Origin of the sequence: Paenibacillus sp. 22594, assembly GCF_052044425.1 — a bacterium.
In the GTDB taxonomy this organism is placed as follows: domain Bacteria; phylum Bacillota; class Bacilli; order Paenibacillales; family Paenibacillaceae; genus Paenibacillus_AQ.
The window spans coordinates 346,029-403,699 of sequence record NZ_JBQENA010000001.1 but is presented as its reverse complement, the minus strand read 5'-3'; the positions used below and the strand labels follow the sequence as shown (position 1 = coordinate 403,699).

At 47.9% G+C, this 57,671-nt stretch carries 58 protein-coding genes and 2 riboswitches (2 of these 60 cut by a window edge); of the genes, 45 read left to right on the top strand and 13 right to left on the bottom strand.

Translation table 11 applies throughout. From position 1 onward, the window contains the following. Positions 1-28: the final stretch of a glycogen synthase GlgA gene (gene glgA / locus ACTJKB_RS01695; protein WP_440831529.1), read on the top strand. It extends 1,397 nt beyond the left edge of the window; 28 of the gene's 1,425 nt are visible here — the last part of the coding sequence; its start codon lies beyond the left edge, outside the window; the stop codon is at positions 26-28. Positions 29-240: 212 nt separating this feature from the next. Here glgA and ACTJKB_RS01690 read toward each other — a convergent pair whose 3' ends face one another. Then, positions 241-1,986, bottom strand: a complete 1,746-nt coding sequence (locus ACTJKB_RS01690) for an alpha-glycosidase (RefSeq protein WP_440831528.1) — start codon at positions 1,984-1,986, stop codon at positions 241-243. Between the two features lie 334 nt (positions 1,987-2,320). On the opposite strand from ACTJKB_RS01690, the gene ACTJKB_RS01685 reads away from it, so the two are divergent. From ACTJKB_RS01685 to ACTJKB_RS01670, 4 genes are all read left to right on the top strand, one after another. Beyond that, a complete protein-coding gene (locus ACTJKB_RS01685) occupies positions 2,321-3,139 on the top strand; it encodes a transporter substrate-binding domain-containing protein (RefSeq protein WP_440831527.1) in 819 nt (272 codons plus the stop codon). Positions 3,140-3,281: 142 nt separating this feature from the next. After that, positions 3,282-3,941 carry an amino acid ABC transporter permease gene (locus ACTJKB_RS01680; protein ID WP_074113237.1) on the top strand — a complete coding sequence of 220 codons (660 nt, stop codon included), beginning with the start codon at positions 3,282-3,284 and terminating at the stop codon, positions 3,939-3,941. Beyond that, positions 3,928-4,650, top strand: a complete 723-nt coding sequence (locus tag ACTJKB_RS01675; protein ID WP_440831526.1) for an amino acid ABC transporter ATP-binding protein — start codon at positions 3,928-3,930, stop codon at positions 4,648-4,650. Before ACTJKB_RS01680 ends, ACTJKB_RS01675 begins: the two co-directional genes overlap by 14 nt. A gap of 117 nt (positions 4,651-4,767) precedes the next feature. Then, positions 4,768-6,297: a Ppx/GppA phosphatase family protein gene (locus ACTJKB_RS01670; RefSeq protein WP_440831525.1), complete on the top strand. Its 1,530-nt coding sequence runs from the start codon at positions 4,768-4,770 to the stop codon at positions 6,295-6,297. Here the strand turns inward: ACTJKB_RS01670 and ppk1 are convergent. Then, positions 6,245-8,365, bottom strand: a complete 2,121-nt coding sequence (ppk1, locus tag ACTJKB_RS01665) for a polyphosphate kinase 1 (protein WP_440831524.1) — start codon at positions 8,363-8,365, stop codon at positions 6,245-6,247. The genes ACTJKB_RS01670 and ppk1 overlap by 53 nt on opposite strands. A gap of 365 nt (positions 8,366-8,730) precedes the next feature. Here ppk1 and ACTJKB_RS01660 point away from each other — a divergent pair, with 365 nt between their 5' ends. Continuing rightward, entirely contained in the window at positions 8,731-9,399 is a 669-nt protein-coding gene (locus tag ACTJKB_RS01660; RefSeq protein ID WP_440831523.1) for a 3D domain-containing protein, read from the top strand. 102 nt (positions 9,400-9,501) lie between these two features. Here ACTJKB_RS01660 and ACTJKB_RS01655 read toward each other — a convergent pair whose 3' ends face one another. Next, on the bottom strand, positions 9,502-10,377 hold the full coding sequence (locus ACTJKB_RS01655) for a polysaccharide deacetylase family protein (RefSeq protein WP_440831522.1): 876 nt from the start codon (positions 10,375-10,377) through the stop codon (positions 9,502-9,504). A 207-nt stretch (positions 10,378-10,584) separates the two neighbouring features. On the opposite strand from ACTJKB_RS01655, the gene ACTJKB_RS01650 reads away from it, so the two are divergent. The 9 genes from ACTJKB_RS01650 (at position 10,585) to mobB (ending at position 17,703) form a co-directional block, all read left to right on the top strand. After that, on the top strand, positions 10,585-11,625 hold the full coding sequence (locus ACTJKB_RS01650) for an NADH:flavin oxidoreductase/NADH oxidase (RefSeq protein WP_440831521.1): 1,041 nt from the start codon (positions 10,585-10,587) through the stop codon (positions 11,623-11,625). 86 nt (positions 11,626-11,711) lie between these two features. Continuing rightward, the gene (locus ACTJKB_RS01645; RefSeq protein WP_440831520.1) at positions 11,712-12,416 is read left to right on the top strand and encodes a dihydroorotate dehydrogenase electron transfer subunit; all 705 of its coding nucleotides are present in this window, start codon (positions 11,712-11,714) and stop codon (positions 12,414-12,416) included. After that, positions 12,409-13,341 (top strand): dihydroorotate dehydrogenase, encoded by a 933-nt coding sequence (locus ACTJKB_RS01640; protein WP_440831519.1) that lies wholly within the window; start codon positions 12,409-12,411, stop codon positions 13,339-13,341. Before ACTJKB_RS01645 ends, ACTJKB_RS01640 begins: the two co-directional genes overlap by 8 nt. An 87-nt stretch (positions 13,342-13,428) precedes the next feature. Beyond that, a complete protein-coding gene (locus ACTJKB_RS01635; RefSeq protein ID WP_440831518.1) occupies positions 13,429-13,776 on the top strand; it encodes a hypothetical protein in 348 nt (115 codons plus the stop codon). Between the two features lie 62 nt (positions 13,777-13,838). Continuing rightward, positions 13,839-14,510, top strand: a complete 672-nt coding sequence (locus tag ACTJKB_RS01630; protein ID WP_074084504.1) for a PspA/IM30 family protein — start codon at positions 13,839-13,841, stop codon at positions 14,508-14,510. Between the two features lie 127 nt (positions 14,511-14,637). Continuing rightward, positions 14,638-15,048 carry a DUF350 domain-containing protein gene (locus ACTJKB_RS01625; protein WP_440831517.1) on the top strand — a complete coding sequence of 137 codons (411 nt, stop codon included), beginning with the start codon at positions 14,638-14,640 and terminating at the stop codon, positions 15,046-15,048. Between the two features lie 57 nt (positions 15,049-15,105). After that, a complete protein-coding gene (locus tag ACTJKB_RS01620; RefSeq protein ID WP_074084502.1) occupies positions 15,106-15,609 on the top strand; it encodes a DUF4178 domain-containing protein in 504 nt (167 codons plus the stop codon). A 200-nt stretch (positions 15,610-15,809) separates the two neighbouring features. After that, a complete protein-coding gene (locus ACTJKB_RS01615; protein ID WP_440831516.1) occupies positions 15,810-17,111 on the top strand; it encodes a molybdopterin molybdotransferase MoeA in 1,302 nt (433 codons plus the stop codon). A 19-nt stretch (positions 17,112-17,130) separates the two neighbouring features. Further along, positions 17,131-17,703, top strand: a complete 573-nt coding sequence (gene mobB, locus ACTJKB_RS01610; RefSeq protein ID WP_440831515.1) for a molybdopterin-guanine dinucleotide biosynthesis protein B — start codon at positions 17,131-17,133, stop codon at positions 17,701-17,703. A 134-nt stretch (positions 17,704-17,837) separates the two neighbouring features. Here mobB and ACTJKB_RS01605 read toward each other — a convergent pair whose 3' ends face one another. Beyond that, entirely contained in the window at positions 17,838-18,668 is an 831-nt protein-coding gene (locus ACTJKB_RS01605) for a pentapeptide repeat-containing protein (protein WP_440831514.1), read from the bottom strand. Between the two features lie 32 nt (positions 18,669-18,700). Next, positions 18,701-19,783 carry a tyrosine recombinase XerS gene (xerS, locus tag ACTJKB_RS01600; protein ID WP_440831513.1) on the bottom strand — a complete coding sequence of 361 codons (1,083 nt, stop codon included), beginning with the start codon at positions 19,781-19,783 and terminating at the stop codon, positions 18,701-18,703. Positions 19,784-19,963: 180 nt separating this feature from the next. Between xerS and ACTJKB_RS01595 the strand changes: the two genes are divergently transcribed. After that, positions 19,964-20,473 carry a GNAT family N-acetyltransferase gene (locus tag ACTJKB_RS01595; RefSeq protein WP_440831512.1) on the top strand — a complete coding sequence of 170 codons (510 nt, stop codon included), beginning with the start codon at positions 19,964-19,966 and terminating at the stop codon, positions 20,471-20,473. 315 nt (positions 20,474-20,788) lie between these two features. Beyond that, positions 20,789-21,604, top strand: a complete 816-nt coding sequence (locus ACTJKB_RS01590) for a hypothetical protein (RefSeq protein ID WP_440831511.1) — start codon at positions 20,789-20,791, stop codon at positions 21,602-21,604. Between the two features lie 164 nt (positions 21,605-21,768). Here ACTJKB_RS01590 and ACTJKB_RS01585 read toward each other — a convergent pair whose 3' ends face one another. After that, complete coding sequence (locus ACTJKB_RS01585; RefSeq protein ID WP_440831510.1) at positions 21,769-22,167, bottom strand: hypothetical protein; 399 nt, start codon at positions 22,165-22,167, stop codon at positions 21,769-21,771. Positions 22,168-22,519: 352 nt separating this feature from the next. Continuing rightward, positions 22,520-23,455, bottom strand: a complete 936-nt coding sequence (locus tag ACTJKB_RS01580; protein WP_440831509.1) for a Gfo/Idh/MocA family protein — start codon at positions 23,453-23,455, stop codon at positions 22,520-22,522. A 120-nt stretch (positions 23,456-23,575) separates the two neighbouring features. On the opposite strand from ACTJKB_RS01580, the gene ACTJKB_RS01575 reads away from it, so the two are divergent. Then, the gene (locus tag ACTJKB_RS01575; RefSeq protein ID WP_440831508.1) at positions 23,576-24,532 is read left to right on the top strand and encodes a helix-turn-helix transcriptional regulator; all 957 of its coding nucleotides are present in this window, start codon (positions 23,576-23,578) and stop codon (positions 24,530-24,532) included. Between the two features lie 178 nt (positions 24,533-24,710). Here the strand turns inward: ACTJKB_RS01575 and ACTJKB_RS01570 are convergent, their stop codons facing one another. Beyond that, complete coding sequence (locus ACTJKB_RS01570; protein WP_440831507.1) at positions 24,711-25,949, bottom strand: MDR family MFS transporter; 1,239 nt, start codon at positions 25,947-25,949, stop codon at positions 24,711-24,713. A gap of 160 nt (positions 25,950-26,109) precedes the next feature. Between ACTJKB_RS01570 and ACTJKB_RS01565 the strand changes: the two genes are divergently transcribed. Next, positions 26,110-27,879 carry an ABC transporter substrate-binding protein gene (locus ACTJKB_RS01565; protein ID WP_440831506.1) on the top strand — a complete coding sequence of 590 codons (1,770 nt, stop codon included), beginning with the start codon at positions 26,110-26,112 and terminating at the stop codon, positions 27,877-27,879. 273 nt (positions 27,880-28,152) lie between these two features. On the opposite strand, the gene ACTJKB_RS01560 is transcribed toward ACTJKB_RS01565, so the two are convergent. Beyond that, positions 28,153-28,320: a hypothetical protein gene (locus ACTJKB_RS01560; RefSeq protein ID WP_440831505.1), complete on the bottom strand. Its 168-nt coding sequence runs from the start codon at positions 28,318-28,320 to the stop codon at positions 28,153-28,155. Positions 28,321-28,681: 361 nt separating this feature from the next. On the opposite strand from ACTJKB_RS01560, the gene ACTJKB_RS01555 reads away from it, so the two are divergent. Further along, on the top strand, positions 28,682-29,785 hold the full coding sequence (locus tag ACTJKB_RS01555; protein ID WP_440831504.1) for a GerAB/ArcD/ProY family transporter: 1,104 nt from the start codon (positions 28,682-28,684) through the stop codon (positions 29,783-29,785). Between the two features lie 266 nt (positions 29,786-30,051). Beyond that, positions 30,052-31,287, top strand: a complete 1,236-nt coding sequence (locus tag ACTJKB_RS01550) for an aminotransferase class I/II-fold pyridoxal phosphate-dependent enzyme (RefSeq protein WP_440831503.1) — start codon at positions 30,052-30,054, stop codon at positions 31,285-31,287. Positions 31,288-31,517: 230 nt separating this feature from the next. Here the strand turns inward: ACTJKB_RS01550 and ACTJKB_RS01545 are convergent, their stop codons facing one another. Next, positions 31,518-32,468 (bottom strand): alpha/beta hydrolase, encoded by a 951-nt coding sequence (locus ACTJKB_RS01545; protein ID WP_440831502.1) that lies wholly within the window; start codon positions 32,466-32,468, stop codon positions 31,518-31,520. A gap of 538 nt (positions 32,469-33,006) precedes the next feature. On the opposite strand from ACTJKB_RS01545, the gene ACTJKB_RS01540 reads away from it, so the two are divergent. Beyond that, positions 33,007-33,273 (top strand): hypothetical protein, encoded by a 267-nt coding sequence (locus tag ACTJKB_RS01540; RefSeq protein WP_440831501.1) that lies wholly within the window; start codon positions 33,007-33,009, stop codon positions 33,271-33,273. A 76-nt stretch (positions 33,274-33,349) separates the two neighbouring features. Here ACTJKB_RS01540 and ACTJKB_RS01535 read toward each other — a convergent pair whose 3' ends face one another. After that, the gene (locus ACTJKB_RS01535) at positions 33,350-34,627 is read right to left on the bottom strand and encodes an APC family permease (protein WP_440831500.1); all 1,278 of its coding nucleotides are present in this window, start codon (positions 34,625-34,627) and stop codon (positions 33,350-33,352) included. A gap of 133 nt (positions 34,628-34,760) precedes the next feature. Between ACTJKB_RS01535 and ACTJKB_RS01530 the strand changes: the two genes are divergently transcribed. Together ACTJKB_RS01530 and ACTJKB_RS01525 are read left to right on the top strand one after the other, a co-directional pair. Beyond that, positions 34,761-35,696, top strand: coding sequence for a LysR family transcriptional regulator (locus ACTJKB_RS01530; protein WP_440832682.1), 936 nt, complete (start codon positions 34,761-34,763; stop codon positions 35,694-35,696). Between the two features lie 59 nt (positions 35,697-35,755). Then, positions 35,756-36,667 carry a tyrosine-type recombinase/integrase gene (locus ACTJKB_RS01525; protein WP_440831499.1) on the top strand — a complete coding sequence of 304 codons (912 nt, stop codon included), beginning with the start codon at positions 35,756-35,758 and terminating at the stop codon, positions 36,665-36,667. 244 nt (positions 36,668-36,911) lie between these two features. On the opposite strand, the gene ACTJKB_RS01520 is transcribed toward ACTJKB_RS01525, so the two are convergent. After that, positions 36,912-37,838 carry an L-lactate dehydrogenase gene (locus ACTJKB_RS01520; protein ID WP_440831498.1) on the bottom strand — a complete coding sequence of 309 codons (927 nt, stop codon included), beginning with the start codon at positions 37,836-37,838 and terminating at the stop codon, positions 36,912-36,914. 258 nt (positions 37,839-38,096) lie between these two features. Here ACTJKB_RS01520 and ACTJKB_RS01515 point away from each other — a divergent pair, with 258 nt between their 5' ends. From ACTJKB_RS01515 to murB, 13 genes are all read left to right on the top strand, one after another. Beyond that, complete coding sequence (locus ACTJKB_RS01515) at positions 38,097-39,482, top strand: amino acid permease (RefSeq protein WP_440831497.1); 1,386 nt, start codon at positions 38,097-38,099, stop codon at positions 39,480-39,482. Between the two features lie 24 nt (positions 39,483-39,506). Continuing rightward, a complete protein-coding gene (locus ACTJKB_RS01510; protein WP_440831496.1) occupies positions 39,507-40,799 on the top strand; it encodes a WD40/YVTN/BNR-like repeat-containing protein in 1,293 nt (430 codons plus the stop codon). Between the two features lie 231 nt (positions 40,800-41,030). Beyond that, entirely contained in the window at positions 41,031-41,207 is a 177-nt protein-coding gene (locus ACTJKB_RS01505; protein WP_178382827.1) for a hypothetical protein, read from the top strand. A gap of 207 nt (positions 41,208-41,414) precedes the next feature. Continuing rightward, a complete protein-coding gene (locus ACTJKB_RS01500; RefSeq protein WP_440831495.1) occupies positions 41,415-41,810 on the top strand; it encodes a DUF2500 domain-containing protein in 396 nt (131 codons plus the stop codon). 300 nt (positions 41,811-42,110) lie between these two features. After that, positions 42,111-42,533 (top strand): cell wall hydrolase, encoded by a 423-nt coding sequence (locus ACTJKB_RS01495; protein WP_440831494.1) that lies wholly within the window; start codon positions 42,111-42,113, stop codon positions 42,531-42,533. A gap of 376 nt (positions 42,534-42,909) precedes the next feature. After that, entirely contained in the window at positions 42,910-43,314 is a 405-nt protein-coding gene (gerQ, locus tag ACTJKB_RS01490) for a spore coat protein GerQ (protein ID WP_440832681.1), read from the top strand. 398 nt (positions 43,315-43,712) lie between these two features. Then, positions 43,713-45,029, top strand: a complete 1,317-nt coding sequence (locus tag ACTJKB_RS01485; protein ID WP_440831493.1) for a hemolysin family protein — start codon at positions 43,713-43,715, stop codon at positions 45,027-45,029. 300 nt (positions 45,030-45,329) lie between these two features. Next, positions 45,330-46,085 carry a DsbA family protein gene (locus ACTJKB_RS01480; protein WP_440831492.1) on the top strand — a complete coding sequence of 252 codons (756 nt, stop codon included), beginning with the start codon at positions 45,330-45,332 and terminating at the stop codon, positions 46,083-46,085. Continuing rightward, entirely contained in the window at positions 46,085-46,516 is a 432-nt protein-coding gene (locus ACTJKB_RS01475; RefSeq protein ID WP_440831491.1) for a disulfide oxidoreductase, read from the top strand. Before ACTJKB_RS01480 ends, ACTJKB_RS01475 begins: the two co-directional genes overlap by 1 nt. 228 nt (positions 46,517-46,744) lie before the next feature. After that, positions 46,745-46,904: riboswitch (cyclic di-AMP (ydaO/yuaA leader) on the top strand. A gap of 127 nt (positions 46,905-47,031) precedes the next feature. Further along, positions 47,032-48,849: an APC family permease gene (locus ACTJKB_RS01470; protein WP_440831490.1), complete on the top strand. Its 1,818-nt coding sequence runs from the start codon at positions 47,032-47,034 to the stop codon at positions 48,847-48,849. A gap of 104 nt (positions 48,850-48,953) precedes the next feature. Beyond that, a complete protein-coding gene (locus ACTJKB_RS01465) occupies positions 48,954-49,568 on the top strand; it encodes a histidine phosphatase family protein (RefSeq protein WP_440831489.1) in 615 nt (204 codons plus the stop codon). Between the two features lie 209 nt (positions 49,569-49,777). Further along, complete coding sequence (locus ACTJKB_RS01460) at positions 49,778-50,578, top strand: ABC transporter ATP-binding protein (RefSeq protein ID WP_440831488.1); 801 nt, start codon at positions 49,778-49,780, stop codon at positions 50,576-50,578. A 237-nt stretch (positions 50,579-50,815) separates the two neighbouring features. After that, positions 50,816-51,727, top strand: a complete 912-nt coding sequence (murB, locus tag ACTJKB_RS01455; RefSeq protein WP_440831487.1) for a UDP-N-acetylmuramate dehydrogenase — start codon at positions 50,816-50,818, stop codon at positions 51,725-51,727. Positions 51,728-51,803: 76 nt separating this feature from the next. On the opposite strand, the gene ACTJKB_RS01450 is transcribed toward murB, so the two are convergent. Next, on the bottom strand, positions 51,804-52,139 hold the full coding sequence (locus tag ACTJKB_RS01450) for a hypothetical protein (RefSeq protein ID WP_440831486.1): 336 nt from the start codon (positions 52,137-52,139) through the stop codon (positions 51,804-51,806). 250 nt (positions 52,140-52,389) lie between these two features. Between ACTJKB_RS01450 and ACTJKB_RS01445 the strand changes: the two genes are divergently transcribed. The 8 genes from ACTJKB_RS01445 to ACTJKB_RS01410 all read left to right on the top strand — a co-directional run. After that, positions 52,390-53,127, top strand: coding sequence for a ZIP family metal transporter (locus tag ACTJKB_RS01445; protein WP_440831485.1), 738 nt, complete (start codon positions 52,390-52,392; stop codon positions 53,125-53,127). A 78-nt stretch (positions 53,128-53,205) separates the two neighbouring features. Next, positions 53,206-53,249, top strand: a riboswitch (PreQ1 riboswitch). Between the two features lie 230 nt (positions 53,250-53,479). Further along, entirely contained in the window at positions 53,480-53,980 is a 501-nt protein-coding gene (queF, locus tag ACTJKB_RS01440) for a preQ(1) synthase (protein WP_025708122.1), read from the top strand. 30 nt (positions 53,981-54,010) lie between these two features. Then, positions 54,011-54,673, top strand: coding sequence for a 7-cyano-7-deazaguanine synthase QueC (gene queC, locus ACTJKB_RS01435; protein ID WP_440831484.1), 663 nt, complete (start codon positions 54,011-54,013; stop codon positions 54,671-54,673). Positions 54,674-54,675: 2 nt separating this feature from the next. Next, positions 54,676-55,155: a 6-pyruvoyl trahydropterin synthase family protein gene (locus ACTJKB_RS01430; protein ID WP_440831483.1), complete on the top strand. Its 480-nt coding sequence runs from the start codon at positions 54,676-54,678 to the stop codon at positions 55,153-55,155. Continuing rightward, positions 55,148-55,870 carry a 7-carboxy-7-deazaguanine synthase QueE gene (queE, locus tag ACTJKB_RS01425; protein WP_440831482.1) on the top strand — a complete coding sequence of 241 codons (723 nt, stop codon included), beginning with the start codon at positions 55,148-55,150 and terminating at the stop codon, positions 55,868-55,870. The genes ACTJKB_RS01430 and queE overlap by 8 nt, the downstream gene beginning before the upstream one ends. 177 nt (positions 55,871-56,047) lie before the next feature. After that, positions 56,048-56,575 (top strand): cysteine hydrolase family protein, encoded by a 528-nt coding sequence (locus ACTJKB_RS01420; protein ID WP_440831481.1) that lies wholly within the window; start codon positions 56,048-56,050, stop codon positions 56,573-56,575. 20 nt (positions 56,576-56,595) lie between these two features. Beyond that, the gene (locus tag ACTJKB_RS01415) at positions 56,596-57,393 is read left to right on the top strand and encodes a VanW family protein (RefSeq protein WP_440832679.1); all 798 of its coding nucleotides are present in this window, start codon (positions 56,596-56,598) and stop codon (positions 57,391-57,393) included. 90 nt (positions 57,394-57,483) lie between these two features. Further along, on the top strand, positions 57,484-57,671 hold the beginning of the coding sequence (locus tag ACTJKB_RS01410; RefSeq protein WP_440831480.1) for a zinc-dependent alcohol dehydrogenase. Its footprint extends 949 nt past the window's final position; the window shows 188 of its 1,137 coding nt (coding positions 1-188); its start codon is at positions 57,484-57,486; the stop codon falls past the right edge of the window.

Below are 57,671 nucleotides of genomic sequence, written 5' to 3'. Positions count from 1 at the left end.
TGACATTTATAACCGTATTTTGGAGTAGAACAGAAGCTTAAGTATAAACAAAGGACGTTTTGCAGATCATATTGATCTTTGCAGAACGTCCTTTGTTAAAAATATAAGAATTTATATGTTTCACGCTATAAATCATCCTTATATTTCTCGCTGAAACGGATTCCGTCCCATATAAAAGGACGGCGAAGCCGTTTCCACTTGTTTGGTGCGAAATAGCTGTGCTGTGACCATTCAGAACATTTAGCCCAAGTCCCGGCTGAGAATCCGGTACCCGTAAGGGTCGAGCGAGATATACATCATTCCGTCTTCCGGGGCGACCGGGTCCGCAGTCAGCGCATCCTGCCAATCGTCGGTTTCCATGGGATGGCTAAGAATACGGGGCTCCGGAGAATTGTTCATCCATACGGTAAAATGAATCACGTCATCTGAGCGCTCATAGACGATGCACGGGTCATTCTCACACGCCTGCAGAATGCGGAAGCGGCCTTCCCGCAGCGCCTTGTTTTCCTTTCGCAACGCTATCATCATCCGGTAAAAATCATACAACTCATGGTCCTGCTTCGCTTCATCCCATTCCATGCATTTGCGGCAGTCCGGGTCCTCGTTACCGGTAAGGCCGATTTCGTCGCCATAATAGATGCAGGGTGTACCCATAAAAGTAAAAAGAAAAACAACGGCCAGCTTCAGTCTCCGCTTGTCTTCGTTTAATACGGTCAAGAGCCGGGGGGTATCATGGCTGCCAAGCAAATTGAAGACCACTTCATTCGTCTGTTGCGGATAACGCATCAGGAGGCCCCCAATCCGGTGACCGAAAGTAATACCGTCCATCCCTCCGTTGAAGAATTCCAGTACCGTACCCGAAAAAGGATAATTCATGACGGAATCGAACTGGTCGCCCAGCAACCAGGTCAACGAGTCACTCCATACTTCGCCAACGATATAGGCTTCCGGATTGGCGGCTTTGACCACTTTGCGGAAGTCGCGCCAGAAATGGTGATCGACTTCATTGGCAACGTCGAGCCGCCAGCCGTCTACCTTTATTTCCTTGATCCAGTATTCGGCAACTTCCAGCAGGTAGGACCTCACCTCGTGATTGGCCGTATTGAACTTCGGCATATTGCCAAAAAAACCGAAAGTGTCATACGTAGGAATACCGTCGACAATTTCGGCCGGGAAGGAGTTCAGATGGAACCAGTCTTTGTATACCGAATACTCGCCCTTCTCCAGAACATCCTGAAACGGCGGGAATTTGTCGCTGCAGTGGTTGAACACGGCGTCCAGCATGACGCGAATGCCTTTGTTGTGACATTCCTCGACAACAGTTTTGAACAACTCATTATCCCCGAAATGGGGATCGACCTTTTTGTAATCGACAATATCGTATTTGTGGTTGGATGGTGACACGAAGAGGGGAGTGAAGTAGACCGCATTGATCCCGAGCTCCTGCAGATCGTCCAGATGGTCCAGCACCCCTTGCAGATCCCCTCCAAAAAAGTTGTCCAGCTTCGGCTTCCCGCCCCATTCCTCCGTACCCTCAGGATCATTCGAAGGATCGCCGTTGGCGAACCGTTCCGTCATAATCTGGTAGAACACCGCGTCCTTGGCCCATTTTGGAACCTGGAATAGATCGATTTGGTGGATGTAGGGAAACTCATAGAAATGATTGGGTGCTTGCGGGCACTCCGAACGGATGCCATTGTCGAGCAGATATACCGTTTCGTTGCCTTTGCTCACACGGAAGGTGTAGCTAAGGCGTTTATATTTAGGCCGGACCGCGGCTTCCCAATAATCGAACATGTCGTCCGAGGCCGCTTTTTCCATCATAATATCGTAAGAAGTATCTTTCCAATTGTATTTGTCCCCCGTAAGCGCCACTACACAGTCCACATCATCCCGTTTGGTGCGAACACGCAGATGTATAGTCTTTGCATCGTAGGCATAAGCCCACTTGTCGCGGGGAACATGGTACATAGCCTCAACTAGCATGATTGCACCTCCAAAAAGTTTTGTGTATAAAACTCGCTTCGTAAACATAAATTTATGTTTTGTGACTCTGAAGTTAATACCACCCGCAGAGACTGCATGAACCATCACGGTTATTCCAGGAGTAATTGGAGATAGTACATAGTATATACTTCTTTTAACAGCATGTGCAAAATGGTGGGGGAACTGAGCAGTGCTCCTAAGTTTTCTTCTGTATTTAGCTAGCTTTGTCACAAATTTGTCTTTGCATATTCATGCGTAGTGATTTATAATAAATCGGTCAATGGGACAACTTAGAGAACTTAATAACTTAAAGAGAATAGGGGAGATACACAGAATGAACAAATGGGGCAAACTTTCACTAGGAATGCTGCTGGTAGCAGGTCTGATGACCGGCTGCGGCAACAATAACAAAAACAATAGTGCAGCTACTGACACCAGTGCGAATACAGGTACCAAAGCTGCTGCAAAGACACTTACCCTCGGAACCAGTGCGGATTTTCCTCCATATGAGTTCCATAAAGTAGTGGATGGCAAAGACACCATTGTGGGTTTTGATATCGACATTGCCAAAGATATTGCGGCCGATATGGGTGCTGAACTCGTCATCAAGGACCTCAACTTCGATTCCCTGCTCAATGAACTGTCCAGCGGCAGAGTGGATATGGTTATTTCCGGACTGAGTCCAACCCCAGAGCGTGAGAAGGCGGTAGGCCTGTCCGATATTTACTATAAAGCAGAGCAGGCTGTTGTTGTGCGGGAAGCCGACAAAGACAAGTTTGCAACTATGGATTCACTTAAAGGTATCAAGCTGGGTGTGCAGACCGGATCCATCCAGGAAGACATCGCCAAAGGCATTGAAGGCGCTCAGCTGACTTCTTTGGGGAAAATTTCCGAAATCGTGCTGCAGCTGCAATCCAACCGTGTAGATGCTTCTATTATGGAAGGACCTGTTGCCAAAGCTTTCGTGAAGAACGTCAAAGGACTGGCGATTACAGATGCCAAACCTGAGGTTGAAGATGACGGTTATGTAATTGGCGTGAAAAAAGGCAACGATGAGCTGCTGAAACAAATTAACGCTACACTGACCCGCCTGAATGCCGAAGGTAAGATTGACGAGTATGTTGCTGCTGCCAGCGAGCTTGCCGAGAAATAATGTTTCCGGCCGCTTTTTGGAGGGTAGCTTTTAACTGCCCCTGCAGAATGTTGCGGGGGAAGGTTTAATAATAAGAATGGATATGAAAATGGCGGTGATCCGCTGTTTTCTATTTTTTTGCAGACAGGAGGTTATGCCAAAAATGAATGTATTCGATATTGCTTATGAGTACCGCAATTTTTTTCTTTCCGGTTTGAAGTACACGCTGCTGCTGGCTGTGCTGGGGGTATTCTTCGGATTTGTACTCGGCATTGTTGTTTCCTTGCTACGTATGTCCAAGTGGTGGATACTGCGGTTCATTGCGACAGCCTGGGTGGAATTCCTGCGTGGAACACCAATGCTGGTCCAGCTGTTTTTAATCCATTACGGTCTTCCTGAATTTGGCATAGAGTTTTCGCCGATTCAATCCGGGGCAATCACACTGACTATTAATAGCTCCGCGTATCTGGCTGAGATTTTCCGTGCCGGGATACAGGGTGTGGACCGTGGACAAGTGGAAGCAGCACGTTCGCTCGGTATGCGGCAAGGGATGACGATGCGTTATATTGTCTTGCCCCAGGCCATCAAGAATGTACTGCCTGCAATCGGTAATGAGTTCATCACCATCATTAAGGAATCTTCCATCGTTTCAATGATTGGGGTAGCCGATCTGCTGTTCGAAGCGAGATCCGTTACGTCCATAAGCTACGAAGGGCTAAATCCCTTGCTCGTAATTGCTGTAATGTATTTTATTTTGACATTTACGTTGTCTAAAATCCTGGGTGTATTGGAAAGGAGGCTAAGAACAGGTGATCACCGTTAAGAACCTGCAAAAAAGCTTCGGCAAGCTTGTAATCCTGAAGGGCATTGACCTGCAGATCCAAAAAGGAGAGGTAGTCGTCGTTATCGGCCCCAGCGGATCGGGCAAAAGTACCTTTTTGCGTTGTCTGAATCTGCTGGAGCAGCCTACAGGGGGAGAAATCACCTTTGAAGGTGAATCGATTACAGACAAGAAGCATGATATCAACGTGACTCGGGAAAAAATGGGCATGGTTTTCCAGCAGTTCAACCTGTTTCCACACAAAACTGTACTGCAGAATATTATGCTGGCTCCATTGAAAGTGAGAAAACAGCCCGCATCAGAAGCGGAAAAAATCGCTACTGAACTGCTGCGCACCGTAGGTCTTGCAGATAAACGGGATGCTTATCCGTCTCAGCTTTCCGGTGGACAAAAGCAGCGGATCGCCATCGCGCGGGCTCTCGCCATGCAGCCGCATGTAATGCTGTTCGATGAGCCTACCTCGGCGCTTGATCCTGAAATGGTTGGTGAAGTGCTGGAGGTCATGAAGAAACTGGCTGAAGACGGTATGACGATGGTAATCGTTACCCATGAAATGGGCTTTGCCCGTGAAGTAGGAGACCGCATCTTGTTCATGGACGGCGGCGTGATTGTGGAAGAAGGCGAGCCGTCGCAGGTTTTCGGCAATCCCAAGCATGACCGGACGAAGGATTTCTTAAGTAAAGTCCTATAGTTTAGCTCCAAACGGCCCCGGAACCTTTCTTCGGCGGCCGTTTGTTTTTGGTTCGCAGCGGAATGGGTGATATAGTATACATAAATGGCCAATCAACTTGAAAAGGAGTACATACAGATGAGAGATGATCTTTGCCGGATTGGCATTATTGATATTGGTTCCAACTCTATTCGTCTTGTAATATATGATACGACGCTGGAAGGAGGATACAAAATCATCAAGGAGTGCAAATACTCCGCTCGTCTGAGTGAAAAGATCACAAAGGACGGCAGGCTGGAGCGGAAAGACATGGATACCATTGTCCCTGTTCTGCACCAATTCAAGGAGATTTGCAGCGCCTTTGAGGTCGATAAAATCCGCGCCGGCGCCACTGCGGCTATCCGCAATGCGGCAAATTCTGAGGAGATTATCTCCTACCTTTCAGAGGCATCGGAGATTCATATTGAAGTCATCAGCGGACACCAGGAGGCTTACTTTGGATTTTTAGGCGTTATTAATGCCTTTGATGTTCAAGATGGTTTTGTAATTGATATCGGTGGCGGAAGCACGGAAATCACCTTATTTCGGGGACGACGCTACCAGCAAAGTATTTCTTTTCCATTCGGTGCGGTCAATACAAATCTGATGTTCAGCCATGGTGGCAATTGGAATGGAGACCAAGTACGTAAACTTCAGGCCTATGTGATAGGGAGACTAGTAGAGCATGACTGGCTGAACAGCGGGGCGGGACTGCCGCTTTACGGGCTTGGTGGAACTCTGCGCTCTCTGGGGAAGCTGGACCAGAAGATGCGGGATTATTCCCTTCCGAATTCCCACGGCTACACCTTATCCAGTGAGACCATAGATCACTTTATGGAGTCACTGCCTTCTATTCCGTATGAGAAGCGCAAAGATTTGGAGGGGCTGTCCAAGAGCCGGGGGGATATTATCGTCTCGGGGCTGATTATTTTCCACACAGTTTACCGGTATATTGGCGCCAGCCAGGCATTAATCAGTGGAGAGGGCCTGCGGGAAGGGATGCTGCATGACCTGCTCGAACCGGAGCAGCCTGTGCGTGAGAGTGCGCTGGAGTTCAGTCTCAATACGATCATCCGGTTTGATATCCGTACGTCGAAGCGGCATCTGGATCACATCTTTAAGCTGGCACTCAGCCTCTTTGACGCATTTGGAGCAGAAGGGGACCGGGACGAGCAACGAATGCTGATCTACGTGTCAATCATGCTGCATCGGACCGGCTCCAATATCAACTATTATCAATCCAAGCGGCATACGCGGTATTGGCTGATGAACTCTCCGATCCGCGGACTAACCCACCGTCAACTGATTCTGGGAGCTTTGATTGCCTCCTACAGCACAAAAAGCCGGAAGCAGAAATTGTCCCAGACCCACAAGGACATTTTACTGGCTTCCGACGAAGAATGGATTCATAAGCTTGGCACACTCGTACAACTAAGCATTGCACTGGATAGTACCGAGATTGGTATTGTAAGCGGACTAGAAGCCCGCCTCCATGGCAATACGCTTGATTTGGAACTGCAGGGTGCCGGTGAGCTCCTGATCGGTCTGGAGGACATTGAGAATGCCCTCAAAACCTTCAGGAATGTTTGGGGGTTGAAGGTAAAGCTCGGCTTCCCTTCCAACGCGTAACATCCATAGCGGCGAACTGGCTCCGGAAAGGGGCCTTTTTGTCGTCTGCACGCTCGTAGTATCCGTTCGGCTGCAGGAAACTGGACTTCACATTATCCTTAAGCGTCAGATCGAGAATCTTGACTATCTGTTTACGGATATGGCTGTCTTTCACGGGACACATCAGTTCAATGCGCCGGGTCAGATTCCGCGTCATCCAGTCGGCGCTGGACAAGTAGACCTCAGGGTTGCCGCCGTTCTCGAAATAATAGATGCGGGAATGTTCCAGGAAACGGTCCACAATGCTTCGGACAGTGATGCGTTCACTAAGTCCTTCAATCCCTGGACGCAGGCAGCAAACCCCGCGCACAATCAGATCAATCGGTACTCCTGCTTGGGCAGCGCTGTACAGATTGTCGATAACCTCCTGATTGGAGAGGGAGTTCATTTTGGCGATGATCCGGGATGGACGCCCGGCGGCGGCATGCTCGGCTTCGCGCAGAATCAGCTTTTGCAGCGAAAGGCTCATATTGGTCGGCGCAACGATGAAGGAGTTCCAGTCATAATTGGCGGAATACCCTGTCATCTGGTTGAAGAGCTCAGAGGCATCCAGGCCGATCTCATTATTCGCGGTGAACAAGCTAAGGTCAGTATAAGCCTTGGCCGTGCTGTCATTGTAGTTGCCAGTTCCGACATGTACATAACGGCGCAGTTCAAGCCCTTCCTGGCGGACAATCAGCGTAACCTTGGCATGAGTCTTGAGGCCAACCAGACCGTATACCACATGGCAGCCCGATTGCTCCAGCTTGCGCGCCCAGGCAATATTGCGCTCTTCGTCGAAGCGTGCCTTTAGCTCCACGACTACAGTGACCTGCTTACCCGATTCAGCGGCATTGGCCAGAGCTGTAATCAGTGGAGAGTTACCGCTGACGCGGTACAACGTCATTTTGATGGCCATGACCTGCTCGTCCTCTGAAGCCTGAATGATGAAGTCGGTCATCGCATCAAAGGATTCATAAGGATGGTACACCAGTACATCGCGTTCCCGGAGCACCTCGAAGAAATCCTCGTTCTCATCGAATTCAGCCGGATAGAGCGGTTCGATAGGAGCATCATGGAGATAGCTGAAGCCCTTCAGACTGCCTGCAAAACCGCGCAGGAAACCGAGATCCAGCGGACCTTCAACCTCAAATACGAAATCCTCAAGCTCGAATTCAGCCTGCAGCTGCTCCAGTGCATATGGATGAATCCCTTTTTGCACCTCCAGGCGGGCAGGAACACCTCTCCGCCGTTTGCGCAGCTCCTTTTCAATCTCCTCCAGCAGGTCTTCCGCACCTTCTTCATCAATGGTGAGGTCGGAATTTCGCGTTAAGCGGAATTCACTAACGGCCACGGGATCATAACCGCTGAACAAAGTCTGGATATGATGGCGGATTACATCCTCAATAAACACAAACTGACGTTTTTTGCTGTTGGAACGGTGGGGAAGTGGAATACATCTGGGCAAATTGGAAGGGATCTGCAGAATTGCGAAATAAGGGTCCTCTTCCAGACTATCCTTTCGTGTCAGCACAACCGCAAGATAGATAAACTGGCTGTGAACGAGTGGGAATGGACGGCTCTGATCTACGGCCATTGGAGTCAGTACGGGAAAAATAATGTCCCGGTAATATTGTTCAATCGAGAGTTCCTGCGCCTGCGTAAGGTCCTCGTAATTTACAAACACGATGCCTTCTTTGTGCAGACTTCGGGAGATATCCCGGAATGTTCTGTATTGATCGGCAATAATTTTAGTGACCCTTTTGATTAGGCGCTTATAAAGGCCGGAGGGGGTGTAACCGGTAAAATCTTTTTTTGTATAGCCTGCCCGGATCTGATCCTGAATCCCCGCCACACGGACACTGATGAATTCATCCAGGTTACTGGAGACAATCGCCAGGAACTTGGCCCGCTCCATAAGCGGGTTATCCGCATCCTGTGCCTCCTGGAGTACACGCCGGTTAAATTCAATCCAGCTAAGATCACGGTTCAAATATGCTGTTGCTGGGCTGGTATGGATGTTCTTTTTCTCTTCTGCATTCACGTTCATAGACCCTCCAAGTGCTTCAATGTCTTTGTCTTCTATCATTCTACTATTTGCTCAAGGGAGAAATGTTAAATCTGTGTAAAATTTGCGCGAAAATGTTCAGAAGTTGCAACAAAATAATGAATTTTCGGATGCTTTTATGAAAGATATGTTAATTATAAATTAAATGATAACGCTTCAAAACTCCATTTCTGTCAAATTGGTAACAATTTCTTAGGCATAGGTTACAAAATTGTGATATATTAATAACTGTTAGTTTTACAAACACCAGGGCATAAGCAAACGTACATACGTCCGGAGTTATTTTGAAGCAGCATAAATGGGGATTTCCCCCGGGTCTGACTGCGCTACTAATGAAGGAGGAACTAATGAAAATCAAATTTGGAGCCGTTGCAGCACTCGCTGCAGCCTTTGGAATCAGCACACTGATGCAAGCCGCACCCGTCCAGGCAGACAGTATACATATCGCAGGGGATACTACCACCTATTATACTCTATCGAATCATTATGGAATAAGCATGGATAAAATTATGGATGCCAATCCGAATATTCCAGCGAGTAATATTTATCCGGGCCTTAAGCTCTCAATTCCGGGCATTCTCAAAACACAGAATGTTGCGGCTGCAGAACCCTCAGCTAAGGAATCAACAGGAGTGTCACTCTTAAGTGTAGAACCGCAGAGCAACACAGTTCAAGCCTGGGGTAAAGAGTACATCTACGGCCAAGTACTTCAGGTGAAAGCAACAGCCTATTCCTCTGCTGCCAGCGAGAATGGCAAATGGGGCGCAGTTGACTATTTTGGCAATCCGCTGAAGCTGGGTACAATTGCTGTGGACCCTAGTGTGATCCCGCTTGGAACCAAGGTATTGGTAACCGGGTATTCCCATCCTGGGTTACCCAAGCAAGCATTTCTTGCTACTGCAACTGATATGGGAAGTGCGATCAAAGGGAACCGCATTGACATCTTTATCCCTGGCAGTCAAAGCTTTGTTGCAGATTTTGGTTTCCAATATGTGCAGCTGTATGTGATTGAATAGACCCAAGACTCAAAAGGAAACGAAACATGCCGAAGCCCGGCAGTCCTCGTTTCCTTTTTTTTCGATCATAGATTCCGGGCTATTTAATATTCAGTTTCTTATTTACTTTTCTTTACTGACCTGTAGCATCTGTGGGACGGTTACAAAGGTATAACCCCGTTTGCGCATGATGTTGATCACTTCAGGGAGAGCCTGAATTGTTCCCCGTAAATTGCTGCCCCGGCCTCCGCCGCCATGCTGCAAGATGATGGAGCCCTTGCCGGCGTGGGTGATAATATTGTTCCGTACCTGGGATTTCGGCAGCCCCTTCCAATCTAGGGAGTCTACATTCCAGTTCACGAGCTTGTACCCATGGGCTTTGGCCCATTTCAGCTGCTGTTCACTGATGTCTCCATAGGGAGGACGGATCAGCCGCGGCTTATAGCCGGCCATCGTATTGATGATATTTTCAGTGCGGATAATCTGGGTCCTAAAAGCATTTACACTGATTTCACCAAACTTCGGATGGTTATAGGAATGATTGCCGACGGCATGGCCTTCCTTAATCATCCGGGCCACAAGTTCCGGGTGCTTCTCTGCGCGGCTGCCCACGACAAAAAAAGTCGCGTGAACATGACACCTGCGCAGTACGTCAAGCACTTGTGGAGTAAAACGGGGGTCCGGCACGTCATCGAATGTGAGTGCGATATGTTTGCGCCGAGGCCCTTGGGTCTTGATCGTTTCAGGATATTTGCGCAGCAATTGGCTGAGGGTAAGGGTTTCCGCCCGTTTTTGGGATGCTGTACGTGAAGAGCCTGCGGGGATCGCCTGATCTTCTTCGGGCTCTGCTGCAGGTCTCTGACCGCTGTCCAACTGTGGGAACAAGCCGGTAATCTCAGGATAGGCCGCTGCAAGCTCTCCGTCGGAAGCGGGGCTGAGCAGACTGAAGCAGACAATCGCTGAAATGAGCAGTTTCCGGCTCATCTGCAGGCTTTTCATCAAGGCACGCCTCCTTTTTTGATCTGAAAACTAGAATGGAATCCCCGGGAAATGATTCTGCTTGTCTTGTTATCCCCTTCTGCAGATTGAATTATGCTGGATCTTGGGGCTTGTGATAATGATTTATCGGCGCAGAAAATACGTGTATACTAAATTGGAGAATTACCCGAAATTGAATACGTGAACAACGGAAAGGAAGGAATAGAAATGCCGGATTTATTTGCTCCTTATGAGTTAAAGGCTTTGGCCTTAAAAAACCGGATCGTGATGCCTCCAATGTGCCAATACGCTGTAGTCAAGCAGGATGGAACCCCAAATGATTGGCATTTCGTTCATTACGTCAGCCGTGCCATTGGCGGCACCGGATTCATTATTGTGGAAATGACGGGTATCCATCCGGATGGGCGGATTTCGAATCAAGATACAGGAATCTGGAGTGATGAACAAATTGAAGCGTACCGGAAACTGACTGAAGCTGTACATGTTCATGGCGCCAAAATAGCTATTCAGTTAGGACATGCTGGCCGTAAGGCGCTGGATGCCGATCCTCCCGTTGCACCTTCAGCTATCCCGTTCGACGCCAATTCCAAAACCCCGCAGGCGCTCACTAGAGAAGGAATCGTTGAACTGATTGCAGCCTTCCGTGAAGGTGCACGGCGGGCCGTGGATGCCGGATTTGATACCGTTGAACTTCATGGAGCACACGGTTATCTCATTCACCAGTTCCACTCTCCGCTGACCAATGTCAGAGATGATGAATATGGTGCAGACCCGATGCTGTTCGGGGAACAGGTGACCCAGGCGGTGCGGGAAGTACTCCCAGCTGAAATGCCGCTGATTATGCGGGTCTCCGCCAAGGAATATGTAGAAGGCGGTTATGATGAATCCTACGCTCTTGAATTCTGCCGGCGCTATAAGGCAGCTGGAGTGGATATGTTCCATGTGTCCTCAGGCGGTGAAGGACCGATTGGATCAAATGGTGGACCCAATGCAGGACCGGCCTACCAGGTTGATCTGGCAGAGTACATCCGGAGCGGACTCCAGATCCCTGTAATTGCAGTAGGACGCCTTGAATCCTATGAAGAGGCGCAGTCCATTGTTACTGAGGAAAAGGTAGAGCTTGTTGCCGTAGGCAGGGGGATGTTAAGTGATCCGTATTGGGCACTGCACGCCGAGGAAGCCCTTGGCGGTGTAGACAAGGCTAATGTGCCTAAGCCATACGAACGCGGAGTTTGGAAGCGGAAATAGACACTTACGAATGTGAACTTTATCACAGATTTTAAGTTCCTTCTAAGGCATGGTTAATAAGATTAAATTTGAAGGAGCTTGATAACTTGGCGACGGTGATTAGTAACGAACGGCTGGCGGATGGAGTGTATCACCTTCGGGTTGAAGGCGATCACGGGGGAACGATGGGGCAATTCTACATGTTGCGGGCATGGGGAGCCTTTCCATTGCTGTCCAGACCGCTAAGCATACATCAAGTGAACGACGATGGCGTGGATTTTCTGTATCATGTGGTGGGTGAGGGAACGAAGATATTAGCTGGGCTGGAACCCGGAGATCCAGTCGAGCTTGAGGGACCTTTTGGCACCGGATTTCCTGAGGTTGAAGGAAAGGTTGCTCTGGTAGGCGGTGGAATTGGGATCGCGCCTCTGTATTATTGTGCCCAAGAGCTTCCTGGTAGCGATATTTACCTGGGCTTCAGCCGTGAAACGTTTCGTACAGAAGCATTTCGTCCTCTGGCTGCAGAGCTGACAGTCGATGTGGGAGGATTGGTGCTTGACAACGTCGATTTTACCAGATATGACCATATTTTTGTCTGCGGACCGCATCCGATGCTCAAAGCGGCTCAGCTGAAAGGCATAGCCGCCAAAACGGCTGGCAAGAAACCTAATGTCTACTTGTCCCTGGAGAACCGCATGGCTTGCGGAATCGGGGCCTGTCTTGTATGCAGCGTTTCCTGCCGTGACGGTCAGCGCAAGGCTTGTGCTGACGGACCGGTATTTCTTGCGGAGGAGGTGATCTTCCATGATTAATCTGACAGCAAATATAGCAGGTGTGCACTTTAAGAATCCGATTATCATGGCTTCCGGAACTTTCGGGTTTGGCCGTGAATATAGCAAGCTCTATGATGTATCGCTGCTGGGAGGCATCTCCGGCAAAGGTCTTACACTTCATGCCAAAGCCGGTAATCCTGGTGTCCGTGTATTTGAAACGGCTTCGGGCATGCTGAACAGTGTAGGACTGGAGAATCCAGGTGTTGAAGCATTTCTCGCCAAGGAACTTCCTTACTGGGAGACACTGGATACTGCCCGTTTGGTAAACCTGGGAGGCAACACTCTTCCTGATTATGTGCTGGGTGCGGAGCTGATTCAGCGTGACGCCGATGTGCGAAGCGCTGCCGGTAAACCTGCAGTGGATATGATTGAGCTGAATATTTCATGCCCTAACGTTAAGGAAGGCGGGATCGCTTTTGGTGTCAAAACACCAGCTGCGAAGGAAGTTGTCCGTGCCGTTAGAGCCGCAACCAAGCTGCCGCTTGCTGTAAAACTATCTCCGAATGCTGAGGATATCGCTGAAATGGCTGAAATGTGCCAGGAGGAAGGCGCGGATGCCATTTCACTGATCAATACGATCTCTGGAATGAAGATCGATGTCCGCCGACGCCGTAGCGTATTTAATAATTTATATGCCGGATTGTCCGGTCCTGCGATCAAGCCGGTGGCCCTGAGAATGGTGAACCAGGTAGCGAAGCGGGTAACCATTCCGGTAATCGGCATGGGCGGAATCACTTCGGCTACAGACATTATCGAATTTATTATGGCCGGGGCAACAGTAATTCAGGTTGGAACGTATAACTTCATGAATTTGCGCGCAGGCAGTACGCTTGTTGAAGAATTGCAGCAGTTTATGATAGAGGAGAGCATTTCGTCACTGGATGAAATCCGTGGCATCATCTAGTTGATTTCAAGTATGAAGGATCAAGTCTTCTCTTCCTGAGATATCTTTGTGAGCAATGGTTAATATAATGGAAAAGGGGAGAAACTTATGTCTTCTCCAGAGCTGTACCCAGGTGATATTGAACTGTCTGCCACTGAGGTCGGCCGTGATTTGCTGCTGCTGATTACCGGGGGCGCCCGTCACATCGGCGCAGCCAGTACCGCTTATTTGGATGCAGGTGACGTCAAAGTAACAACTTCAGCGGTACCTCATCACAAAGAGCATACGATCAGTGAGTCGATTGCAATGCGTGTTGCTACTGCACTTCATCGGACGGTTACCGTTGTAATGGGCATTCATTACGACCATTTGACTAAAGAAGGCATAGCACAGGTTGTGGAAATCGTAAATTTTAAAGTCGATCAATATTTATTTGGGCAAAATTTGAAACGATAATGGCACTTCCTGCGTAAAAGATAACAAATGAGCAACTCACTTTTATTTTGGAGGAATGAACCATGTCTATATTTAAAAGATTACGTGATTTAACGATGTCCAATGTGAATGCGATTATCGACAAAGCGGAAGATCCGGTCAAGATGACGGACCAATACATTCGTGACATGACTGAGGATTTGGAAGACGCAGAAAAAGCTGTAGCGGCCCAAATCGCCATTGAGAAAAAATTCAAGCAGCTCTATGAAGAACAGGAAGCTCTCGTGAACAAACGCAATCAACAGGCGCATGCTGCCGCTCAGGCAGGTAATGCTGACCTGGCGCGCCGCGCTCTGGAAGAGAAGAAGGCTGCGGAAGCCAAGCTTGTGGAATACAAGGCGAGCTTCGATCAGAACAAGGCCTCTGCGGACAATCTGCGCGGCAAGCTGGAGGAAATGCGCAAACAGCTTACCCAGATGAAGAACAAACGTGAGACACTGGTTGCACGCTACAATGCAGCCAAGGCACAAACCGAAATCAACAAAGCCATGAGCGGATTCAGCTCTGATTCTGCTTCAGCCGGTCTGAAACGCATGGAAGACAAAATGCTGCAGGCGGAAGCCCAGGCGGAAGCCAGCAACGAAATGAGCTCCGGCAACAAATCGCTGGATGATGAATTCGAGAAGCTGGGCAAGGATCAGGCGGTTGAAGATGAATTGGCTGCGCTGATGAAGCAGTACGACAAACAACAATAACATATTGGCAGAAGCCGCAATATAAGGCTGGTGTCCACAGGCGAAGGGGAGACAGAAAGAACGTTTCTCCTTCGCCTTCTCTATGCTGCCCGTGAGGGCAGGCAAACTGAACATCGGAGGCTAAACAATGGATTTCCACATTCTGGTGTCCATGGTGGTATGGACGGTGAGCGGCTCAGTACTGCTGTGTGTGCTGATGTACGTGGATTCGCTCTTTACCCGTTATAACGATTTGGAAGAGATCCGGGCAGGAAATATGGCGGTTACCATGCGGTTTGTGCTTAAACTGCTGGCACAAGGTTATATTCTTTCGTCCTCCATTGCCTCTACGAACAGTTTGGGAGATGCACTGGTGGTCTCTATTGTTTCCTTTGTTCTGCTATTCTTCTTGGAAAAAGTAGTGAGACTGCTCCTGTTCCGCTGGGCAAAACTCGACCTGGATCATGGTACAATGCTGGGCAAAATAGGCTACGGTGTATTGGCAGGCTCGCTGCATGTGACCGGTGCTTTGATCATAGCGGCCTTTATCAAGGGCTGAAGTCTTAGATATTCAAAATCATGCGTGTGTACAAAACCTTTAAAAGGAATGATTTATTTGAGTATATGGAAACGTATTGGCAATATCTTCTCCAAACCTGAGGCACCTGCTGTACCCAAGAGCATGTTGAACCTGTCTGCCGGAGATATTTGCGAGGTATCGCTGGTGACCTATGAGGTAACTGGACGTACGCAAACCAGCGGCCGCAATGCTGTAGTTCTGACCTTGCGTGACGGCAGCCGTATTGCCTATCTGCATATAGAAGAACGGGAGCAGCTGCAGTACGCATTATATCAGCCGATTGACGGGCGTTTGGATGATCCTGCCGAGGTGCCAGCAACCTTGGAACTTGACGATTATACGTATTATCTGGAAGAGGAATATGAGGGATATGCGTCAGTGACAGGTCAAACTCCTTACATGAACGGCGGTCAACAGCATGTCTGGCAGTACCAGTCCGATGAATCACGTCTCCTCCGCGTTGAATGGCAGAATGGACGGTTTATGTTATACGAGGGCGAAAAGGTGATCCCGGGAGATGTAAAGGTCATCCGTGCCTGATGCCTAATCCAAGTGTCTAATCCTAGCTTTTTTCATATGTATCATGACAAGATGCCTCCATTTTTTGTGGGGGCATCTGTTTTTTTGAGGTAAGACAGTTGAACAAATATCGCGTCACCGGTTGTCATGTTAAAATAGGTTAGAATAGCGGCGGCTTTGTTCGGGCAATGAAAATACGGTACAGAAGAGGTTGGGTGTATATGAACAGCAGAGAGGAAGCAACACATTCTAAATTTCATCGTAAAGCGCTCCAGGTTAAGGAAGCCCAGTCACGGATCATTGAATATGCGAAGGTGCTTGATACAGAAGAAGTGCCTTTATATCAAAGTCCGGGACGTTATTTGGCTGAACCTGTCTATGCGCCACATCCGTTCCCGGCCTTTTACCGTTCAGGTATGGACGGGTATGCACTTATTGCAGCCGATACTGAAGAGATGGATGAAGGGAACTTGGTCTGGCTGGACATTGTGGACAACATTCCATGCGGAGCAGTGCCTTCTGTCGATATACGTCGGGGGACAGCTGCCCGGATAATGACAGGAGCTCAGGTACCGGAGGGAGCGGATACGGTTGTGATGCTTGAAGCTACGGAGAGCAGGGAACTAGACGGTATCCTCCAGGTAGGCATCCGCAAGCCGCAAAAGGCGGGCCGGAATGTCACTCCGCGTGGCTTTGAGCTGAGAGAAGGAGAGCTTGTGCTTCCTGCAGGAAGGATGATTAAGGCCGGAGATATCGCGGTTTTGGCCGCTTTTGGAATTCCCTTTGTAAAGGTGATCCGTAGACCCAAGGTAGGTATATTTGCAACTGGAACAGAGCTGCTTGAAGTGCATGAACCGCTCGTTTCAGGTAAAATACGCAACAGCAATTCGCCAATGCTGGAAGCACTGGTCCGGGAGAGCGGCGGAGATCCGGTGATGCTTGGAGCGATAGTGGATGATATTGAACTGGCACGAAGCAAGGTGCAGATGGCACTTGAGAGCTACGATCTGGTGATTACCACTGGAGGGGTATCTGTCGGGGACTATGATATCATGGGTGATCTGATCCGCGAGAACAGCGGTGACATGCTGTTTAATAAGGTAACCATGCGTCCCGGAAGTGTGACAACGGCGGCCGTGCGTGGAGGTACGCTCTTGTTGGCACTGTCAGGTAATCCAGGCGCCTGCTTTGTTGGATTTCATTTATTCGCTCGTCCAGTTATCCTACAAATGCAGGGATCCGTTCAGCCCTTTCTGCCGGAATGGACAGCAGTGCTAGGAGCAGAATATTCCAAAGTGAACAACTACACCCGGTTTGTCCGTTCCAGGCTGGAGATCCATGAGGGCCGCCTTTACGCCTTTCCGGCCAACATAGACGAATCATCGGTCATGGTGACGATTAAGGACAGTGACTGTTTAATTGTGATTCCACCGGAAGAACGGGGCCTGTCTGCAGGGGATTCCGTGAAAGTGCTTAAGCTGCCCGGGGAAATTCGGGGTTTGGAGAGTATGGCTGGATCATAAAAGGTAGGAGGCAGCTAAAATGAGGCGGCGTAGACAGCAATCGCTAAAGTGCTTAACGAATAAAATGAGCAGGCCTGCTGTGTGTCAGATTGTCGGATATAAAAATAGCGGTAAAACAACCCTAATCTGCGACTTGATTCCACTCTTGCGGCAGAGAGGCTGTTCTGTTGCGGTAATCAAACATGACGGTCATGAATTTGAGATAGATCATGAGGGAACGGATACCTGGAAGCAGCGGAAGGCTGGAGCTTCAGCGGTCGCTATCACAAGCGGGGTACGGACATCAGTCATTCAGGAACGGGGACGTAGCCTGGAAGAACTGATCGAATCCTTTGCAGACTATGATTTTGTGCTGGTGGAGGGATTCAAACAGGAACGATACCCCAAAATCGTACTGATCCGTAGTGAAGTGGACCTTATTTTACTTAACGGGACGAGCAATATTATTGCAATGGCCGTTTGGGAGTCAATTCAAGATCATCCTTCTCTGCTGCAAAATCCGGGTATTCGTCGATTTGACATTAACGACAAGACAGAGATAGCCAGCTTTTTGTGGCAGCAACGATCTTATTTTCAAAATTTCAATATATGAAAAATTCATAACAGAAGACCGATAGTGCAGTAGCTCCCGGATAAGTTACGTCTTATAGATCTCCGTCACAAAGAACAGCGACCCGGCTCCCAATAAGAGGAGCACGAGGCCGCTGTTCTGCATCCGGTTTACAATCAAGCCCAATGTTCAGGACGTGCAAGTGCGTCAGGAAGCTTGGTTAACGCATCGCCCTTTGCAGCATTGAGCTGGGATTGGGTCAGGAAGAGGGTATCTGTGAGATCGGCCCCGCAGAGATTCGCGTCGCGGAAATCAACGCCAATCAAATCGGCCCCCCTCAAGTCAGCACCACTAAGGTCTGCCGCAATCAGATAAGCACCACGCAGGCTAACACAGCGCAGATCGGATTTTTTGAGCTTTGCCCCGATCAGGTCGGCACCTCTACCATAGTTTTTGGGTCGTTTGGGGACATTCTTCAATTGACGCCTAGCGGCATCACGTGCCAGCTCGCTTGTCCGCAGCAGCAACTCGTTAATTTCTGCACGGTGAGCAGGCACATCCACCTGCAGCAGCGCCTCGGCCGGTAGTAGAGTCGTCCGCGTAGTCTGCTCAAGTGCGGAATGGAGCTGGCTGTGAATCGGCCCCGCGGCCGGTAACTCAAGTGCTTGGGTCAGATAGTACATCAGCTCATGAAGATGACGCACTACCGGGAAGACCTCGAACATTAGAGCCGCTGATTCCGGCGCCGCCCGCCAGTCCCTGCCGGCAAAGGTGTGATGGGAAACCTTGGGCCCTGCACCGAAGCATTCGTATACTGTACAACCTTTGAATCCTTGTGCTCTCAACCCGGTATGAATTCCACAGCGGAAGTCATCCCGAAGATTGGGACAAGGCTGGCCCGCATTTTTGTTAATCGCAAAATCTGTTGATGCGGCAAAGGGCAATGCAGCACAGCAAAGGCCAAAGCAATTTTCACAGTTGGACTGTAAATCCATATGATGAAACATTTGAGACAATAACTCCCTCCGTAGATGGGTATTCAGCTCTCCAGACGCCGCTCAATCGCTTCAGACATCGTTTTGTCTGTAAGATGGGCATAGACTTCGGTTGTTTCTGTCGAAGCGTGTCCGAGCTGTTCCTTCGTTTTGTAGATATCATTTTGCAAATAATAGTCCGTGGCAAAGGAGTGACGCAGCTTGTGCACCGTAAGATACGGCTTGCCGAACCGTTTGGCGTATTTGATAATCATCTCTTGGATCGCACGCTTGGTCATCCTTTTACCTTCATGACTTCCGTTAGGGAGGGCAATGAACAACGCCTTTTCTTTCTTGGGCGTCTTGTAACGGGACTGGCGCAGCGTTAGATATAGGGAGAGATCATCTTTGGCTTGCTCCCGGAAGTAGACCGGTGTCTTGAAAGTTTCGTCGTTGTGACCCTTACGGTAGACATACAGCAGCTTGTTGTTCACATCCAGATCATCCACATTGAGGTTAACCACTTCCGAGACACGGAGGCCGGAGTTGAGAATAAGGCTGGCGATACAGGCATCTCGCTCACGGTTGAGCTGAAACGAATAATAGGCTTGCTTATTTGCTTCAACATCGCGCCCATACCCTTCATAAATATACCCTACGAACTCCAGCAGCTCTTCGTCCTCCAGAATTTTGCCTTTGAGCTTGGCGGCGGTATCCTTAGGTTTGTGAATACGCTTGATCTCTACCTTGGCCATTACATTTCGTTTGAGCAAAGGATAGAAGTTCTCGTCCTCGGCAATTTGGCTTAAATAATGGAATAATGAACGAAGGGCAGACAGCTTGCGCGAGACGGTAACTTTGGAATTCGTTCCATCCGCTCGTGTTGTCAGATGCAGGCGGTAACCGACGATACTGTCCATATGCAATGTCTCCAGATCCAGCAAAGTAATCTCTGCCAGGCTGGCGGCCTGGGTAAGTCCCTCTCCACGAAGCCAACCGAAGAACGATTCATAGTCGCGGATGTACTCCAGCAGGGTAGAGGGTGAGAGATCTGGACGTTTGTAGTCAATGAACTGTTGCACAAACCAGGGCATGTGAACTACTTTTTGATCGAGATGTGTGCGGTCAGTGTTTTTTTGAATGCTCAAAACTTGTTCACCTGCCTTAAGGTTGCTGGTATTCAGCGGACTAGTCTTTCTGGCTCATCCTATTTTATCATGTTTCGTGGCTTTTGGCCGGAATTCACAGCTCTTATACGGGGCCTGCCTTGCTCCTGAAGGGACAAAGTTATAGAATGTGTAATAAAAGTGAATCTCAGAGGTGACCCCATGGAACTTGGAATCGAGCTGGTTCCCAAAGAGCAGCGCCAAACCATCAGCAGGCTGATGCAGTTTTATCTATATGACTTTACCCGCTATCTGGAGCTTGAGGTGGACCGTGACGGCACGTTCCCGCCATATCCCGGCCTGGAGGCTTACTGGAACAGCGGAAACAATAAATTCGCCTATTTATTTACGGTGGACGACAAAATTGCCGGTTTCGCCCTAGTGGACAGGCTGCTCCGCAGTTCGGAGGGGCAATTTTACATGACAGAGTTTTTTGTGATGCAAAAATACCGCCGCAGCGGGGTAGGCACATGGGCAGCACACCGGTTGTTCGATATGTTCCCTGGTGACTGGAAGGTATCGCAGATTCGCGCCAATACTCCTGCACGCAACTTCTGGCACCGGGTCATCGGTTCCTATACAGGTGGTGAATTCAAAGAACGCTTCAATCCCAAGCTGGGGAACCCCAGTCAATACTTCAGTACATTAAGTATTAATAGGGTGAATAAATAATTTAACCAAACAGAATTGAATTTACAACTCTTTCAGTGGGCATAAAGCAGCAAAGAGTTCGATACAGTGCAACTTGTAGAGATTTCCAGCGTCTGGTTATTGAGGTGATTGTTCATGTCCAGCATCCAAAAAATCTTTTGGATAGGTTGTATATCTGCTATGGCTGTGATAAGTACAGGCTGCAGCAGATATACAAATTCTCAGACTCAGGAGTCAAAAGTAAATCCTTCACAAGTAAGTTCCGCTCCCTCTGCATCTGCAGCTACTGTGCCTACCGCTGAGGCAACTTCTTTGCCTGCGGCAAAATCAGTCTCATTGATCAAAGACGAAGTGCCTGAATATGACGGAAGCGGAAGGGCCTATACGACTGGAGGAAGGGAGCTGAAGGCCGATTATTCCAGTGACCGGAATTTGCCGCTGGCGGTATTTATGCCGGAGAATTTTCTCCGTTTTGAAATGAACGGCAGAACTGCGTGGGGGACTAGCGACAAGGCGAACTGGATCTCATTTCGGAAATTTCAGACAAATGATTCTGCTCCGGCAGGTGCAAATAAACCTGAAATAGCCGATGGTGCTGCTGCTCTGCTTCAATATAAGGAATACCAGGGCGGCTATTCCGATGGAAACAGCAGGGTAGATGTATTCAGAATCCGAGACAAAGAACAAATCTATCAAGCTGAAATCCGAACCACACCAGAGCAGCGGGAAGAGCTTCTACCCCTGTTCATAGATATCCTGAGAGAAGTGCAATACATGAAGAAACGGACACCGCTGGTTGCCGGAGTTTTTATTCAGGAGCCTAATGTTGGAGGGGGCAAAGAGAACAGACAAATGCTGAATGAGGTCATGATCTGTCTCCAGGCCATAGTTTCACATGACAAAAAAAAGTTTATGAGCACGATGTACTCACCGGAAACCGGAGACTACCTCAACTTCTTCATCAATAACTCGACATCGTACCGTTTTACAGAGATGACCTATGAGGGTATACCTGCTGAAGGTACGCAGCGGGCAAATTTTAATGTTAGCTATCAGTTTATGACGGATGAAGGCTATCAGGCCGACCAGAGCTATACGATCTCATTGCTACGCAACAAGCAAGGGGAGTGGAAGGTTGCGAATATCGATTAACGAATGGAATGAAGAGAGGGCATACCGTATTAGCACGGTGTGCCTTTTTTCTATTTTATGCAAGTCAAAGCCCATAGGAGCAAATCCTGCATAGTAAGTTTACATAATAATAAATATGTTAACTATATTTTAATTCAGTGAATCAGGAATTTATCTATAAGTCTTTAGGGCTCTTCAGGTCTAGCTTCTTGTACACCATCCGTTGATACAGGAGTGACCCAAACTTTGTACAGTATGCCTTCACTGGTATACTCATAATTTGTGTACACCAGAAATTGAGGATCAGAAATTGTATTCCGCCAAGTCCGTTCATATACAAGAACATGGGCCAGCATCCAATTCGTTGTTATGTAGCCGGTGTAGAGATATCCAATCTCGTTGTAAGGTCCGCTCATTATCCATTCATGTGCTTCATGAAAGCTGTCTACACTCATAGTTTCGGTGTGCCAGATTATATTTTCGGGTTCTTTCCTGTGACGGGAGTAGGGGGGATCAGTCTTATTAGGAACTGGCTTGCCCGTGAATTCCACATAGGTTGCATCTTCCTCTTCGTCATCTTTCAAAATATATCTCTCCCAATCATTATTTTCCTTATTATAGCAAAGAAAAGACCATGAACTCAGGGGATTCGTTTGAAATAGGGGTAAAGTGAATATTTTAATGATAAAAAAACGATATAGTTAACATAACAATAAATACGTAAACCTAATCCAAAGAGAATGTAATCGACAAGCCGAACTATCAAGATTTCCGGAAACTATTATCCTTATTTCAACATATGAATAATTCACAATAGTAAAACAAATCCGCAGCACCTCCCACCAAACACTGCCTGAACGCAACAATAGATGATCCAGCAATACTAAAAAACGGAAAAAGGGTGGGGGTGCCTGGTTTCCTTATTTGTTCTGTATCTCAAGACAATTTATGGGTTATCTCAAAAGCAATTTCTACGGCATGTACAGCTTGCTTCAATGAGATTATCGACGCTGATCCGTCCCGGAAACTATGGAGTGCATAGCGCAGACTTTTCTCATAGGGATTACTCTGTTCCAGTACAAGCTCTTGTTTCCCGGAAACTCCATATTCATACAGTGTGGCATCAATCTTGCCGTCCGGATAATCTATTTCATGAAACTCAAGCTTGGCTTGTTCAAAATAGGCTTCATAGCCAACAGTGAACGGATACGAAGCAGACATTTGTGAGGTGACTAAGATCTCTGCTGAAACCTCTGGTGTATCAAAAACCGCGTGGACCAGCGCCTGCCCGTCTTGTCCGCTGCTGGTTCCCCGAACTGAGGTGAGCGGAGGGTTGTCCAGCAGCCAGCTTACCATATCCAACTCGTGAATCATAAGATTTGGAGCGATTTTACTCAGGCCAAGGTCGCCCCATAACGGTGCAGTTTCTCTTTTCAAGGATATGTGAAGCAGCTTACCATATTTCCCGCTCTGCACTGCCTCGTACAAGTAGGAATACGCCTGATCAAATTTGATAAACTGGTTGACCATGATCCGTTTTTCATAGATTTTCTCCGCTTGCAGCATGTCTGCAGCATCTTCACAGCTCAGACAAACCGGAGTTTCGCAAAACACATGTTTTCCAGCCTTCAGCCCCTCGATAGCATATTTAGTGTGCAAACCGGAAGGGAGGCAGATATCAATCACATCCAGTGTGGCATCCGATAGGATTTCGTTGATGGAGGTAGTGATTTCGACCCCCAGCTCTTCCTTTAATTGATTAAGCTTGGTTTCATTCCTCCCAAAGATGATAACCCGGTCGATGCCTTCCATTTTTGTCAGCAGGCTTGCATGATAAGCTCCAAATCCAGTTCCCAGTATGCCAATATTCATTTACAGCAGCTCCTCTCTCTGATACATTCAGCATACACTTCTATTGTTGACATCAGAGTGGCGAGAATAGTGTGATAACGGCAAAAATTATTCTTTTACTAACGTATTAGGGGGCTGGGAATGAGGCTGCATCGCTTGATTGCAATCCTTTTACTGATGGAATCCAGGGGAAAAATGAAGGCGAAGGAGCTGGCGGAAGCGCTGGAAACCTCTGTGCGCTCGATATATAGGGACATTGATGTTTTGGCGGAATCGGGAATCCCCATGGTTACAACTACCGGGCCGGGTGGCGGGATTTCTCTGATGGAGGGATATACCGTTAATCTTCAAAAGCTGCACGGGGAGGAGGTAATTAACCTGTATTTGACGGGTATGGGTATTTCTTTTGACGCATGGACTGAATCCGGACTGAAGCTTAGGAATGCGCTGCTGAAGCTGGAAAATACATTACCGGTTGCCTATCAGGAGGATATCCGCAAGGCCAAAGACCGGTTTTATTACGATAACACTCCATGGTGGGACGAACGGACGGAGATCCCTTGTCTGGAGCAGCTTCGGTCTGCGGTCTGGAGGTGCAGGTGTATTCAGGTTCAATACCGTAAAGTAAATGGGGAACTGACTTGCCGTAATGTACGGCCCTATGGACTGATTGTGAAGCAAGGAGAGTGGTACTTGGCGGCTTTCTGCGAGTTAGCAGAAGCTATTCGTACATTCAAGTGCGAGCGCATCATTTCAGTTGAAGTGATGGAAGGCAATTACATGATCCCTGAAGATTTCGCTCTGGAGGAATTTTGGCTGCGCGGGAGTGAGTCTTTCAAGCAAAGCTGTAAGCAAGAGGAATACTATCCTGTCGTTGTGAGAACCGGAAAGGACCAGCAGCAGTGGATGAAGCCTTTCGAAATTGTCGGAGCACTGGAAATGGATGAGTACATGGAGTTCACGCTGAATCTGTACAGTTATGAATCCGCGTGCAGACAGGTCATGAATCTGCTGAATGAAGCAGAAATCGTACATCCTCCGGCAATCAGAAAATATATTAAGGAGCAGCTTGTATCACTACAGAAGGTGTATACTTAAAAGAAGTATTGCGATATTTATAGGATATATATTATATATTATGTAAACCCTTTATGCAGAATAATCATAGACTTGCTTCTGGTATGTGTTACACCCTATTCCCAATAAACAAGACCCGCTAAGCGCCTTTGCTTACACGGGTCTTGTTTCATGCTGTTTGGAGGGGGTTCAAGTGGAGTCAAGCACTTTGCGAGCTGATTTTTGCCTCTTTACGCTCTCTGGCAGTCAGTCTTTTGTGAGCAGTAATGAGGAAAGGAAGCCCCAGTGCTGTACTTAAAGCAAGCGGAACAAATACAGCCGGGCCATTAGTGGCGCCAAATTGATCCAGCAGCAGGCCTCCGAGAATAGGAGCCATTACGTTACCCAGGTTATTGAAGCCAATCGTGCCGAAATACGTGCCTTTCCATTCAGGCTTGGCAATCCGGTCGATCAGCATATCCATCATGGTGAAGAGCAGGACCTCACCGATTGTGAACAATACCACACTGAACATTAAAAGCGCAACTCCACCGGCAAGCCCGAAGAGCAGCAGGCTCAGCGCCACACAAATATTCCCCAGTATTAACGGAATAAGCGGCGGGAATTTGCTTGCCGTGCGGACAATCGGATACTGAACGACCAATACGGTGATTGCGTTAAGCGACAGCATGTAGGAAAAGACCTGACTGCCGTTCGAGAAATGAGTATCGACCGCCAGATACTGGGCCAGCGTAGAGCTGAAATGACCATAACCCAGTACACAAAAGATGGTCCCCAGCAGCACTGGCAGAAATACCCGGTCCCGGCTGGTGACTGCCAGAGCTTCACGCAATTGTGGAGCGCGTGCTTCCGAACGGACAGGCAGGCTGGCCCGATGGACCGAGAATTGCAAAAACAGCACGATTCCGTAAGCAATGTAGACGACTCCGGCGATGACAAACGGGAAGGTGGATTTAGCAGAGCCTAACTGCAAACCGATAATTGGGCCGAATACAACACCCAGATTAACTGCAGCATACCGCAGATTGAAGACCAGCAGCTTATGAGCCGGAGGGGTGATATCCGAGAGCAGTGCACGTGACGTTGGCTCGAATACGGCACGGCATAGGCCATTCAGCGTATTCACCAGGAAGAACACCCAGATATGCTGCGCTGATGAGAAACCGAAGAAGACACAGGCCCAGCCGAATACAGAGACCAGCATGACGATTTTACGCCCAAAGATATCCGATATGTATCCGCCATAGAAGCTGATCAACACACCTGCCAATGAGCTAACGGCCACCGTTATACCCGTTTGCGAGTGTGATGCACCGAGAACTTGGGTTAAGTAGATGGATAAGAAAGGAATACTCATCGAGGTCACGAGGCGGCCGAACATCGTGCCGATAATAATAGTCCAGGCCAAGGGATGGATGTGCCGCAAATGCTGTTTCATGTGATCGTGGATCTCCTAATCTTCGTGATGAATTTGGGGATTGCTTATTTATGTTGCTTTGAAATAAAAAACGGCTTGTGTATAATTGTAATGATAAAAGGGGGAAATAAAAGTGTAAGATTTATGCGATGTGTTTCACCTTTAAAGAGGAGCAAAGACAATGGATACTAACACCGCACACTTTATACATTTAGCAAGAACGTTTAACATTCCTTTTAGAATCCATGAGCCTATTCCTGTAACGATAGACAGCTTGTCCGCCGCCCTGTGTTGTACACCCCGTAACGTGAAATTTATTTTGCGGAGGCTTGAAGAAAATGCATTTATTCATTGGAAGCCAGGACGCGGGAGAGGCCATACTTCGGAGTTGACTTTTTTGCGGGGAATTGATGAGGCTATTGAGGATAATTTTCAGGAGTTGATGGGAAAAGGAAAGATAAAGGAAGCCATCGAATTGATCAGTGTCACTGAAGCCAATGAAACGCTAAAGGAACGGCTGCTCAGCTCGCTGAATATACAGATGGGCTTTCATAGTGAAGCGGAAACCGCCTCCAGGCAGGATGTCCTGCGTATGATGCGTGGGCGCCGTTTGGAGAAGCTGGACCCGGCTTTTGTGATTACGGCTTTTGAAGCTTATTTGCTGGGGCAAATATGCAGTACGTTAGTCACCTATGACGCCTCAACCCAGACTTTTCTTCCGGGACTGGCTCACACTTGGGAATGCAGTGAGGATCATAAGATATGGGTATTCTTTCTGCGTAAAAGCGTGCGATTCCATCATGGAAGAGTGATGACTTCGCGGGATGTTAAGGAAACCTTACAGCGTTTATTCGATCTGGACAGTCCGGCCATCTGGAACTATGAGGACATCGAGCAGGTGAGTGTAGAGGGGGATCACTGCATTCGTTTCCAGCTTCGTCGTCCAAATCTATTCTTCTTGCATTTGTTTAGTTGCATGCACATGAGCATTCTTCCCTTTGATGTGGATATCCGTACGGAACTCATCGGAACTGGACCCTACCGTATCAGCGATTTGAATGAAGATGTGCTGGTGCTCAGCGCATTTGAACAATATTACGGGATTCGTCCGCATCTGGATCGGGTGGATATTTGGTTTGTGCCGGATCACGGCCCGAATGAACGTCACTATGAGCTGCCGGGTGCGAACCGGATGAAGCTCCCTTCGGAGGGTTCCGTGACGAACAGCATTAACTACCCGGCTTTGGGCTGCAGGTACATGCTGGTGAATTTCCATAAAAAGGGTGTCCATCATCAGCTCGCTTTTCGGCAAGCGCTGCGAATCCTATACAACCAAGCGGCACTCGTAAGGGAACTGGGAGGCAACCGCATTACACCAGCAGACAGCTTCCTGCCTTGGAAGAGCAGTCAAAGGGAGTGGACGGAGCCTTCTTTGGAAGAGGCGCGCGAGCTGCTGGCCAGCAGTGGTTATCAAGGCGAGAGTATCCTCCTTGCATACACGGTTCATAAAGACCTGGAAGAAGCAGACTGGCTTAAACGGCGCGGTGCAGAAATCGGGCTGCGTATTGAGCTCCAGTCCTATATCCAATCACATGCCAAAGATGCGCTCAGCTCAGCGGAACTGATTATGGCGGAGGAAATTCTGGAGGATGACTGGCAATGGGGATTGATTAATTTTTTTAGGAATAAAGCTAATTATTTGCACGCCAATCTGGAGCCTGCCCAAAGCTCTATGCTGGACCGGGAACTGGAGAACTTTACACAATTAAACGATGAGGGACGGGCTGAGCTGCTGGATAAAGTGGAGGGAATCATCCGGGATCACTGCTGGCTTCTATATGGTTCTCATGTTAACAAAAGAGCACAGCTCAATCATAGCCTGCTTGGTTTGCATACCAGCTCATTTGGCTTCCTGGATATCTCCAAGCTGTGGATCAAGCCAGCGCACTAAAGGTTCAGATTCTCTTTTCTTGGGTGCAGGAGCAACTGGAGGTTATTTCGGCGCCCGTTTGGTTCAAAAAGGTGAGAGCCATTTTTCTGGTCCGGGCTTCCAAGCAGGCTCAGTTGGCGGCAAAGGGGCTGTCCATTCGTCGCGTACATGGAGATTATCAGACACCGGTTCAAACTCTTGCCAAGACACCAAAAGAAAAGGGAGTGCCGCAATTACGGCATTCCCTATTTTTTCGCCGATACTTTAGAATAGATAGACCCTGGGTGGACCTTGTCAAACCGCTTGCTTGCCATCGCATTTTTTACAGACGGTGAGCTTCTCCCCAGAAAGGCCTTTACCGAAATACAAAAGCTTGATTCGCGTGCTGCCGCAGATCGGACATGTTCCTCTGCTCCGGGACGGAGTACGCCATAGTGCTTTGCCGCGTTTGTTTTTAGACATGCAGATTCCACCTTCACTCTTGATACGCTATCTTATGCCCAGGCAGAGGGCAGGGTTCCACGGGGAATCTTTGGCTGCTGCGAAATAGTAGAGCTCTGTTAAGAAATGCTTGAATACAGCTTATTTGCGTGTCAGAGATTGAGGAATAAATCATATGTTAATGGATAGAATATGTTTTATATGAAATTAAGGACTTTCTGATATAAATCAGACAGTTAAAATCAAATAGTAAATAAATTCAGAAAGAGCTACTTTTATGTAGCTCTTTCCGCTACTTATCCCCCGGAAGCAGTAGAGGCAAAAGTTTGATGTTTCCATCCAATGACGCAGAACCTAAAGAATTAATGGGAGGAGGGGGAAAATGTTTGTACGCGCTGATGATAAAATCACTACAAGACAGGCATCGCTATTCTTGACGAATTCGGTACTGGGGGCGGGGATTCTCACTTTGCCCAGAGATGTGGCGGAATCCGTCAAGACTCCGGACGCATGGATGTCTGTAGTGCTCGGCGGGATTATTGTAATGCTGGTTGCTGTGATAATGGTGAAATTGAGCCAACAATTTCCCGGCAAGACCATTTATCAATACTCCAAACGGATCGTAGGGGGGTACCCAGGTGGATTTTTATCATTGTTATTAATTTCATACTTTCTATTGAGTGCCGGATTTCAGAATCGCGTATTAGGAGAAATAATGATTTTTTTCCTGCTCGAAGGAACACCCATATGGGCAATCATCATTCCATTCATCTGGATTGGGGCCTACCTCGTGTTTGGAGGAATCAATTCCATCGCCAGAGTCTATCAAATTATTTTCCCCATAAGCTTCTTTATCTTGATCTTGTGCTATGTCCTTAGTATCAGAATATTTGATATTAATCATTTGCGTCCTGTACTGAGCGAAGGTCTTTTGCCTGTAATCAGGGGATTGAAATCCACAGTACTCGTCTTTACGGGATGTGAAGTGGTGATGGTTATCACAGCCTTTATGCAGCATCCAGAGCATGCGATCAAAGCCATGTTAACGGGAATTGCCATACCTATGATCTTATACATCTTCACTGTGGTGATGGTTATCGGAGGTCTGTCTATTGATTCAGTGATCACGAGTACCTGGCCTACTATTGATTTAGTGCGCAGCCTTGAGATCACTGGATTCTTTTTTGAACGCTTCGAATTCCCTCTATTGGTGATCTGGATGATGCAGATGTTTTGCATCTTTAGCAGTTTTTTCTTTAATGCTGCATTGGGGATCTCGCAGGTGTTTAAGATTAGACTTGTCCCGGTCATCTTTGGGCTAATGCCGGTGATTTTCATTACGGCTATGATTCCCGTACGAATCAATGATGTATTTGCCGTTGGGGATATTATTGGAGGGATGGGAATCCTATTGTTTTTTTTGCTGTCTGTACTGCTTTCAGTTGTACTGATAATTAGAAAGAAGATATTGAAGCAGAATGTGTAAACGTCAATAAAAAACAAATAAAAAACATATAAAAGATAACTAAATAGCTTAAAAAAAACAGCGTATAACTTAAATTATACGCTGTTTTAGATGAGATCGATTTTCTTTATGAAATAAGGCACTTGTACGACTCGAATACATCAAGGAAAAAGGTATAAAATAATATTTAAGAATAAAATTTACAATTATATGTATTCACCGAGTACCGCAAAAAATTTAGAAATCAACTTCTCCTGCACATGCTATAATGATTCAAAAACAAGTAGGTGGACTCGTTGACATTTAGCAGTTCCAAACGAAGCTGGAGATCAGACAAACTGTCCCGGCTGGGTTCCTCCATTTTTGCAGAAGTGGCAGCATGGAAAGAGGAGGCATCAAAGTCCGGTATGGATGTGATCGATCTGGGAATCGGCAGTCCGGACCAGGCACCCGCTCTACATATACGTCAGGTTCTGAGTGAAGCTGTACTTAGGGAGAACAGCTATTCCTATCCATCATCCAGGGGAAGTGTGGCATTCAGGAAACAGGCAGCTGCTTGGATGGAAGCAAGGTTTGGCGTAACGGTAGATCCGGAGGATGAAATCGTGGCGCTCATGGGCTCACAGGATGGATTGGCACATTTGGCGCTTGCCGTCTGCAATCCGGGTGATCTGGCTATCGTACCTGATCCGGGGTATCCTATTTATTCCGGTTCGCTCGCGATAGCAGGGGTGAAAGCCTGGACACTGCCGCTGCTGGAGAAGAATGCCTTCATTCCTGATTTGGACAGCATACCGGATGAGGTATGGCAGGAGGCTGTTTTTATTCTCCTCAGCTTTCCCGGAAATCCGATATCTACAACAGTCGATCTTACATATATGGAGAAATTAATCGAATTAGCCCGTAAATGGAATGTGCTGGTTATACACGATCTGGCCTATTCGGAAATGGGTTTTGACGGGTATAAGCCGGTTAGCATTTTGCAGGTGCCGGGAGCGCACGATACTGCTGTTGAATTTCATTCCTTCTCAAAAAGCTTCAACATGGCCGGCTGCCGGATAGGCTTCATGACCGGTAACCGTGAGGCGGTTGGGGCGCTCAAGGAGCTTAAGAGTAATGTGGATTATGGTGTGTTCGACCCCATCCAGGAAGCAGCTGTAGCTGCATTGGAGATGGCGATGAAAGCCGGGGAGAATGAGGGAGTTGCACCGTTGTATGAACGGCGACGGGATATATTTATAGCGGCATTGGCTCAGCAAGGCTGGGTGGTCCAGAAGCCCAGAGCGACTATGTTTATTTGGGCACAGCTGCCTGATGCCTACAACACTGGACAAGGCCAAGGAAGATCACACAGCTTCGCACACGACCTTTTACTGGGAACAGGAGTAGCAGTCATTCCTGGAGCCGCCTTTGGGGAACAAGGGGAGGGATACGTCCGAATTGCACTGGTAGAAGAGGAAGAGCGCCTTGTGGAAGCCGCCCGGAGAATAGGGGAGTATTTGCGAATGAATGACATGGAATAGACTAGATAACATAAATAATATTATGTAAACTTAACTATCGCTCGCCGTTGGATTGGATCAATGAAGGAAATGCTGATTAAAGCGGCTGAGTTCAATGCACCGCGCAAATTTTGAGTGAATATGGACAGTAGAATATGTAATCTCATGAAAACAAGCAAGCCTGCAACGGAGAATATCCATTGCAGGCCTGTTTGCTGTTGTATATTAATCAAGTAAACGCTAAACCGGACCTATTGACGGAGCCAACTGGTAGCCAGCAGGATAGCGCCTTTTTTGGCGTTAGTTTCAGCCAGGGCATTCAGCATCACAAAGTCATGAATCATTCCCTGGAAGCGGACCGCGGTTACGGAAACACCAGCTTCCCGCAGTTTATTGGCATAGGCTTCGCCCTCATCGCGCAGGACATCGGCTTCGCCGGTAATAATCAGTGCTTCTGGAAGTCCACTTAGCTGCTCCAGGCTGGCCCGAAGTGGCGAGGCCGTGATCTGTGCACGCTCATCCTCACTTCTTGTATATTGATCCCAGAACCATTTCATCCCGGTCCGCTGCAGGAAGTAGCCTTCAGCAAAGAGATGGTAAGATTCGGTGTCAAAGGAAGCGTCCGTTACCGGATAGAACAAGAGCTGCTTGGAAATCGCAGGGCCGCCCCGCTCCTTGGCCATCAAGGTTATGGCAGCGGTCATATTTCCGCCGACACTGTCGCCAGCTACGGTTAATTTACTTGTATCTAGGCCATATTCCGATCCATGATCAGCAATCCAGGTCAGTACCGCGTATATCTCCTCAATAGCTGTAGGATATTTTGCTTCTGGAGAGAGGCTGTATTCAGGGAATACGAGGGCTGCTCCAGCACCTGTTGCCAGCTCGCGGATCAGCCGATCATGGGTATGGCTGTTGCCGAAGACCCACCCTGCACCATGAATATACAAAATGACAGGCAGAGTTTCACTTGAAGTGTTCACTGGGCGGATGATACGTACACTAACTTCACCTCCGGGTCCACCGGGCACGGTAAGATCCTGAAGATCTGCTTCCGGTTTGTAAATTTCACTGGACTGCACTGTATTCACTGTTTCGCGTCCTTTTTCAGGTCCCAAGTCAGGCAGAAATGGAGGTTCGGCATTGTCATCGGCAAATTTTCGCGCCGCGGCTTCGAGAATGACTTTATTATCTTTTGGCATGGTCAATCGTCTCCTTCTATCCCATTTTGGGCAGTCTCTTTTCATTCATAACCAAGTTTTCGTTTACTGAAACGGCAGGGACAGCTTCTATTTGGGGTTTTACAAGTGTCAATGAACTGTAAAATAAACCTTGATATAGATAATTAGCAACCTTTTATTGGATAACTCGTCTTATAACTGAGGTGAATATGTTGATAAAATATTTCAGCCGGATGGTTTGTTGGTTCTTGGGTTGATGTTTGTGGGCAATACAGCAAATCAAGCTATTGATCCTTCAATTAAAGGGGCACCAGAGAAGTCGGAGCATTATGTAGTAGACTTAGAGGCAATATCTACAAGAACAACGGAGCCAGCAGACAACCCGAATTCATTAGAAGCTCTCTCAGCGCCACCAATCCCATAATCATCAAAAGCTCTGACACCAGCAGGCCAGCCTCCTCTGCCCATAGTAAGCACACCAATAACTTCAGTGCATGTAGTACAAAGCAGTTATTGCTGGGAGATGCTGGGTTGTGCTGATTATGTGGGTGGCAGAGCCATGCTAAACGGTGAGCCCCCCACAGTTATTGATCCGGGAGATCAGATCACCATTAAGCCAAACTACGAAACACTGCCTGCTAAAGTTTATGTTTCAGAAATTAGAGAAAATAATGTATATCTTCCGGTCGATTTGTTGGATGGGGTGTTTGATGCGCCTAAAGTGAAAGGATTATACTATTATCTATATGAAGCGACCTGGCTGACTGAAGATGGAAAATATACGCTGAATCAGACTTCGGCAGTTTTCGCCGTAGAGATTATGTAAGCTTGTATAACAAACAGGCCGCATCCGTCCTTGTCACCAAGGTCGCTGCGGCCTGTTTGTTATACAGGAGGGTATCCTAATCATTCGGCTCCAGATGGGCTCTATTGCGATCCGCTCTGGTATAGACAATCAGGAAGAAGAGGGCAGTAATCAACAGCGGATAACCAATCGCTAAGCCGGTAAAAGGAAACACACCCGCTGTTGCGGCGAATGATATCCAACTAATCACAACACCCGTCCGGTTACCTTTCAGGAGACGGATTCCCGCTGCGCAGCCCCCGATATATGTCAAAATGAAAGTAGCATTTGGAAATTGGATCAGCGTCGTAATCGAAAGCAGGCCACTGCCGTACAGAAACAGCACTATGGCAAAGCACAATAGCAGGAAGCCTATGGCCCCGGTGGGGGTCTGATATCGCTTCGACATACGACCCATCCATTTAGGGGCATAGCCCTGCCTGGAAAGTGAAAAGGCTACTCGCGAAGCGGCGCCGGTATAAGCGATAATAGTCGCGGTACAGATGAAAAGCCCGGTCAAGCCGGCGATGAATCCGCCCCAGGAGCCAAGCGGCTGGCTGATGATCCAGACCAGGGAGGAATCGGCTCCGCCCTTCAGATAGCTCTGGGTACCTACAGTAGCAAGTGCGGACAGGAAATACAATACTCCCACAATAATGGCGGCGATGGTGACTCCCTTGACCGCAGCCCGTTGCGGGTCCTTGAACTCTTCAGACAAATGAGACACGGCTTCCCAGCCGATGAAGCACCAGAACAATATGGCTGCCGCCTGGCCGACACTCATCCAGCCGTGTGGAGCAAACGGTGTGAAATGGACACGTTCCATCCGGGGAAGTGCAGCGGCAAATGAAAAAACCAATACAGCGACGATGGCAATCACCACAGCGATCTGTACTTTCCCGGCTACCTGCATTCCAATCCAGTTCGTAACCAGTCCAATCCCCAGCATGGCTGCAGCCAGAGCAATTCTGGCATTGTCACCCCAGCCCATAGCTGCCGTCATATAACCAGCTCCGGTTAATGCGGCGACGGGGCCTCCGATCGGGACCGACATCAGGAAGAACCATCCAACCAGTGCGCCCGCCTTTGGGCCAAATGCCAGTGTGACAAAATGTGAGACTCCCCCCGCATTCGGAAATTTGGCGGATAGGAGACCCATGGACAGAGCTAAGGGAAGGATCAGCAGCGTCATAAATCCCCAAGCAAGAAGAGAGGCAGGCCCAGCCATTTCAGCCGCAAGTCCGGGGACAATCAGAACCCCTGAACCCAGCACAGCCCCAATATATAGGGCAATGGCCTGCGGCATTCCAATATTGCGTTGTAAAGTTTCTTTCATATGAATATGGCCTGCTTTCCTTGTATTTATATATAGAGTATCAGATAATAGATCCATTGGAAAAACGGAATTAACAGATAACATCCATCTGTAAAACCGATAGATAATCATTAAACATGAAGGAGGAGTCTCCCTGGAATCACGCCATCTGTTTACATTTCTGGTCGTAGTCGAAACCGGCAGCTTTACACGTGCCGCCCAGAAACTGGATTATGCACAGTCCAGCATTACTGCCCAGATCCAGGCGCTTGAAGCAGAGCTGGGCCAGCCGCTGTTTGACCGTATCAGTAAAAAGATTATCCTCACGGATGCTGGCCGCCGTCTGCTCCCGTATGCCCAGGAGATCTCCCGGATGCACACTATGGCTGAGGTTGCGCTGCGTTCGGAGACCGAACTGACCGGAGCGCTGCGGATTGGCGCACCTGAGTCTCTGGCTGCTTTTCGGCTGCCTGGCATCATTAAGGAATTCCGCGGAAAGTATCCTCAGGTGCAGATCACACTGAAGCCTGGCGCCTGCTGGGAACTAACCGAGTTTGTCCGCTCCGGTGAGCTGGATCTGGTGTTTTTGCTGCAGCCCGAGACGGAGTATAAGGATCTTCATACCGAGACGCTTATTCATGAGGCTATGACACTGATTGCTCCGCTTGGTCATCCGCTTGTGAATCTCGATGAGGTTCTGCCGCGTCATCTGAAGGATGAAACTATTCTGCACACCGAAACCGGATGCACCTATCGTACCTTGTTCGAGCGGCATTTGAACAGTCACGGTGTGTTCCCCGATCCGAAGCTGGAATTCTGGAGTATAGAAGCGATTAAGCAATGCGTGATGGCTGGACTGGGCATTTCTTTTTTACCCCTGATTACGGTCCGGAGTGAGCTGGCTGAAGGCAAGCTGGCCCGTCTTCATTGGAATGACGAGTCGCAGCGGGTAGCTACCCAAACCGCGTACCATAATAAAAAGTGGAAATCACCGGCTCTGGCAGAATTCCTGTCTATTGTAGAGAATCATGCGGCTGCCTGGAGAACCGGGGAAACAGACCATGATAAATTTCATCTATTAACTTCTTGATTTCCTAAAGATAATCTATGGCAGAATATATTGGTACGAACACGGGAGGGAAATTGGACATGAACCACCCAGAGCCTGACTATGAAGAAGAGTTGGATGCTTTTTTAATCTGGATGAAGGATGCCGGCTTTACCCCATATACACAGAAGTCCTATCTTGCCGATGTGCGGGAGTTTCTGGTGAGTCTGAACGGCAAAAGTCTGGAGACCGTCAAGAAGCTGCATATTGTGTCCTACTTAACCTCAGTCCGCGAGCGGGGAGTCAGCGATTCAACCCGTAACCATAAGCATGCGTCTGTTAACTGCTTGTTTAAGGCGCTGATGGAGCTTGAATTGCTGGCTGCAAATCCTGCGGCGGGCATCAAGAAATCCAAGACGGAGAAAAACCGTGAGCCGGTCTATCTGGAGGAGCATGAATTACAGCGGTTTTTGTCTGCTGTCGAAGGGAAGTACAGGAGCCGAAACCTGGCGGTTTTTCTGCTTATGTCCTACATGGGACTGCGGGTAGGGGAGGTTCACACTCTGAATCTGAGCGACTATAATGCCGAACGCCTTACACTTAGAGTATTCGGAAAAGGCCGCAAATGGCGGAATATTCCGGTGCCTGTGGAGTTGGCCCCTTTTTTGGAACAGGCCCTGACAGACCGGCTTGAGCCTTGGCGAAGTAAGGAGGATGCCATGTTCATCTCTCAAAAAGGGCGCAGATTATCCATCCGGGGGATCCAGGGGATTGCTGCCGACACCTTTGGCCGCTTCCAAAGTGAAGTACCTGCTGCCCTCCGCAGACCCTACTCCAGCCACAAGCTGCGCCATTCCTTCGCAACCATGCTGCTGCGCAAAGGGGCAGATTTGCGGACCGTTCAGGAGCTTCTGGGACACTCGTCTATCCAGACCACTACCGTATATACACATATCACGAGCAGGGAGAAGGAAGAAGCGATGTCCAGACTGCAGATCAGTATGCCGCAATAATATTAGCATCATATATATGCAAGGATCTATTTCATTGGCAGACATGACGATTCATGTTATATTTACTGGTATCAGATACTCCGTCCTTTCAGTAGTGGGGGTTATTCTCCATGACCGGAAGGACGGTTTCTTTTGTATTCCGGTCCCGAAGTTTGGTCTGCAGGACAGCAAGCAAGGATATGCCAAAAAGACTATCTCCTCCCTAATGGAAGGGGGAAATAGTCCGGAATGCCCAGAGTACAGTCTATAGTTCCAGTTTCGAGATTTCACTTTTCAGCTTTTCACCGGATTTCTGGAATAGGGCTTTCTCCTCTTCACTGAGCGGCAGATCCAGTACTTCACGTACGCCGGAACGGTCAACTACACATGGGGCTCCCAGGAAAACATCGGAGACTCCATTATAATTGTTAAGCAGCGTGGAGACGTTAAGCACGGCACTTTCGTTGTTAAGAATGGCAACTACGATCCGATCCAGTGCCAGAGCAATCGCATAGGAGGTTGAACCTTTGGCATCAATGATCTCATAAGCGGCATTTTTAGTGTCCTCAAAAATATCCTGGCGTTCGGCTTCGTCAAACCCGAGATCAATCCCGGCGACGTTGGCCAGACTCCATACTGGCAGCTCGGAGTCACCATGCTCACCAATAATTTGTCCGTGAATGCTGCGCGGGTCAATTTCTTTGTGAAGGCCAATCAGATACCGGAATCTTGCACTGTCGAGCACTGTTCCGGAGCCGATAACACGTCTGCGGTCGAAACCACTGATCTTGAGGGTGGCATAAGCCAGAATATCCACTGGATTCGTTGCGATCAGCAGAATGGCATGCTGGTTGTATTTCGTGATTTTTTGGATAATATCTTTAAAAATCGAGATGTTTTTACGTAGCAGATCAATCCGGGTTTCACCCGGCTTTTGGGAGGCGCCAGCGGTCACAATAATGATATCTGCTTCACGGCAATCTTCATAGGTTCCTGCCCAGAGCTTCACGCCACCGACAAATGGCATGCCATGGTTCATATCAAGCGCTTCACCAAGGGCTTTCTGATGATTCACGTCAATAAGAACCAGCTCCTGCATGCGTTTGCGCAGCAGCAAAGTGTAGGCCGTAGTGGTGCCAACTGCACCAGTGCCGATCACTACGACACGATTTGGTTTGAATGGGGGGGCCATTGCTACATCTCCTCCTGAGTTTTTGAAATTTTTGTGTCCAATCTTATCCATCATAAGCGCTAAGGTTAGTGTTTTCAAGCGGTCCGCTTTTAATCCATTACCCGAAAATGGGCAGACTAACAAGGATTTTGGAATAACGGAGACAGTAATGCTTAGTATTTCCACGATTCTTGTATTTATCGGGGCTATCTGGTCATTAGCTTGGCCGCTTCTTTATAGCATGATCTATTTATATAGCAGACAGGGGAGAATGAACGAATGGATTTATTCCGCAAGAAGCCTTTGAGCGCTCCGGCAAGCGTCGGAGGAGACAAGCTCAGCAAGACACTAGGTGCTCTGGATCTAACCATGCTTGGTGTGGGGGCGATTATTGGTACCGGTATATTTGTAATGACGGGAGTGGCGGCGGCAGAGCATGCGGGACCCGCTTTAGTGCTCTCTTTTGTGCTGGCAGGCATTGCCTGTGTGCTGTCGGCTCTGTGTTATTCAGAATTCGCATCCACGATTCCGGTATCCGGCAGCGCCTATGCCTATAGCTATGTGGCTTTCGGGGAACTATTAGCCTGGATTCTGGGCTGGGATTTGGTGCTTGAGTACGGCGTTGCAGCAGCAGCGGTAGGCAGCGGGTGGTCTGGATATTTCCAGGGTCTCCTTGACGGATTTGGCCTGCATTTGCCCACTGCACTCTCCGGGGCTTATAATGCGGACAAAGGAACTTTTATCAACCTGCCTGCAATTATCATTATTTTGTTGATTTCCTTCCTACTGACCAGGGGAATCAAGGAAACAGCCCGCTTTAATGCCATAATGGTAATAATCAAGCTGACGGTGGTCATTTTGTTTATTGTTACCGGTGTTTTTTATGTAAAACCGGAGAATTGGACGCCCTTTATGCCCTTTGGATTCCATGGTGTAGTCAATGGCGCAGCTACTGTATTTTTTGCCTATATCGGTTTTGATGCCTTATCTACTGCAGCAGAAGAAGTGAAACGGCCGCAGCGTGATCTGCCGATTGGGATCATTTCCTCCCTGGCGATCTGTACGGTGCTCTATATCGTTGTATCGCTGGTGCTCACCGGGATTGTCCCTTACCAGAGCCTGAATGTTAGTGATCCGGTTTCCTTTGCGCTCCGTTTTGTGGACCAGAATATGATCGCCGGGCTTATCTCCGTGGGGGCTATTGCCGGAATGACTACAGTTCTGCTCGTGCTGCTGTTCGGCCAGACCCGTCTGATGTTTGCGATTTCACGGGACGGACTTCTGCCGCAGACCTTATCCAAGGTCAGTTCGAAGACACATACTCCGGTACGCAGCACCTGGATGGTAGGCGGCATAATTGCTGTGGTCACTGGTTTTGTCCCGCTGGATCGTCTGGCTAACCTGACCAGTATCGGTACACTTTTCGCCTTTCTTGTCGTTTCGCTGGGTGTAATCACACTCCGGTATACTCATCCGAACTTGAAAAGAGGATTTAAAGTTCCCTGGGTGCCTGTTATACCTTTGCTTAGTGCGGCGGCTTGTGGATATTTGATGTATAATTTAGGCAGAGACACATGGATCGGCTTCGTAATTTGGCTGGTCATTGGTTTAATCATCTATGCGGTATACGGTTACAAGAGAAGTAATCTGAATCAGAACAAATAATTACTGAAGGAAGTGGAGAGGGCTTTGTCATTCAAGATTACAGGTTTCAAGGCTCTAGGAGCTGTTTTTACGGTACTCCTGACCTTGCTTATACTCTCTGCTTGCTCTTCTCCTACTCCGGAACCTTCCCAGCCCCCACAGCCGACGGAAGCGCCGGAAGAAGGGCAGACGATTACGCTAATTACCCCGGATGCCCATAATATCGACAATGAAAAAAGTAAACCGAAATATCAGATTCAGACCCGTCTGACGGATTTCAGGCTGTTGAATGATGCTGTAGGGCTAGCCTGGGGCGTAACCAAAAATGAGCTGCGGATATACATGACAATGGATAACGGCAAGACATGGAGCAATATCTCGCCGTCTTCGAATGTCCAGTTTTTGTCCAATCCTGTCTATGGCAAAGACATATTCTTCACGGACCCAAGTAATGGATGGATCATCCGCAGCGCGTCGGGTCATACGGAAACGGTTGTACTAAGAACGACGGATGGGGGAAGCAGCTGGAAAATTTCATCTTTTCCTGATGCCAATGCGATTTCTTCGATCTATTTCAATTCCCCTGCGCACGGTTGGCTGATGACCTCCTGGGATGCAAAAGCCACCAAAGAGAGCAAAGCGCTGTATGCTACTAACGATGGCGGAGCGATCTGGAGCCTCGTCATGCAAAACGAGCAATATAACCCTAACTTGCCAAATAATACGATCCCGATATCAGGTGTGATTACGGGGATGGTATTCAAGGACTTTGGACATGGTTTTGTAACCTTGCAGACCGGTGCACTTCCCAAAATCTTTATGACCAAAGACGGTGGAGTAACCTGGAATCAGGGTCCGGAATTTCTCGTGAATGAACAGTTCCGAGGCTGTGACCGGGTGATCACAGGGGAGCCTGATTTTTTTGACAAGGCCAGTCTGAATGGATGGATGTCTGGAGGTTGCCAAAAGGACAAGGAAGGCAGTATTACCTACAATGGTTATTTCACAGCCAATGGGGGCGAAAACTGGAAATTTGTGACCTTTGGACTGGGAGCGCAGTCGGGGATCAACCGCCATATTGCGCCTGCCTTTTTGAACGCACAGCTTGGCTGGACCCTGAAGAAGGATGTACTGTATAAGACAACGAATCAGGGCAAGACCTGGACGGCCCTTCCTGCCAGTGGTGTGCTGCAATCGAAGCTAGCGGAGTATCCGGAGATTGTGAAGCTGCAGTTCGTTTCCACCGAGGTGGGCTGGCTGTTGATTGAGAAAAAGGAAGACCGCAAATCCATCCTGCTGCAAACCACTAATGGAGGGTTAAGCTGGCGGGTAATGTAAATCCAGATCGTGAATATGAGGAGAGCCCAACAATCAAATTTTGGATTGTTGGGCTCTCTTTATTTGATAGATTTCGATTATGAAAAATAAAGCATCAAAAATCTTATTTAAAATTTTCTTTAAAAATGTGAAAAAAATCACATGACAAACGAATAATACTGTGATATATTTAACACATAGAGAACAAGTTCATTTTTTCACAAACTTTCATTCCGAATAGGAGAGATTAAAATGAAAACTTTCGAAACGGATTATGTAACCAGAAACCTTTTGCAACTGTGCTACAACTGTGATGATGCACACCTGTGTGAAACAGAAGAACAATGCAAAGCTTGCTGGGCAGACAATGGAATGCTTCCTGAAGAAACAGATGAAACTAAGCAATTATTGGATCTCGTACACGCTTAATCGAAGCAGCCAGATCAACGTTAATGAAGACCACTTCTAAGCTCTTAAAAGAGAGCTGAGTGGTCTTTTTGACTTGTCTGCAGTGATAGATCATCGAAAATAATGTTTTTGTAATGCTGTATGGAATACCTGGGGCATATACATGTACAGAAGTGCCTGTATCCTGGCAGGGAACAGGAGAACATGGGGAATAAGGGGGATTAAGTCATGGGAATAGGCCCGGATCCAGCTTGGATGTTTGATCTTACGGGGACGGTAATACCGATCTTTCTTGCTGTGGTGATTGGTATTGTCGCTGTTTCTGCAGGCAGGGGGCTGCTTGTGTGGAGCCGGAACAACAGCTCGCCCCTATTGACCATCCCTGCCCGTATCGTCAGCAAACGCAGTGAACTCCGGCAACAGCAACAGGATGACAGCAATAACAGCCGCACCAGTACCACCTATTATTTGACCTATGAGCTGGAGAACGGCGTGCGGATGGAGTTCAGAGTAGACGGCAATGAATACGGCATGAGTGCGGAGGGAGACAGGGGTATTCTGACTTATCAGGGTACAAGATACCAGGGATTTCAGCGGCAGCCCCATTACTCAACAGCAGAATAGGGGAAATGTAAGTTGTTTACAGAATAGCGGCGTATACTATAGATTCCCCTTGTTTCCGGTTCGAGGAACAAGGGGATATTTGTATGATGTGAAAAATAACTACATATGGGAGTGATCCGAACAAGAAAAACCTTTACAGAACAGTCAGCGTAATCGGCGCAGGCCATGATCTACGAGCCATAATCGATTGATTCATTAAACGGGAAAAGGGAAAAAATTGGGCGCAGCAGTCACCTCTTAGGCGAATGCACATACAATACAGCGAGCAGTTGAGAAAGTGTAGGCTAAGGAGGAGAAAGAGTGGCCGTAATTAAAGCAAACTCGGGGGATGTAAGGGTACTTGCACGGTTGATGCGGGCAGAAGCCGAGGAGGATGGAGATTCTGGCATGCTAATGGTCGGCAATGTTGGCGTCAACCGGATACTAGGCAACTGTCTGGATTTCAAAAACATCCGCAATGTGAATGACATGGTCTTTCAAAGCCCTGGTGGCTTCGAAGCGCCGCAGAAGGGGTATTTCTACCAGCGTGCCAGGGAATCCGATATCCGTCTCGCCAGACGTGCCATCGCGGGTGAACGAACCAGGCCAGCATCCAATGCCCTCTGGTTTTTCCGGCCTGTCGGAGACTGCCCGGCGACCTGGTACAACCAACAGAATACCGGCCGGTACAAAGCACACTGCTTTTACACTCCTACAAGCGCGGATTGTCCTTCAGTATACTAGACCGTTCAGGTTGGCGGATGCGGATGCAGCCGGAAATTTCGGCGCTTCGCTTCCGCAGCTCAAGTGCGGTTCTACTCCAGGCAGACCTTCCTTCAGTGACAGTTAGCTTGAGAACGAGCTTCAGCTTACCTTAGGCTGTCCGAATCAGCCTGCACACCAACAATAACTAGGAGGTTTTTTAAAGATGATCGTTCAACCTTACCGTCCCGTTACTTATACGATTGGCAGCAATCCCTCTGGTGCAATGAACAATATGAACAACGTGAGCAATGTGGGCAACATGAATAATATGAACGGCATGCATAGCATGAGCCCCATGGGAATGGGTAACATGGGTACTATGGGCACTATGGGTAACATGGGTACTATGGGCACTATGGGAAACATGGGCACTATGGGCACAATGGGCAACATGGGTACCATGAGCGGAATGCCTCCCCAAGTCACCAGCGGCAGCCCAATGACTCCAACCGGCAGCGTAGTATCGACTACCGCTCCAGTCTATGAGCAATCATACATCGAAAACATTTTCCGGCTGAATCTGGGCAAAGTCGGCACCTTTTACTTCACATACGAGAATAACAAAGATTGGAACGCCAAGGTCTATACAGGGGTTCTGGAAGCTGCAGGCCGTGACCACATTATAATCAGCGACAAAGCCACCGGACAGCGCATTGTGCTCCTGATGGTGAACTTCGATTATGCTACCTTTGAAGAGCCGCTTGTTTATCAATACCCCGGTACGATTGGCAATCCTCCGACTACACGCAACTGTCGTTAACGAGACAATACGCATATCACTAGTGTAACAGGGAAACGGCAAAACGCCTTTACAAAGGGCGGTTGCCGTTTCTTAGCATTCCGGTCTACTGAGGTTGACGGAGAGGGTATTTAAGATTTAACCTTAGGTAGAAGAAGGATCATTCTTTCGCGGAATTCCTATTATTGATACAGCGCAAACAAAAATGATATTTTTACACTTGTTCGCACCTGTTTTTATATGCAAAGTAATATTATAATAATGTGTATATTTATATTCGTGATTCCAGTCAGGAGATGAACACATTGGGAAATTGATTCAGAAAGGAATTGTTGTTGCGGCAATAGCCGACATTTTGAACAAACGAAGGAGGTGGGCCTATCCGCCTGAATCGTGGAGACGGTGGATAGGAGTATAAATTGAGCGACCCTTTACCCGGTATATTACAAGTAGGTCTTATTATTTTGCTGGTTCTGTTAAATGGCTTTTTTGTTTCGGTAGAATATGCGATGGTGAAGGTAAGAAGCGGACGCATAGATTCCCTGATGGAGGAAGGCAGTAAACAAGCAGTGGCAGCAAGTAATATCGTACACAATCTGGACGGTTATCTGTCCGCCTGTCAGCTTGGCATCACTCTTGCTTCTCTGGCACTTGGTTGGCTGGGAGAACCGGCGATCGCCACGATTGTGGGACCCATTGTAACAAGCCTAGGATTTGGCGAAACTTCAGTGTATGTGATTTCGCTGATTATTGCTTTTATGTTCATCACGGTTCTGCATATTGTACTCGGAGAACTTGCTCCCAAGACCATTGCTGTGAACAAAGCTGAAGCGGTACTTCTGTTAACCGCAGGTGCGATGAATGTTTTTTACCGGATCATGTATCCTTTCATCTGGATCGTTAAAGGTCTGGCCAGCGGTCTGCTGCGGATTTTCCGCTTATCGCCTGCCTCGGAGCTGGCTACAGCACATACGGAGGAAGAAATCCGCATCATTATGCAGGAGAGCAACAAGAGCGGACTGATTGATAATACAGAAATGACCTTGGTAGATAATATCTTTGAGTTTGCCGATACGATGGCACGCGAAATTATGATTCCGCGTACAGAAATGATCTGTCTGAACAATAATCTGACGGTTGAAGAAAATATGGAAGTTGCCTTTGACGGGATGCGTACAAGGTATCCGGTCTGCGACGGCGATAAGGACCACATTCTGGGCTTTATTCATATCAAGGATCTGATCCGGGACAATGCACCCAAATACAACGAACTGATTCGTCCCATTCTTACCGTTCCGGAATCGATTCAGATTAGCGCTTTGCTCAAAGTAATGCAGCGTGCGAAGACGCAAATCGCAATTCTGATCGATGAATACGGCGGCACCTCCGGCATGGTTACGCTTGAAGATATCATGGAGGAGATCGTCGGAGAAATTCAGGATGAATTTGACGAGGAACGCCCTGGGGTTGAGATGGTGGGGGAGAACGAATTCTCCATTGACGGTTTGATGCTGATTGAAGAGATCAACGACCGGCTGGGGCTGAATATGGAAACGGATGATTATGATACCATCGGCGGCTGGTTGTATTCCAAGCTTGAAGTAAACCCGCCGCAAAAAGGCCAGACATTCGAATTTGATAGTCATTTATTTGTGGTTGAAGAAACAGATAATAAACGGATATCCCGTATTAAAGTGATGAAAGTCGAGTTTTTGGCTGAAGAGGCTGGGGCTTGATAAAATCATAGAAGTTGATCCATGACATGGCGTCAAGAGAGGCGCTGTGTCTTTTTTTATACAAAAAAACCCTTAGGAATTTGCATTACAGCGGAATGATGGCTATGCGTTAGATCCATACACCGCTTAACGGCATCCTTGGCATTAACGAGCTGTTCAAGGTTACTGCAAGTCATAAAGAATTGACAATGTCTGAGGTGGTATGAATGAAGGTTTGCCAATGTGAGAGTTTTAATTATATAATTTTAAAGGAAATACCATCATTTCAACAGTCCCGCCGGGACAGAAAGGAACTCTCATTTGAACAAATCTAAAAAAAACAATGTCATGGTTCCCCAAATGAGTAAAGCGGAGAAACGTAGGGCAGAGCAGGAACAGCAGAAGCAGAAAACGAGAATTCTGATTATTAGCACTGTAGCCATTGTAGTGGTTATTTTCACCCTTCTTTTTATACTAGCGTCGAAGGATTCATCTTCAAATGCAGGTTCAGGCAAAGCAATTGATTTCAATTACAGCGAACTGCCAAGACTAGGTAAAGCGGATGCTCCCGTTAAAATCGTTGAATTCGGTGATTTCAAATGTCCGGCGTGCTCCAATTTTGCAGGTGTCATCAAGCCACAGCTGGCTCAGGAATATGTGAATCAGGATAAGGCTGCTATATATTTCGTGAATATGGCCTTTATCGGTCCGGATTCCGAGACAGCTTCCCTGGCAGCCCTGTCTGTATACCATCAGAACAGTGATGCTTTCTGGACGTTTTACGATGCGATTTATGCCAATCAAGGGGATGAAAACGCCGAATGGGCTACAGAGGATTTTCTGGTGAGCCTGGCAGAGAAAGAAAAGTTGCCTATCGATTTGGATCTGTTGCGTAAGGATATCAAGGAGAAGACCTATATGAGTGAGCTGCAAAGTGATACCAGTCTTGCTAAGGCTTCAGGAGTAACTTCCACGCCTACTGTATTTATCAATGGACACAAAGTAGATGAGCCATTCAACATGGAAGCCATTAAGGAACAGATTAAGTCCGCTTCCGAAGCAGTGAAGGCCGAGTGATGAAATTCTCTACGTTCTGCAGACGTCACTGTCTCTATCTGGCCTGGTTTGTGTCCGTTATTGCTGTAGCGGGAAGCTTGTATCTAAGCGAGGTACTGAAGTACGAGCCTTGCAAGCTATGCTGGTTCCAGCGTATCTTCATGTATCCGCAGCTGATTCTCCTGGGAGTAGCTACATACCGGAATGACAAAAAAATTATTCCCTATGTACTTCCATTAAGCCTTATTGGGGGCAGCATTTCTATTTATCATTATGCCGAGCAGAAGATTCCCGCACTCAGCAAGGTGCTCCCGTGTACGATTGGTGTACCCTGCAATAAAGATTATCTGAATTATTTCGGGTTCATTACGATTCCATTGCTTGCACTGATCGCCTTTGCTCTAATCACGATTTTGCTCTGGACCGGACGTAAAGAGGACACAGTAGAGTAGGCAAAACCACTGCAGAATTTAGAGCACAAATCATTCCTGAAATTTCAGACACAAATCGGGTTCAAAACCCTGAAAAAACACGTGATGACGGGATAATCGCAGAGAATGAAAGATCGCATTATCTCTTATCTTGGTTTTGCGTAAATTGGATGTTTTTTCATTCTTTTTTCATTTTTTTCACCGCTTTACGGAAGACGCATTGTAGACTATCATTAGACCTTGTGAGAAGTTGAATATGCGCTGAATTTTCCGTATGGAAAAACGGGGGAACCAACATTGGCCTTAGTGCCGAAGGGGTGAATCGGGAAGCGGTCTTTAGGACCGAAACCGTAGGGCTACCACAGCCCGAATCCGCCAGCTAACCTCGTAAGCAATGGTGGGATAATGACGATGCTATAAGCATGCGGATCATTTCCGTATGCTTATTTTTGTGCCTGCATTTATGAAATCCACCTATGAAAACAGCGCACGGTACTACCGTTTCAACGTAAGCAAAGAGAGGAACTGTTACTACAATGGTAAGCAAGGTAAAACGACTATTGATCGGGCGTCCGATGAAGTCGAACGAACTCGATCATGAAAAGTTATCCAAGGTAAAAGCGCTGGCTGTCCTGTCTTCTGATGCGCTCTCGTCTGTAGCCTACGGAACGGAACAAATCCTGATTGTCTTGGTGGCCGCAGGGTTCACCGCTATCTGGTACTCATTGCCAATCGCATTAGCCGTATTGGGCTTGCTGGCTATTTTGATTTTATCCTATCGTCAGACCATTTTTGCTTATCCGCAGGGCGGAGGCGCTTATATCGTAGCCAAGAGCAACCTTGGGGTTCCTACCGGACTCCTTGCTGGCGGATCGCTCCTGGTAGATTATATTCTGACCGTTGCGGTTAGTGCGTCGGCGGGTACGGATGCGATCACATCCGCTTTTCCAAATCTTCATAATCATAGTGTGTTAATCGCCGTAACCGTTATTCTGCTCTTGACTATTGTCAATCTGCGGGGCGTTACGGAATCTGCATCTTTCATTGCAATTCCCGTGTATTTATTCGTGGTTTCCATCTTCGTGTTGATCATTGCGGGGGTATTCAAATATGCTACTGGCGGAGCCCATGCTAATGTTCCTGAGATAGGGGCAGCGGTATCGAATGTAAGTTTGTTTTTACTGCTTAAGGCTTTCAGCTCCGGCTGTTCGGCTCTGACAGGGGTAGAGGCTGTATCGAACGCCATTCCAAACTTCAAGGCGCCTGCGGAGAAAAATGCAGCCAAGACTTTGATGTTGATGGGAATTATCCTGGGAAGTATGTTTACCGGAATTACACTGCTTGCCTACTGGTACGGAATTACACCGGATGCAAAAGCTACGGTTGTATCCCAAATTGCTGAATCCACTTTTGGACGTGGCGGTTTGTACTTTTTCATTCAAGGGATTACAGCTGTAATTCTGTTTCTGGCTGCCAATACAGCTTATTCCGCTTTCCCGCTGCTGGCGTTTATGTTCGCCAAAGACAAGTACTTACCCCATGCATTTATGGTCCGTGGTGACCGCCTGGGCTTCTCGAATGGTATTATCTTTCTAGGTGTATTATCGGCCGTGCTTGTGGCTGCTTTTCATGGAAATACTGAAAGTCTGATTCCTTTGTACGCGGTGGGTGTATTTATTCCGTTTACGCTGTCCCAGCTTGGGATGATGGTGCACTGGTATAAAACCAAACCTAAAGGCTGGCAGAATAAATTTACCGTGAATACGGTGGGGATGCTAACTACTCTGACGATTACTCTGATCTTCATTATTACGAAGTTCTCCAGTGTCTGGATGGCTTTTATCTTCCTGCCCGTTGTAATGTTCGTGTTCCACCGTATACACAGCCATTACCTCAATACTGCCGATCAGCTGCGTATTTGTCCTGCAACGGATAAACCCTGCATCAAAGGAAGCACCGTGGTTGTTCCTGTCTCGGGTGTGACACGAGCTGTACTGCATTCGATCAGCTATGCCAAGTCCTTAACGGATAATGTGGTGGCCGTCTATGTTGGGTTCGATGAAGAAGAAATTAACAAGATGGAACAGAAGTGGGAGGAATGGGATCCGGGAGTGCGCTTGATTGTTCTACGTTCCCGCTACCGCAGCATTCTGCGCCCACTGGTCAAATTTATTGAAACAGTCGAGTGGAAGACCGCTTCAACCGATCATATTACAGTCCTAATTCCACAGTTTGTTACCAAGCATTGGTGGCAGGCGGTTCTGCATAATCAGACCAGCTTGTTCATCCGTTCTTATCTGATGAATCAAAAAGATATCGTAATAGCGACAGTGCCTTATCATTTGCACAAATAAATAGATGAACTTCATCAGCAGGGCTGTTTCCGTATACTTCGGGAGCAGCTTTTTTATTATGGTATGATTAGGAATATTCAGAACCATTCAAGGAGGAGATGCAGATGGCCGTATATTTTATTAGGCATGGGAAAGATGATGAAGGTTTTCGTGGCGGATGGAGTCAAAGGGGGCTCGTAGCTGAGGGGTACAGACAATCGGAGAAGCTAGGGCTTTATCTTAAGCAAAACCAATCCACATTCCATATTCATCGTATCATCAGCAGCGATTTACAACGGGCGTTGGATACAGCAAATGAGATATCTAGAATACTGGAAATACCAGTTGAAAGCAGCGGTCATTGGAGAGAAACGAACAATGGTGTTATAGCTGGCATGCCCAATGAAATAGTGGATGAACGATACCCGGGTTTGTATTTCTCAGGCTTACGGATGGATGAACGTTATCCTGGCGGAGAAAGTCCAGTTGAGTTTTTAACCCGCATAAAAGAAATACTATCAACATTATGTGAAGAACAATTAAGCACCAATCCGATTGAAAATGTAATCGTTGTTACACATGGTGGAGTAATAAATATAATCTATCATATTCTGAATGGATTAGAATGGACGAACAAAAGCAGTAAAGCATTTCCGGCATCTTATACTAGTATTCATAAAGTAGAGTATTGTGATGGAAAGTGGGGCATTTCTCTAGAAAACCTAACAGAGCATCTGTGAAGAACAGCGGGTAACGCCAAAAAGGAAAATATTTTTATTGACATAGAGAATGAGAATCAATATCATTTAATGAGACGTGGCGAAAGCGTCAAACCGATGAACCCATTAGATTTTACATATACAGGATTTAATAAATGTACGGTGCTTAATGTGCTTTACCTGAGAGACGAGATCCCTGTGAAACTATAAAACTTTAGGGAGTGATGATGATGTCTGAACGTTTGAACACAGATCAGTTAAGTATTGGGTATGCGGAGGCATTGATTGTCAAAGGACTGAACCTGTCTCTTCCGACAGGGAAAATCACAGCACTAGTGGGGGCTAACGGCTCCGGGAAATCTACCATTCTTAAGACGATGGCACGTATCATGAAGCCCAAGAGCGGCAGCGTGATGCTGGACGGCAAGTCGATCCATAACCTGTCTACCAAAGAAGTAGCCCGGCAACTGGCGATCCTGCCGCAGAATCCCACTGCACCAGACGGACTTACGGTATCCGAGCTGGTGAGCTACGGACGTTATCCACATCAGAAGGGCTTTGGTACGCTTACTTCTGAAGACCGCAGCATTATCGCAAATGCGATCTCTGTGACGGGTATGGAAGAGTTCCACGACCGTCCAATTGACCGTCTATCTGGAGGACAACGCCAGCGGGCCTGGATTGCGATGGCTCTGGCGCAGCAGACCGATATTCTTTTCCTGGACGAGCCGACAACTTTTCTTGATATGGCTCACCAGCTGGAGGTTCTCCAACTTCTGCAGAAGCTGAACCAGGAAGAAGGCCGAACCATAATTATGGTGGTGCATGATCTGAATCATGCATCCCGTTATGCCCAGCATATGGTAGCAATCAAATCCGGAAATGTGATTAGTGAAGGGGCACCAGTTGAGGTAATGACGCCAAGTGTACTGCGTGAAGTGTTCGGGATTGAAGCGGATATTGTTCCTGATCCACGGACGGGAGTGCCACTCTGTCTGCCTTATGAATTGGCGGCATACAAAGCAGTGTGAATTCCGTAAGAACGCGGCCTCCGCCAAGGATAGGTTATAAACGTGAAATGTGACTCATAATGATTATATATGCAGCTGGCCACAGGCTCCCGTCATTGACAAGGGAGCCTGTTCGTTGTTAAAGTTGTGGTTGCCCTGGTTAAATCCCACCTTAACTTTATTGCATATAAACAACGGGGCTCGCTCTTATAGTGAATCAAGGAACAATATTTTTATAGAGTCAAAGGAGCAAAGAACATGAATATCAGCAAAATATATGAGGATCTGCAGCAGCTGGTTCCAACAGGCATGGTGAAGCAGTATGAGACGCTGGAGAGTTATGTGTTCACACGTATGGGAGGTCAGGCTGACATCCTGGCAGCACCTGCGACATACGAGGAACTTCAGTCCATTGTTACATATGCCCGTGTAAATGAAATCCCGTTGACCGTTCTGGGTAACGGATCGAATGTCATTATCCGTGACGGAGGAATCCGCGGGATTGTCCTGCAGACAGCTGACTTAACCGAAATGGGATTAAGGGACAATCTGCTCTATGCCCAGTGCGGTGCAAAGATCATCGAAGTATCCAGATTTGCCTTAGAGAAGAAGCTTACAGGCTTAGAGTTCGCCTGCGGAATTCCGGGAACTGTAGGCGGAGCACTATACATGAATGCTGGTGCATACGGCGGAGAGGTCAAGGATGTGCTGCAAAGCGCACTTGCCATCAGCAAAGCGGGACGGCTAGTGACACTCCAAGGTGACGAACTGGAATGGGGTTACCGCAAAAGTGTCTTTGCCAGCGGCGAATTCATAGTGCTGGAGGCCCGATTTGCATTGCAGCCAGGTGATCCTGTGAGTATCAAGGCGGCCATGGACGATTTGACTCACCAGCGTGAATCCAAGCAGCCGCTGGAATATCCATCGTGCGGGAGTGTCTTCAAGCGCCCTCCCGGAAGATTTGCCGGGCAGTTGATTCAAGAGAGCGGGCTTCAGGGAGCAAGAATCGGGGGAGCCGAAGTGTCGCGCAAGCATGCTGGATTCATTGTGAATACCAATCATGCCACGGCCAAGGATTATATTGGTTTGATTCATCATGTTCAGTCTGCGGTTAAGGATAAGTTCGGAATAGAGCTGGAGACGGAAGTTGAGATTATTGGAGAAGAGTAACATGATACAGGACGCAGTTTATACACCGCGTCCTGTTTTTTTTGTATGGAGCATTATTACATGTGAATGGGTGTATTCAGCTTTTGGAGATGGAATATTTGGCTCTGTCTGTCCGCAGTTCAACCTGACCGTCATGAACTATATCCAGTTGAAGCCCGCTGACAGCGATCTCGTAATTCAGCTGGGGCAGTGGTACAAGCTCGCCGTCCCTGTTCAATGTGTTGCCTGTGCCCCGCAGAATCAGTGCACTATCCAGATATTCATCAATGACATCTACGGCATCACGATAATCCACAGTTTCCAGATTGAAGTGGACGGTGTCCAGGTCTTTCATCTCCTGTTTGTCAATCACCAGGGTTTCGCCCCCTTGGGCGGTCAGCCAATCCATTAATTTCTGTACACTTTGATCCATCAGTTGATCCCATCCTTATCAAGGAGATTATAGAATTAAGTTACCCTTTTCTTCGAAATTGAATCCATTCTTCTGTCACGCTGATTCAGTTGGGTGAAGGTGAAACATAATTTAATTACATTAATAATACATGGCATAAATATAAATCTAGCTGGACCTGCAGATGATTTTAATTTTCTTTTCAAGTGTAAACTACTATCAGGCACTTCTATTTATATCTGAACTATTTTAGTTAAGGGAGGTGAGTCTATTGTGGAGTGCTCTGTTATGGGGGGCCATTTCCGGCTCTGCGGTGCTGCTTGGTGCGCTGCTGGCGTTATATCTGCCGATTCCGAAAAAGTTGATTGGATTCATTATGGCTTTCGGTACAGGGGTACTCATTGGTGCGGCTGCGTATGAACTGCTGGATGATTCGGCCAATGAGGGGGGACTTATCCCGACTATTATCGGGTTCACAGCCGGTGCAGTTGTGTTTACACTGTTTGACTGGTATATTTCGCGCAAAGGCGGTGCAGGACGTAAACGATCCGTCAGAGACAATAGCAGTACGAAGGTGCAGGGGAGTGGTATGGCTATTTTTGCAGGAACAGTGCTGGATGCTATTCCGGAATCGATTATGATCGGTGCTAGTCTGATCTCCGGTCAAGGGGTAAGCATGCTACTGGTTGTTGCTATCTTCATCAGCAATATTCCTGAAGGATTGTCCAGTACGTCAGGACTTAAGCAGGACAATTACAGTAGGGGGAAGATCGTCTTACTATGGCTCGGCGTTCTTTTGATATCCACCATCGCATCGGGTGCAGGATACTTGTTCATGGATCATGCCAGCGGAGCTACGACGGCGCTGATCGCCTCTTTTGCCGGGGGAGGAATTATCTCTATGGTGTCCTCCAGCATGATGCCGGAAGCTTATGAGGAAGGCGGACCGCTGACCGGACTTGTTGCCGCGATGGGGATGCTCTGTTCACTGATTTTGGATCATCTGTGAGGGTTGTCAACCCACCGCCTGGCATGGTATAGTTCAATTCGCTAGTAATATTATAAAGAAGAATTCTGGGCCTTGAGCACAGGAGAGGTTCGCAAACTCCCTCTATAAAAAACTAAGACCGTTTTGGCATAAATCATCCCGGAATCAAGGGGTCCAGGAAAAGTGTAGGCAGCCGCCTGTGCTTCTCTTCCTGTTATGCTGTGCGCAAAAAGACAGCGCCTGTCAGTCAGCAAGCAAACATCCGTTCAAATTGGGCGGGAGGCGTTTCTTCTTAGTAGAGCCAAGTTTTCGAAACTCGTTCTTCTTTCCAGTTCCGGTTAACTTCCGGAGGAAAAGAGAGGGGTTTTTTGTCATGTCAGAAGGCAGATTGAAAGAGGAAATGCAGGAGGTTACCCTGCTGGGGAATCAAGGAACAACCTATAAATTCGGCTATGATCCGGACATTCTTGAGGTGTTTGATAACAAGCACCCCGGTCGCGATTATTTTGTGAAATTCAATTGTCCTGAGTTTACGAGCCTGTGTCCCGTGACCGGCCAGCCGGATTTCGGCGCGATGTACATCTCGTACATTCCGGAGCAAAAAATGGTGGAGTCCAAGTCACTTAAGCTCTATCTGTTCAGCTTCCGCAATCATGGGGATTTCCATGAAGACTGTGTAAACATTATTATGAATGATCTGATCTCCCTGATGGAGCCGCGATATATCGAAGTCTGGGGTAAGTTCACCCCGCGTGGCGGGATTTCCATCGATCCTTACTGCAACTGGGGGCGTCCGGGAACCAAATATGAAGCGATGGCCGAGCACCGGCTGATCAATCATGACCTGTATCCAGAGAAAGTGGACAACCGTTAATCCGGAGCAAGTGAGAGGAGACATTAACCGATGAACAAAAAAGCATTAGTCGTATTCAGCGGTGGCCAGGACAGCACAACCTGCCTGGTGTGGGCATTGCAGCAGTTCGAAGAGGTTCAAGTGGTGACCTTCAATTATAATCAGCGCCACGCTGCGGAGATTGAGGTCGCCAAGGAAATAGCCAAGAAATTCAATGTGAAGCAGCATATTCTTGATTTGGGCCTGCTGAATCAGCTGGCGCCTAACGCGCTGACCCGGGATGATATAGAAATTGCCGCTGGAGAAGGGGAGGAGCTGCCGAGTACATTCGTGGATGGGCGTAATCTTCTGTTCCTGTCTTTTGCAGCAATTCTTGCCAAACAGCTTGGGTATGCCAACATCATTACCGGAGTATGCCAGACTGATTTCAGTGGATATCCGGACTGCCGGGATGTATTCGTGAAATCACTGAATGTCACTCTTAATCTATCCATGGATTACGAGTTCGTCATTCATACACCGCTGATGTGGCTCGATAAAAAAGAAACCTGGAAGCTGGCCGACGAGCTTGGATATTTTGACTACGTCCGTGAACATACGCTAACCTGCTATAACGGAATTATTGGCAGCGGTTGCGGCACCTGCCCGGCTTGTCTGTTGCGGAAACGTGGCTTAGACCAATATGAAGCGGAACGAAATGAGGTCGTATCCTGATGATGGGCGAAGTATCTGTATGCAAAATCTTTACTTTTGACTCCGCTCATCAATTGGTTGGCCACAAAGGGAAGTGCAGCAACCTGCACGGCCATACCTACAAGCTGGAGGTCGTGCTGAAGGGCAAACCGCTGGTAGGAGAGGGACACTCTGACGAAGGGTTTGTCATTGATTTCAGCGACATCAAGGCAACGGTGCAGGAGAGTCTGGTGGACCATCTGGATCACGCTTTCCTGGCTATGGGGAATGAGCCTGTATTGGAGACACTGGTAAACACGGGCTCGAAGGTGGCACTGCTGTCGTTCCGGACAACGGTGGAAAATATGTCGGCTTATATTGCCTACCGCCTGAAGCAGGCCTCACTTCCGCTGTATTCTGTTAAGCTATGGGAGACCCCAACCTCCTGGGCGGAAGTGCTGGCAGCGGATATTCCTGATGAGGGGCCATCCTACCGCCTGTATGGAGGCTGTGACTGTGAGTAAGCTGCCGGTAATTGAGATGTTTGGCCCAACGATCCAGGGTGAAGGTGCGGTTATTGGTGTCAAAACCATGTTCGTCCGCACCTATGGCTGCGACTATCGCTGCAGCTGGTGTGATTCCGCTTTTACCTGGGACGGATCGGCCAAGGATAAAGTGAAGATGCTTTCGCCTGAGGCGATTATGGATGAGCTCACGCTTCTTGCCGGGGATAATTTTGATTGTGTGACGATCTCCGGGGGCAACCCTGCACTGATTGGTGAAGGAGTGGGCACATTCATCGATTTGCTTCACGAGCGCGGGATTCAGGCAGCCATTGAAACGCAGGGCAGCAGATGGCAGGACTGGTTCTACAATGTGGATGTGCTTACCATCAGCCCCAAGCCGCCAAGCTCAGGGATGAAGACCGATTGGGACATGCTTGATAGCATTATGAACAAACTGAAGACCCAGGGCAAGTCTGCCCACAGTCTGAAGGTTGTTGTGTTTAATGATGAGGATTACCAATATGCGAAAAGCATCCATACCCGCTATCCGGGGGTACCGATTTTCCTGCAGCCCGGCAACGAGGATGTTACGGAAGAGGGAGACATCTCGGCCCGTCTGCTGGGGCGGCTGGAATGGCTGTTCAATCTGGTTATTGCCGATCCAGCGATGAACAAGGCGAGGGTGCTTCCGCAGCTGCATGCACTTATTTGGCATAATAAACGGGGGAAATAATTAATAAACTGGATATTCAGCCGGACTTCTGCACTGCAGAGGTCCGTTTTTTTTTGGATATCCGCAAGTTGGAAGCAACTGTTACAAAAATGAAGCCGTATCTTTTCCTGTTCTGGTATAATTTTTAGCGTAGATATAGGACTCGTTATTATTATATGAATGAGGAGAGATTATCCAATGGCAAATGATTCTACTGCGTTAGTTATCATCGATGTTCAAGAAGCAATGTATTCTTATCCAGACATGAAGCTGTATGAGGAAGAGGAAGTGACGGGCAGAATCGTCTCCCTCCTGCATAAAGCACGGGCAGCAGGCGTTCCGGTTGTATATATTCAGCATACTGAAGATCAAGAATACACTAAGGGGACTCCAACCTGGCAGATCAGCCGCCATGTCACCCCGCTGGAAGGTGAGCTGATTGTCGAGAAGCCTACCTGGGATGCCTTTCACCGGACAAATCTGCATGAAAAGCTTCAGGAACTAGGCATTACCAACCTGGTGATCTGCGGTATGCAAAGCGAGTTCTGTCTGGATACCACTATCCGACGCGCATACAGCATGGGATACTCCAGTGTGCTGGTTGAGGATGCTCATAGTACCTTTGACAATGAAAGCTTAAGCGGCGGGGAAATTGTAAAACATCACAATTCGGTCATTGGAGGGAGATTTGCCCAGCTGCAGAAGGAACAAGCGGTGGAATTCTAATGGATACCGCCAAAGCAGCCATGAAGCCAATCCGGCGCTCCCCCCTGAGACTTTTTGCCGGAAAACAGTATTTTACTTGGAAAAGATACGGACAATGGGTAATGCAACGGAAGCAGAGAGCCAAGGTGCATCTTGCAGAAGACCTTCGGTATCGCTCCGCCAGTCATGCAACTCCACTGCTACGCAGTCTGCGGAATGTCGATATGCAGCTGCAGTATAACAAAATAACAAACCTGAAGCTTGCAGTCTCGAAGCTAAATGGTCTGTTGATACGCCCAGGTGAGACATTTTCTTATTGGCAGAACATCGGAAAGCCGACCCGGCAAAAAGGTTACCTTGATGGGATGGTTCTGTATTACGGCGGATTTCGTTCCGGAACCGGGGGCGGCTTGTGCCAATTATCCAATCTCATCTACTGGATGACTCTGCATACGCCGCTTTGTGTTACGGAACGACACCGCCACAGCTACGATGTATTTCCTGATGAACAACGGACTCAGCCTTTTGGCAGCGGGGCGACTTGTGCTTATAATTATCTGGATCTGCAGCTCCTGAATCCGACCGAAGAAACCTATCAGCTTAGACTGTGGCTGGATGACACTCACTTATATGGGGAATGGCGCTGTGATGCCGAGCCACTCTATAAGTATGAAGTTTACGAAGCGGATCATGTGATTAGTCTGGAACCGTGGGGAGGATACATCCGCAGTAACCGCATCCGGCGCAAGGTAATGACGCCTGACGGCGAGTTGGTGGCCGATGAAGCGGTTACCGAGAATGTTGCACTGATGATGTACTCTCCGCTGCTGCATGGATAAACCTGAAGGATTTGGGGGCATAACATAGTATGGCTTGAAGGAATTATTGCCTGCTGGTTCATATCTCTTCATCCGAAGGAGTGGTCATACATGATCGCAGTAACGTACCAAGGCAAGAAGAAAGTAGCCGTCAAAGAAGTTTCTGATGCCAAGCTTGAGAAAAAAGATGATATCATCGTCCGCATTACCTCTACAGCCATCTGCGGCTCGGACCTCCACATCTATAATGGAGAAATCCCTGGAATGCATGACGATTACATTATTGGGCACGAGCCGAT

What these genes read in the sequence shown, in the direction of transcription:
- ACTJKB_RS01690 (WP_440831528.1), bottom strand. Translation starts at nt 1,986, where the DNA reads ATGCTAGTTGAGGCTATGTACCATGTTCCCCGCGACAAGTGGGCTTAT.
- ACTJKB_RS01685 (WP_440831527.1), top strand. Translation starts at nt 2,321, where the DNA reads ATGAACAAATGGGGCAAACTTTCACTAGGAATGCTGCTGGTAGCAGGT.
- ACTJKB_RS01680 (WP_074113237.1), top strand. Translation starts at nt 3,282, where the DNA reads ATGAATGTATTCGATATTGCTTATGAGTACCGCAATTTTTTTCTTTCC.
- ACTJKB_RS01670 (WP_440831525.1), top strand. Translation starts at nt 4,768, where the DNA reads ATGAGAGATGATCTTTGCCGGATTGGCATTATTGATATTGGTTCCAAC.
- ppk1 (WP_440831524.1), bottom strand. Translation starts at nt 8,365, where the DNA reads ATGAACGTGAATGCAGAAGAGAAAAAGAACATCCATACCAGCCCAGCA.
- ACTJKB_RS01660 (WP_440831523.1), top strand. Translation starts at nt 8,731, where the DNA reads ATGAAAATCAAATTTGGAGCCGTTGCAGCACTCGCTGCAGCCTTTGGA.
- ACTJKB_RS01655 (WP_440831522.1), bottom strand. Translation starts at nt 10,377, where the DNA reads ATGAAAAGCCTGCAGATGAGCCGGAAACTGCTCATTTCAGCGATTGTC.
- ACTJKB_RS01650 (WP_440831521.1), top strand. Translation starts at nt 10,585, where the DNA reads ATGCCGGATTTATTTGCTCCTTATGAGTTAAAGGCTTTGGCCTTAAAA.
- ACTJKB_RS01640 (WP_440831519.1), top strand. Translation starts at nt 12,409, where the DNA reads ATGATTAATCTGACAGCAAATATAGCAGGTGTGCACTTTAAGAATCCG.
- ACTJKB_RS01635 (WP_440831518.1), top strand. Translation starts at nt 13,429, where the DNA reads ATGTCTTCTCCAGAGCTGTACCCAGGTGATATTGAACTGTCTGCCACT.
- ACTJKB_RS01630 (WP_074084504.1), top strand. Translation starts at nt 13,839, where the DNA reads ATGTCTATATTTAAAAGATTACGTGATTTAACGATGTCCAATGTGAAT.
- ACTJKB_RS01625 (WP_440831517.1), top strand. Translation starts at nt 14,638, where the DNA reads ATGGATTTCCACATTCTGGTGTCCATGGTGGTATGGACGGTGAGCGGC.
- ACTJKB_RS01615 (WP_440831516.1), top strand. Translation starts at nt 15,810, where the DNA reads ATGAACAGCAGAGAGGAAGCAACACATTCTAAATTTCATCGTAAAGCG.
- mobB (WP_440831515.1), top strand. Translation starts at nt 17,131, where the DNA reads ATGAGGCGGCGTAGACAGCAATCGCTAAAGTGCTTAACGAATAAAATG.
- ACTJKB_RS01605 (WP_440831514.1), bottom strand. Translation starts at nt 18,668, where the DNA reads ATGTTTCATCATATGGATTTACAGTCCAACTGTGAAAATTGCTTTGGC.
- ACTJKB_RS01595 (WP_440831512.1), top strand. Translation starts at nt 19,964, where the DNA reads ATGGAACTTGGAATCGAGCTGGTTCCCAAAGAGCAGCGCCAAACCATC.
- ACTJKB_RS01580 (WP_440831509.1), bottom strand. Translation starts at nt 23,455, where the DNA reads ATGAATATTGGCATACTGGGAACTGGATTTGGAGCTTATCATGCAAGC.
- ACTJKB_RS01575 (WP_440831508.1), top strand. Translation starts at nt 23,576, where the DNA reads ATGAGGCTGCATCGCTTGATTGCAATCCTTTTACTGATGGAATCCAGG.
- ACTJKB_RS01570 (WP_440831507.1), bottom strand. Translation starts at nt 25,949, where the DNA reads ATGAAACAGCATTTGCGGCACATCCATCCCTTGGCCTGGACTATTATT.
- ACTJKB_RS01565 (WP_440831506.1), top strand. Translation starts at nt 26,110, where the DNA reads ATGGATACTAACACCGCACACTTTATACATTTAGCAAGAACGTTTAAC.
- ACTJKB_RS01560 (WP_440831505.1), bottom strand. Translation starts at nt 28,320, where the DNA reads ATGTCTAAAAACAAACGCGGCAAAGCACTATGGCGTACTCCGTCCCGG.
- ACTJKB_RS01555 (WP_440831504.1), top strand. Translation starts at nt 28,682, where the DNA reads ATGTTTGTACGCGCTGATGATAAAATCACTACAAGACAGGCATCGCTA.
- ACTJKB_RS01545 (WP_440831502.1), bottom strand. Translation starts at nt 32,468, where the DNA reads ATGCCAAAAGATAATAAAGTCATTCTCGAAGCCGCGGCGCGAAAATTT.
- ACTJKB_RS01540 (WP_440831501.1), top strand. Translation starts at nt 33,007, where the DNA reads ATGCTAAACGGTGAGCCCCCCACAGTTATTGATCCGGGAGATCAGATC.
- ACTJKB_RS01535 (WP_440831500.1), bottom strand. Translation starts at nt 34,627, where the DNA reads ATGAAAGAAACTTTACAACGCAATATTGGAATGCCGCAGGCCATTGCC.
- ACTJKB_RS01525 (WP_440831499.1), top strand. Translation starts at nt 35,756, where the DNA reads ATGAACCACCCAGAGCCTGACTATGAAGAAGAGTTGGATGCTTTTTTA.
- ACTJKB_RS01520 (WP_440831498.1), bottom strand. Translation starts at nt 37,838, where the DNA reads ATGGCCCCCCCATTCAAACCAAATCGTGTCGTAGTGATCGGCACTGGT.
- ACTJKB_RS01515 (WP_440831497.1), top strand. Translation starts at nt 38,097, where the DNA reads ATGGATTTATTCCGCAAGAAGCCTTTGAGCGCTCCGGCAAGCGTCGGA.
- ACTJKB_RS01505 (WP_178382827.1), top strand. Translation starts at nt 41,031, where the DNA reads ATGAAAACTTTCGAAACGGATTATGTAACCAGAAACCTTTTGCAACTG.
- ACTJKB_RS01500 (WP_440831495.1), top strand. Translation starts at nt 41,415, where the DNA reads ATGGGAATAGGCCCGGATCCAGCTTGGATGTTTGATCTTACGGGGACG.
- gerQ (WP_440832681.1), top strand. Translation starts at nt 42,910, where the DNA reads ATGGGAAACATGGGCACTATGGGCACAATGGGCAACATGGGTACCATG.
- ACTJKB_RS01475 (WP_440831491.1), top strand. Translation starts at nt 46,085, where the DNA reads ATGAAATTCTCTACGTTCTGCAGACGTCACTGTCTCTATCTGGCCTGG.
- ACTJKB_RS01470 (WP_440831490.1), top strand. Translation starts at nt 47,032, where the DNA reads ATGGTAAGCAAGGTAAAACGACTATTGATCGGGCGTCCGATGAAGTCG.
- ACTJKB_RS01465 (WP_440831489.1), top strand. Translation starts at nt 48,954, where the DNA reads ATGGCCGTATATTTTATTAGGCATGGGAAAGATGATGAAGGTTTTCGT.
- ACTJKB_RS01460 (WP_440831488.1), top strand. Translation starts at nt 49,778, where the DNA reads ATGTCTGAACGTTTGAACACAGATCAGTTAAGTATTGGGTATGCGGAG.
- murB (WP_440831487.1), top strand. Translation starts at nt 50,816, where the DNA reads ATGAATATCAGCAAAATATATGAGGATCTGCAGCAGCTGGTTCCAACA.
- ACTJKB_RS01450 (WP_440831486.1), bottom strand. Translation starts at nt 52,139, where the DNA reads ATGGATCAAAGTGTACAGAAATTAATGGATTGGCTGACCGCCCAAGGG.
- queF (WP_025708122.1), top strand. Translation starts at nt 53,480, where the DNA reads ATGTCAGAAGGCAGATTGAAAGAGGAAATGCAGGAGGTTACCCTGCTG.
- queC (WP_440831484.1), top strand. Translation starts at nt 54,011, where the DNA reads ATGAACAAAAAAGCATTAGTCGTATTCAGCGGTGGCCAGGACAGCACA.
- ACTJKB_RS01430 (WP_440831483.1), top strand. Translation starts at nt 54,676, where the DNA reads ATGGGCGAAGTATCTGTATGCAAAATCTTTACTTTTGACTCCGCTCAT.
- ACTJKB_RS01420 (WP_440831481.1), top strand. Translation starts at nt 56,048, where the DNA reads ATGGCAAATGATTCTACTGCGTTAGTTATCATCGATGTTCAAGAAGCA.
- ACTJKB_RS01415 (WP_440832679.1), top strand. Translation starts at nt 56,596, where the DNA reads ATGAAGCCAATCCGGCGCTCCCCCCTGAGACTTTTTGCCGGAAAACAG.